Below are 57671 nucleotides of genomic sequence, written 5' to 3' on the forward strand. Positions count from 1 at the left end.
GAGGGCTGGAGCTCGGCCCGCATCGGCGACTGGCTGACGCTGACCCCGCTCGACGACGACGGCGGCCCCTTGCCCGGCCCTGCCCAGGGCTGGAAGATCCACGCCTCGGCCACCCGGGTAAACGCGGACCGCGTCGCCGCCCTCGTCTGGGACTACTGCGTCCCGCGCCGCATCCCGTTCAAGTTCGTGCCGGGCCCGCACTTGCTCCACCTGCGCAACGCGAAGTACGCGGGCCGCGACACCAGCGGCAAGTTCGTCACGGTCTACCCGTCCCACGAGGACCGACTCCACGAGATCCTGAGCGAGTTGGGCAAACTCCTGGAGGGCTTCGAGGGCCCGTACATCCTCACCGACCTCCGCTGGTACGACGGCCCGCTCTACGTCCGCTACGGCGCCTTCGCGCGCACCTTCGTCGTCGACGAGCGGGGCTCGCTGGTACCGGCGGTACGGGACGGCGCGGGGCGGTCGGTGCCGGACCGGCGGGCGCCGTCCTTCCAGGTCCCGGAGTGGGTGACGCTGCCGGCGTTCCTGGAGCCGCACCTCGCGGCACGCAACACCACGACGGTGGGCGAACTGCCGTACCGCATCGAGAAGGCGCTGCACTTCTCGAACGGTGGCGGGGTGTACACGGGCACCGACACCCGGGACGGGCGCAAGGTCGTCCTCAAGGAGGGGCGGCCGCACGCGGGGCTCGCCTCGGACGGTGCCGACGCGATCGCCCGGCTGGAACGGGAGAAACTGGCGCTGGAGCGGGTCGCCGGGACCGGGGTGGTGCCCGAGGTGCGGGACTGGTTCCTGCTGGGTGAACACCGGTTCCTGGTCATGGACTTCGTCGAGGGGCGCCCCCTCAACTCCTTCTTCGCGGAACGGCATCCGCTGCTCACCCCGGACCCCGACCCGGACGCGGTGGCCACGTACACGGCGTGGGCGCTGAGGATCCACGCGGCGGTCGAGCGGGCGATGGAGGCGGTGCACGCGCGCGGGATCGTCTTCAACGACCTGCACATCTTCAACGTCATCGTCGCGCCCGACGAGGAGTCCGTGTTCCTCATCGACTTCGAGGCGGCGGCCCCGGCCGAGGAGAACGGCCGCCAAGTCGTCGCCCACCCGGGCTTCTTCGCCCCGCCGGACCGCAGGGGCGTCGCCGTCGACCGGTACGCGCTGGCCTGTCTGCGGCTCGCCCTGTTCCTGCCGGTGACCACGCTGTTCGTGGTGGACCGCGGCAAGGCGGCACATCTGGCCGAGGTGATCGCGGGCCAGTTCCCGGACGTGCCAGGGGAGTTCCTGGACAAGGCGGTCGCGGAGATCACCCGGGGCACGAGCACGGTCGCTCCGGCCTTCGTACGGCCCGGCGACTGGCCCTACAGCCGCGACTCGATGGTCAAGGCGATCCTCGCCTCCGCGACCCCGGACCGGGACGACCGCCTTTTCCCGGGCGATGTCGCCCAGTTCTCGGACGGCGGTGGCCTCGGCCTGGCGCACGGCGCGGCGGGCGTGTTGTACGCGCTCGACGCGACCGGCGCCGACCGCTACGAGGAGGGCGAACGCTGGCTCCTGGACCGCACCGCCCCGCCCCCGATCGGCACCCCGCTCGGCCTGTACGACGGACTCGCCGGGGTCGCCCACGTGCTCGACCGCCTCGGCCACCGCCAACGCGCCCTCGACCTGATCTCCGGCATCCTCGCCGAACGCTGGCAGAACCTCTCCTCCGACCTGCACGGCGGCCTGGCCGGCCTCGGCCTGGTCCTGGGCCAACTGGCCGCAGACACAGGCGAGTCGGAGCTGCGCGAGCGGGCGGCGGAGGCCGCGGACCTCCTCGTACGACGCCTCGCGGAACCGCGCCCCACCACGCCCCGGCGGCGCGCCGGACTGCTGCGCGGCGCGAGCGGTCCCGCGCTGTTCCTGCTGCGGCAGTACGAGTTGACGGGCGACCGGCGGTTGCTCGACGCGGCAACTGACGCCCTGCGCAGGGACCTTGAGTGCTGCGTCGTGCAGCGTGGTGGCGGCCTGGAGGTGGACGAGGGCTGGCGGACGCTGCCGTACCTCGGCGACGGGAGCGTGGGCGTGGGCATGGTCCTCGACGACCTCCTGACCCAAGTCGACGACGAGACCGAGGAGTTCGAGCGCGCCCGCGCAGGCATCCTCACCGCGGCCACCTCCCGCTTCTACGCGCAGCCCGGTCTCTTCCAGGGCCGCGCGGGGATGATCCTGCACCTCGCCCGGACGACCGCGCCGGGCGCCGACGCCCACAGGCTCGCCGAACAGGTCGCGGGACTCGGCTGGTTCGCGATGTCGTACGAGGGCCAACTCGCCTTCCCCGGGCACCAGATGATGCGGCTGTCCATGGACCTGGGCACCGGAACCGCAGGCTGCCTGCTCGCGCTCGGCGCGGCCTTCGGCGATGCCGGGTCCATGCCGGGGCTGCCCTTCCTGCCGCCGCTTCGGCGGCCCACTCAGCGCGGCTCCGCGAACTGACGGAGTCGTGACACCACCCCGTCCCCACAACGAAAGGACTTCTCATGGCACTTCTCGACCTGCAGACGATGGAATCCGACGAGCACAACGACGGCGGCGCGAGCACCGTCAGCCTGCTCTCCTGCGTCAGCGCCGCGAGCATTCTGCTCTGTCTCTGACGCCACGGTGAACCCACGGCTCCGGGCGGCCCCCTCCCACGAGGGGAGGGCCGCCCGGGGTCCACGTCACGTCACCCCGAGGGGCCGCCGCATGACGACGCACGCCGAGGGCGACCCGGTGAACGACTCGCTGCTCCGGTCGGCCGTCCGCGCCGCCGGGGTGCGCTGCGTGGCGCTGGGCGCGGTCAGTACGGCGTCCACGGCGGCGGCGCTGCTGCTGCCCGCCGTGCTGGGCCGAACCCTGGACCACCTGCTGGCGCATGCCCCGGCGGCGCGTTGGGTGTGGGGGTGCGCGGGGCTGGTGCTGCTGATCGGAGTGCTGGACGCGTGCGGGACGGTGCTCGGCGGTACGGTCACGGCCGGTTCGACGGCGTGGCTGCGCCGACGCGTCACCGGGCACGTACTGGCTCTCGGCCCGCGCGCCAACTCCCTTTTCGGAGCAGGGGAGTTGGTGGCCCGACTGGTGGGCAACGCCGCGCAGGCCGGGACGGCGCCGGGTGCGGTGGCCGCGCTGCTCGCGGCACTGGCGGGGCCGGTCGGGGGCGTGGTCGCGCTGGCGTTGATCGACCCGTGGCTGGCGGCCGTGTTCCTCGCCGGGGCTCCGATTCTCACCTTCCTCCTACGCGCCTTCGCCCGGGACACCTCGGAGTGCGTGACGCGCTACCAGCAGATCCAAGGCCGGATAGCGTCGGCGCTCGCGGAGGCGATGGGCGGCTTCCGCACGATCCAGGCGGCGGGTACGGCGGACCGCGAGACGGCCCGGATCCTGCGACCGCTGCCCGAACTCTCCCGTGCGGGCCACCGCATGTGGCGGGTACAGGGACGGGCCGCGGCGCGGGCGGTCACCGTGGCGCCCCTCCTCCAACTCGCCGTCGTCGCCGTGGCGGGCCACCTGCTGACCAGACACCGCCTGACGGTGGGCGAGGTGCTGGCCGCGTCGCGGTACGCGGTGCTGGCGACCGGCGTAGGCGTCCTCGTCGGCCAACTGTCGGGCCTGCTGCGCGCGAAGGCGGCCACGCAGCGCCTGGCCGACATCCTGACCGAACCGGCCCCCGTCCACGGACACCGTCAACTCCAGCCGGGATCGGGCCACTTGGAGCTGCGCGGTGTCACGGCCCGGCACGGCGAACGCACCGTACTGGACGGCATCGACCTGGTGATCCCCGGCGGTACGACCCTCGCCGTCGTCGGCCGCTCCGGCGCCGGCAAGTCGCTCCTCGCGGCGATCGCGGGCCGCCTGACCGACCCGGACGCGGGCGTGGTCCTCCTCGACGGCGTCCCGCTCCACGCCCTGAGCCACGCCGCGCTCCGCGACGCGATCGGCTACGCCTTCGACCGTCCGACCCTGCTCGGCACGACGATGGAGGACACGATCGCGTTCGGCCTACGCTCCCCGTCCCCCGCCCGGGTCCGGGAGGCGGCGGGAAAAGCCCACGCGGACGCGTTCATCCGCCGCCTCCCCCACGGCTACGCCACCCCCGTGGCCGACGCCCCCCACTCCGGCGGCGAGTCCCAACGCCTGGGCCTGGCAAGGGCGTTCGCTCATCCGGGCCGCGTCCTGATCCTCGACGACGCCCTCTCCAGCCTCGACACCATCACGGAACACCACATCACGAACTCCCTCACCGGCCCCGCCTCCACAGGCACCCGCCTCCTCATCGCCCACCGCGCGGCTACGGCGGCCCGCGCGGACCTGGTGGCGTGGTTGGACGGGGGGCGGGTGCGGGCGGTGGGGACGCATACGGAGTTGTGGGGGGTGGCGGGGTATCGGGGGGTGTTCGGGGAGGGGGATGAGATCGGCTTGGGAGTGGAGGGATCAGGGGGTGCGGGGAGGGGCTTGCGTGGAGGGGCTCGGGGCGCAGAGGGCGGGGCGGGCTGATGTCCGGTGGGGAGGGGGCACCGATGCCGGGCGGGGAGGATCGGGCGGGCGGACGGAGCGGGCCGATGTCGAACGAGGACGATCGGGTCTGCCAGAGGGCACCCACCTGCCACGACGACATCGGCGGTCACCCGGAACCGAACCCGCCGCCGGACCTCGCGGAAGAGCTGACGGGGCGAGGGCCCGGGGAACATCGGCGCGATGGCGCGGCCGAGACCGGACGACATACCGGGTCGGAGGACGACGGCGGTGGTGGCCGTAGGCGCGGCCTCCGTGGTCTACGCGGGCGACGACAGAACCCGGCGCCGCCCGACACCGAGCCGACGGAGACCCGCCTCCGCACCCGCCGGCACCGCCCTTTCCGCCATCGGCAACAACAGGAGCCGACACCGCTCGATGCCCACCCGAACGAGACCGCGCGACCCACCGAGCCCCACACCGACAGCGGCGCCCCTCGGCGCAGCCTGCGCTTCCCTCACCGGCGGCAGGAATCCACGCCGCCCGAAGTCCGGTCTGCAGAGACCATGCCGTCCCCCGAGTCCCACGACAGAGGCAGCACCCCCCAGCGCGGCCTCAGCTTCCTGCGCGGACGACGGCAGGACTCGGTGCGGCCCGATACCGAGTCGGCGGACACCTGGCGACGCACCGCGCCCCCGCGCCCCGTCCGGCCCCACAGCGGCAGCACCACCCCTCGGCGCGTCCTGCACGTCCTGCACGTCCTGCACCTGCGACGGCAGGTACCCGCGCAATCCGAAACCCGGTCGCCAGAGGCCACACCGCAAAAGACCACCCCACCGGACAACACCGCCACCATCCCTCGCCGCGGTCTCCGTTTCCTCCGCGCCCGCTGGACCGTCCTCGTGCGGCTGGGTTGCTGGTCCGTGCTGGAAACCGGGCAGACCTTCCTCGTCGGGTACGGGCTCGCCCGTGCGCTGGACGCCGGGTTTCTCGTCGGGCGGGGTGGGGTCGGGCTCGGGTGGCTCGGGGTGGCGGGAGTCGGGGTCGTCGTCGGGGCGTTCGGGACCGGGCGGGTCTATCGGGGTGTGGCCGATCTGGTCGAGCCGCTCCGGGACCTGCTCGTGCAGCGGGTCGTCGCGCGCGGGGTGCGGGAGGCGAACGGCGGAGCGTTGTCGGGGCTGACCCAGCAGGTGGAGCTGGCCCGGGACACCTTCGCGGGGCTGGTGATGGTGTCCCGGTCGTTCCTGTTCACCGCGGTGGGTGCGCTGGCAGGGCTCTTCTCACTCGACCCGCTGCTGCTTCTCGTCGTGGCGCCACCGCTCGTCGCCGGGGTGTGCCTGTTCACGGCGACCCTGCGTCCGCTGGCCCGGCGACAGGAGACCTTCCTCCTCGCCGATGAAGCCCTCGCCGACCGACTGGGCACCGTCTGCCCCGGCCTGCGGGACATCACGGCGGCCGGTGCCGAGGAACGGGTCGCCACCGACACCGGGCACCTCGTCGACGCCGAACTGCGTGCCGCCCGTTCACTGGCCCGCTGGGGCGTCCTGCGTGTGACGTCCCTGGCGATCGGCGGCCAGTTGCCGATCGTGCTGCTCCTCGCCACCGCCCCCTGGCTCCTCGACCACGGCGTCACCCCGGGCGGCCTGGTCGGCGCCCTCGCCTACGTCACCCAGTCCCTACTGCCCGCCCTCCAGAACCTGGTCCACGGCCTGGGCACGAGCGGCTCCCGCCTCGCGGTGGTCCTGCGCCGCCTGGCACCACCGTCGGCCTCCGGACCTCGATCCACGGTCCCCCACCTCTCCGCGCCGCCGGGCGAGCCCCTCCTTCGCGATGCCGACCCCGCCCTACCCCAAGGCACTCACCTGACCGTCGTAGACCCGAGCGGCACTCCGACCACCGTCACCCACCTCGCCTCACAACAGGCCGGCGAACCTGTCCACCTCCCCTTCCCTCAAGGCGCCCATCCCGCCCCACCACCAGCCGGCGAACCCGTCCCCGACAACCCCAGCCCCCCAGCCCTCTCCCTGGCCTCCGTCACCTTCGCCTACGGAACCGCCGGCGCCCCCGTCCTCCGCGACCTCACCCTCGCCCTCCCCCAAGGCGCCCACCTGGCCGTCGTAGGCCCGAGCGGCATCGGAAAATCCACGCTCACCGCCCTCGCCGCCGGACTGCTGAAGCCCGTGCGCGGCACGATCCGGATGTACGGGCAGCCGGTGTCCGAGACAGTCGCCCAGCGTGTGCTCATCCCGCAGGAGGCGTACGTCTTCAGTGGGACCCTCGCCGAGAACCTCGGGCATCTGCGGCCGGACCCGTTACCCCAGGCGGAACTGCTCGCCGCGGCCGACGCCGTCGGGCTCTCCCCACTGCTCGACGCCCTCGGCGGGCCCGACTCCCCCGTCGACCCGGCCGCGCTGTCCGCCGGCGAGCGGCAGCTGATCGCGCTCACCCGGGCCTACCTCTCGTACGCCCCGCTCGCCCTCCTCGACGAGGCGACCTGCCATCTCGACCCGGAGGCGGAGGAACGCGCGGAGCGTGCCTTCGCCCGGCGGGAGCGGAGCGGCGGCGCGTTGGTCGTCGTGGCGCATCGGATCAGTTCGGCGCGGCGGGCCGGGCGGGTGCTGGTCATGGACGGGCGGGAGACCGCGCTCGGCACGCACGAGGATTTGCTCCGTCGCTCTGCGCTCTATCGGGAACTGGTGGGCCACTGGTCGTCAGAGCCAGCCCTCGCCCTGCGAGATACGGATCGCGTCGATGCGGTTGCGGGCCCCGGTCTTGCGGGTGATGGCAGCCATGTAGTTGCGCACGGTCCCGTGGGACAGGTGCAGGCTCCCGGCGATCTCCGCGACGGAGGCGCCCTCGGCGGCCAGGGTTAACACGCTCAGCTCTCTGCGGGTCAGCGGCATCTCCGCGGCCTTGAGGAATCCGAAGCCCAGCGAGTCGTCAACGAAACGTTTCCCCGCTGCGACGCGCCGGATGGCGTGCACCAGCCGGTCCGGTGGGCTCGCCTTGTCGACATACCCGAGCGCACCCTCGTCCAGCGCGCGTTTCAGCAGGCCGGGGCGGTGCGCGGTGGCCAGGACGAGGAGGCCGGGCGGGGTGGGGCCGGTGCCGCGCGGGCCCACTTCGCCGAGTGGCGGGATTCCGTACGCGTCGTCGCAGTCGAGGTCCGCCGCGCAGACGTCCGGCCGTACGGACCGGACGCGACCGGGTGCGGTGTGCCACGGGGTGTCCCAGACCCCGAGGCCCGGTTCGCGGCGGAGCCATTCCGCCAGGACCGATCGCACCAGACACGCGTCGTGCACCAGAAGTAGCCGGATCACTGCCGTCCCCTCAATTCGGACCTGCCCGGCGGGTCATGCCGCGGACGCGGGGTCCGGCACTGATCAGGCACCGCCGGTTTCCCGCGACCTGATCCGCCGGACAGGCCCTGACCGTTCGCCGGTTTCTCGGTGGTTACGCGTGTTCCCCATTGTTCGCGACCGTGACCGCGCGCGGGCCCGGAGTTCTGGCCAACAGGGTGCGCGGGGGCGCGCGCGGGGCGCCCGTACGCCGCCGCGCGCTTCGATTCGGGAGGTATACGACGGGGTGTTCGGGGTACGTCCGACCGCTTCACCGCACGGGAACTATCTCGCTCGCCGTGCGCGTCGAGCCCCCAGGGTGGAGCCTGATCACTGGGACCAGGACCGCGCGGCCGTACGAGGAGGTGGTCGGCGTGTCCGACGGGCAGGTGTCCCGGCAGGCGCCGGTCGGGCGGCCGATGCTGTCTCTCGCGCTGGCCGCGATGATGGACGCCGTCCACGCGCACGCGGGCGCGGTGTATCTGCTGACGCCCGACGAGCCGGTGCTGGAGATGGCGGTGATGGCCGGGCTGCCGCGCGCCTTCGCGGCGCCCTGGGAGCGGGTCGGGCTGAGCGCGCCGATCCCGGTCGCCGAGGCGGTGCGCGAGCGGCGGCTGATCTGGGTCGGCGGCGAGGAGGACATGGCCCGCCGCTATCCCCGTATCGCGGTCGTGCTGCCGTACCCCTTCGCACTGGCCGCCGTGCCCGTGGCCACGGCGGCCAGGGTCTACGGCTCGGTCTTCGTGACCTGGCCCGGTTCGCATCCGCCGGTGCTCTCCGACCGGGACCGCGACCAGCTGACCACCGCCTGCGACCGGCTCGCGCTGCGGCTGGAGCGTGCCGTCGAGGATCGGCACCCGGTGCGCGCGGAGCCCGATCTGCTCGCCACCGGGCCCGCGTCGAGCGTGGCCGGAACGCTGGGCACGGTCGAGGCGGCACGGATGGTGGCCCGACTGCCGTACGGGCTGTGTTCGCTGGACCTGCACGGGCGGGTCGGCTTCGCGAACGCGGCGGCCGGGGAGCTGCTCGGCATGTCGGTGAGCGCTCTGCTCGGCACCCAGCTGTGGGCGGCGGTGCCGTGGCTCAACGACCCGGTGTACGAGGACCGTTACCGTGCCGCGCTGCTCAGTCAGCAGGTCACGTCGTTCGTGGCGCTGCGGCCGCCCGGCGAGTGGCTGTCGTTCCGGCTGTATCCGAACACGACCGGGCTGAGCGTACGGATCAGCCGGGCGCGGGCGGTCACGGAGCTGAGCCGGGCGGCACCAAAGCCGGGGGAAGGGCCGTCGCGCCTGGTGACCATCTCGCAGGTGCTGAGCCTGGCCGGGGCGCTCACCGAGGCGGTCGGGGTGGAGGACGTGGTGCAGCTGATCGCGGACGAGATCGCCCCGGCCGTGGGCAGTCGGGCGCTGGTGGTGCTCGGTTCGCAGGGCGGGCGACTGCATGTGCTGGGGCACCGCGGCTACGCGGACCCGCATGTCGTGGAGCGCTTCGACGGGATGGCGCTCAACGGGTCGACACCGGGGACGGTCGCGCTGAACAGCGGTGTGCCCGCGTTCTTCGACTCCCGGCAGGAGCTGGAACGGCTGTATCCGAGCCGGCTCACGACCCCCGACGGCTTCGCGGCCTGGGCGTATCTCCCGCTGATCGCGTCCGGACGCCCGGTCGGCACCTGTGTGCTGGCCTACGGCGAGCCGCATGTCTTCCCCGCGGACGAGCGGGCCGTGCTGACGAGTCTGGGCGGCCTGATCGCGCAGGCGCTGGAGCGGGCGCTGCTCTACGACGCGAAGAACCAGCTGGCGCACGGGTTGCAGGAGGCGCTGCTCCCGCACTCGTTGCCGCCGCTGCCGGGCATCGAGGCCGCCGCCCGCTATCTGCCGGCCACTCAGGGCATGGAGATCGGCGGCGACTTCTACGACCTCGTGACCTCCGAGGGACTCGCGGCCGTGATCGGTGACGTACAGGGGCACAACGTGACCGCGGCCGGGCTGATGGGCCAGATCCGGACCGCCGTCCGCGCGTACACGACGGTCGGTCAGGCGCCGGAGGAGGTCATGCGCAGCACCAACCGGCTGCTGATCGACCTCGGGTCCGAACTCTTCGCGAGCTGTCTGTATCTACGGCTGGATCCCGCGCGCGGTACGGCCGTGATGGCCCGCGCCGGGCATCCGCCGCCGTTGCTGCGCCGCCCCGACGGGCGGGTGCGGGTGCTGGACCTGGCGGGCGGTCCGCTGCTGGGCATCGACGCGAATGCCGTCTATCCGACGACAGAGGTCGATCTCGCGCCCGGTTCCGTCCTCGCCCTCTACACCGACGGGCTCATCGAGTCGCCCGGCGTCGACATCGAGGACGCCCTGGCCGAACTGGGCCAACGCCTCGCAGCGGCCGGGGACTTGCCGCTGGAGGAGATCGCCGACGAACTGGTGCGGCACAGTGCCGCCGCACAGGAGCGGATCGACGACGTGGCGCTGCTTCTGCTGCGGGCCCGGGAGCCGGGACCGGATCAACTGACGTGAACGCAGGGCGGTCCGGCCCTCCCGCCGGAGGGCCGGACCGATCCACCGCCGACCTTTGGAAGGGGTCGGATCAGTGGTTCGAGGTGAGCGAGGAGCCGTCGTCGGCCCCGTTGCCGGTGTTCTGGCCGGTGCCGCTCTGGTCCTCGCCGGTGCCGGTGCCGTCCGTCGCGGACGGGTCGACGGCGCCGGACTGGTCACCGGTGCCGTCGGTCGCGTTCGGGTCCACGGCGCCGGACTGGTCGCCCGTGCCATCGGTCGCGGACGGGTCGGCGGCGGTCGCCGACGGGTCCGCCGTGGCGGTGTCGTCGCCCGCGCCGGCACCCGCGCCCGCGTCGCCGAGGGTGGCACCGGTCGCCGTCAGCGCGGCGGTGACCGGCTGGAAGAAGGTCTCGCCGCCGGCGGTGCAGTCGCCGCTGCCGCCGGAGGTGAGGCCGACCGCGCCGCCGTCCTGGGTGAAGAGCGAGCCGCCGCTGTCACCCGCCTCGGCGCAGACGTCCGTCTGGATGAGGCCGTTGACGGTGTCGACACCGTTGGGGTCGGTCTCGCTCTGGAAGTTGACCGTCGCGTCGAGGCCGGTGACCGAGCCGTCGTGCAGACCGGTGGTGGAGCCCATGCGGAAGACCTGGGTGCCGACCGTGGCGTCCTCGGCCTGGGTGATCTGGACGGTCTGGCCGTTGCCCACGTTGACGTCGCTGGTGGTCTGCGTGGCCGGGTCGTCGTACTTCACGAGGGAGAAGTCGTTGCCGGGGAACGTGGCCTGGTCGACCGTGGCGATCGGTTGGCCGTCCTGCGAGTCGGACCACTGCTTCGCCGCGACACCGCAGTGTCCGGCGGTCAGGAAGGCGGGGGTGCCGTCGCTCGCGGTGACGTTGAAGCCGAGGGAGCAGCGCACGCCGCCCTGGTCGGTCTGGGCGAAGATGGCGTCGCCGCCCGAGACCAGCGTCTTGAAGGAGCCCGCGGTCTTCTTGACGGTGGCCATGCTGGTGCCGAGGCTCTTGACCGTCGACAGCACGGTGTCCCACTTGGTGCCCGTGACGGTGCTGTCCGCGAGGACCTGGATCTTGTTGGTCTTCGGGTCGACCGACCAGGCGGTGCCGGGGACGGTCGCCTTGGTCTTCAACACCTTCGCGGCGGCGCTGAGTTCGGCGGTGCTGTTCTGCACCTCGCGCACCTTGGCGCCGGCCTTCTCCGCCTGCACGACCACGTTGTTGTTGTCGCCCGGGATCACGTTGACGACGAGCTGCTGGGTGGCACTGTCGTAGTAGGACCCGGCGAAGGCGTCACCCAGCAGTCCGGCGAGCTGCGAGGAGAGGTCGGAGGCGCCCGTCGCCTTGAGGGTCTTGGGGGTGGCGGCGCCTGCCGAGTTGTCCTGGGACGCGTTGGCGTTCGGCAGCAGGATCGCCGCCGCTCCGAGAGCTGCGACACCTCCGACGGCTATGACGGCCTTGCGCTTCGGAATTCGCTTGTGACTCAAACTGCTCGACCTCCTGGGGACCGGGGTCTGTGCCGCCGGGGCGGCGGCTTATGGGGGGCGCCTGGATGCCCGTTGATACGCACGTGTCACGTGGGCCGTTCAATTCCGTTTCTCAACTTCCTTTGCGAAACCACGAATCGGCCATGTGCAAGCCCTGACCCGGCGGGGGTACGAAGCGGCTGCGGGCCAGTGCCCACGGCATATCGGCCCCTGTCCGTCCGGCGCGCGGCGAGCGGGCGGATGTCTTGATCGAATCGGTGCCGCCCAAACCTGCCTGTGCGGGTGGGCAGTTCACACGCTCCTGATCCATGGTTGGCCGGCTCCCGAACCGACACGGAACGCGACCGGTCGGCGACCGTCCGTCGAGAACAGCGGACAGAATCCTCGCTTCAGGGAATCTGCACAGCGCGTACCCAACGAAGTCACCGGCCTCCACGGATCTGCACATGCACACGCTCCCTGCAACGCCTTTGGTGGGGAGTGCCCGATTCCGCTTCGGTGCCGCAAGCCCTCCCGCGGAACGATGCCGTGCAGCGTGTGAAGAAGTCGCCGACACCTCGTGCCCACGCCTGCACGGTTCGCGGCTCCTGGGGCTCAAGTGCCCTGGTGGGACAGGAGTTTGATTGGCTGCGTCCGCCCGCAGCGTGCTTTGATCCATCGCACCGCAGGAGCCACGAGGGCTCCGGAAACGGCGCCCGGCGCCTGCGGTCGCGGCCGTCGTCTGTCCCCCAGAGGGGGCCGCTCCCCCCTTGTGAATATCCATATGAAGGGAAGTTCCCCCATGAACTCCACCCCCCAGGTCCAGACCGTCGAGATCTCCGACGCCGAGCTCGACAACGTCTCCGGTGGTCTGTCCGTGAACGCCCTCGGCTCCGTCACCAACCTGGTCGACGGCGTTGTCCCGGTCTCCGGCCTGGTCGACTCGGTCATCGGCACGGTCGAGGGCACCACCGGCCTGAACGTGGCCCCGGTCACGGGCCTGGTCGCCGGTCTCTGACCGCACCTTGTTCCACCGAGTCCCGGAGCCGTCTCCCGGCTCCGGGACTCTCGGGTCGCCGTAGAAGATCTCTCCCCCAGGTGAGGGAAGTCCCGTGCAGTTCCGCCAACAGGCCCTCGCCAAGCTCCAGTCGCCCGAAGAGCTCGATCTTCCGGTGCGCTTCGCGCGTCCGCAGGGCTGGCTCGTGCTCTCCGTGACGGTGGCCGTGGTGGCCGCCGCGTCCGTGTGGGCGGTGACCGGTTCGGTGGCCTCGACCGTCAACGCGTCCGCCATCCTCACGCACGGAGAGGGCAGTTACATCCTCCAGAGCCCGGTGGCAGGTCAGGTGACCGCCGTCCTCGCCCGGGAGGGTGACCGGCTGCCCGCCAACTCCCCTGTCCTGAAGGTCCGTTCGGGCGACGGCGACTCCGTCGTGCGCACGGTCGCCGCGGGCCGGATCACCGCGCTCGCCGCCACCATCGGCCAGATCATCCAGACCGGGGCGAACGTCGCCGCCGTCGAGAAGGTCGCGCACGCCGCCGACCCGCTGTACGCGACGGTGTACGTGCCCGCCGAGAACGCGGCCTCCATCCCCGCGAACGCCGCCGTCGACCTGACCGTCCCGTCCGCTCCGACGCAGACGTACGGCGTGCTGCGCGGCCATGTGAAGGCGGTGGACCGGTCCGCCGAGTCGGCGCAGCAGATCTCCGCGTTCCTCGGGGACAGCCAGCTCGGCGAGCAGTTCACCAAGAAGGGCCGCCCGGTGGCCGTGCTGGTGAGGCTCGACAAGTCGGCACGGACGAAGAGCGGTTACAAGTGGTCGTCCCAGGACGGGCCCCCCTTCGCCCTCACCTCCATGACCATGGCCTCGGCCTCGATCCGGCTGGCCGATCAGCGCCCCCTCGATTGGCTGCTGCCATGAGCCCCGCACAGGACACCCGTTCGCGGCGCCGCTCCGCCCCGCCGGAACGCCCGGTCCCCAAGGGCCGTGCGAAGACGGTCCGTTCACCCACCGTCCTGCAGATGGAGGCCGTCGAATGCGGCGCCGCCTCCCTCGCGATGGTCCTCGGCTTCCACGGCCGCCACCTCCCGCTGGAGGAACTGCGCATCGCCTGCGGCGTCTCCCGGGACGGCTCGCGCGCCAGCAACCTCCTCAAGGCGGCGCGCAGTTACGGCCTCACGGCCAAGGGCATGCAGATGGACACGGCCGCCCTCGCCGAAGTGCGGTCCCCCGCCGTCCTGTTCTGGGAGTTCAACCACTACGTCGTCTACGACGGCATGGGGCGCCGCTTCGGCCGCCGCGGGGTGTACATCAACGACCCCGGCAAGGGCCGCCGGTTCGTGCCCATGGAGGACTTCGACGCCGGCTTCACCGGTGTCGTCCTCGTCATGGAGCCGGGCGACGGCTTCGAGAAGGGCGGGCGCAAGCCGGGTGTCCTGGGCGCGATGCCGGCCCGGCTGCGCGGCACCGCCGGCACGATGCCCGCCGCCGTACTCGCGAGTCTGCTGCTGGTGCTGGTCGGCGCGGCGATGCCCGCGCTCAGCCGGACCTACATCGACATGTTCCTGATAGGCGGTCAGACGTCCCTGCTGGGCGTCCTGTTCGCCTCGATGGGCACCTGCGTCCTGCTCACGCTGGCACTGACCTGGCTCCAGCAGGCGAACCTGCTGCACGGCCGCATCATCTCCTCCACGCTCTCCAGCGCCCGCTTCCTGCGCCATCTGCTGCGGCTGCCGGTGACGTTCTTCTCCCAGCGCAGCCCGGCCGACCTGGTGCAGCGCCTCCAGTCGAACGACGCCGTCGCCGAAACCCTGGCCCGCGACCTGTCGGCGGCGGGCGTGGACGCGGTGGTCGTGGTGCTCTACGCGTTCCTCCTCTATACGTACGACCCCCAACTCACCTATGTCGGCATAGGTGTTGCCCTGCTGAACGTGGTGGCGATGCGGGTCGTCATCCGGCTGCGCGCGACCCGTACCGCGAAACTGCGCGCCGACAGCGCACGGCTCACCAACACGGCATACACCGGGCTCCAGTTGATCGAGACGATGAAGGCGACCGGCGGTGAGGACGGCTACTTCCGCAAGTGGGCCGGACAGCACGCCACCACCCTGGAGGAACAGCAGCGGCTCGGGGTGCCGAGCGCCTGGCTGGGTGTGGTCGCCCCCACGCTCGCCTCCCTCAACAGCGCGCTGATCCTCTGGATCGGCGGTATGCGCGCGGTCGAAGGGCACATCTCCGTCGGCCTGTTGGTCGCCTTCCAGGCGCTCGTCACCCGCTTCACCGCGCCGATCACCCGGCTCAACGGCGTCGCGGGCCGCATCCAGGACTTCGCAGCCGACGTGGCCCGCCTCAAGGACGTCGAGAACTTCCAGGCCGATCCCCTCTACTCCCGTGCGGGCGGCGCCGATTCGACCCGCCGACTGCAGGGTCACGTCGAGCTGGAGAACATCACCTTCGGCTACAGCCCGCTCGACAAGCCACTGCTCACCGGCTTCGACCTGACGGTCGGCCCGGGTCAGCAGGTGGCGCTGGTCGGCGGTTCCGGCAGCGGCAAGTCGACGGTCTCCAGGCTGATTTCGGGCCTCTACACGCCCTGGGAGGGCGTGATCCGCATCGACGACCACCGGCTGGAGGACATCCCGCGCGGCGCGCTCGCCGCCTCCGTGTCCTTCGTCGACCAGGACGTGTTCCTCTTCGAGGGCTCGGTGCGCGACAACGTGGCGCTGTGGGACCCGTCGATCCCGGACGAGGCCGTGACGGACGCGCTGCGGGACGCGGCCCTGTACGACGTGGTCATGCGACGGCCCGGCGGCATCCACAGCCGGGTCGAGCAGGACGGCCGCAACTTCTCCGGCGGTCAGCGTCAACGCCTGGAGATCGCACGGGCGTTGGTGCGCAGGCCCAGCATCCTGGTGCTGGACGAGGTGACGAGCGCCCTGGACGCGGAGACCGAGCTGGTCGTGATGGACAACCTGCGCAAGCGCGGCTGCGCCTGCGTGGTGATCGCCCACCGGCTCAGCACCGTGCGGGACAGCGACGAGATCGTCGTCCTCGAACACGGGACGATCGTGGAACGCGGGCGGCACGACGCCCTGGTGGCGGCCGGCGGCGCGTACGCCACGCTGGTCAAGGAGCGCTGAGATGACGTCCGTCCACGAGGGCGACCTGGTCCTCGGCGCGCTGGGAAGCCTGGGCACACCGATCGACTGCGCCGGGTTCAACCGTCTCGACCTCGAAGGCCCGCAGGTGCTGTGGCTGGTCGCGTCGGGCGCCATCGACCTGTTCGCGGTGGACGCCGTGCAGCAGGGGCACTGGCACCACCTCGGCCGCCTGGAGGTCGGCTCGCTGCTGCTCGGCCCGGTCACCGGTCCCCAACACACTCTGGTGGCCCGCCCGTTGCGCGACTGTGTGGTGCGCCGCATCAACCTGCGCGAGCTGTACCAGCCCGCGAACACCCAGACCTGGTCGTACGACGAGTACGGCAACCCCCAGTACGTGCCGCCGACTTCGAGCCCGCTCGAATACGCCCTCGCCCTCGGTGTCGGCCGCGGCCTCTCCATCCTCTTCCAGGCACCGATGGCCACCGAACGGGCCGCCGCGCCCACCGACGACGACGTCTTCTGGATGCACGTCCCCCCGGGCAGCGTGCAGTACGGCTCGATGTACGGCGCCGAGGCCGCCGCCGATCTGCTGATGGACCCGGCTGTCTGGCAGGGCATGGTCGACCAGCAGTACCGGCTGCTGTCCACACTGGACAAGTGGATCGAACAGCTGGAGCGCACCCACGAGACCCGAACCGCCGCCGGTATCAAGGCCGGTGAGGCGGTGCGCGCACAGGCCGACCGGACACTGCTGGCGTCGATCGGCAAGTCCTCGGCCCGGCGTACGACGGCCGCGGATGCCGACGCGTCGTACGCGGCCTGCAAGGTGGCCGCCGAGGCGGGCGGTCTCACCCTCGCCGAGCCCGCGCAGAGCGGCAGCGAGAGCGACCGCCTCGACCCGGTCGAGCGCATCGCCCTCGCCTCCCGGGTCCGGGTGCGGGCCGTACGGCTCGACGGGCGCTGGTGGCGGGACGACGTCGGCCCGCTGGTGGGCCGTCGGGCGTTGTCGGGAGCGCCGGTCGCACTGCTGTGGCGGCGCGGCGGCTATGTCGCCGTGCATCCGGCGACCGGGCGCGAGACGCCGATCGAGAAGGCGAACGCGGAGGAGTTCGAGCCGCGCGCGGTGATGTTCTACCGCCCGCTGCCCGAGCGGCGGCTCAGCCCGTTCGGGCTGCTGCGCTTCAGCATGCAGGGCACCGGCAGCGACCTGACGAACCTGCTGATCAGCGGGCTGGTGACGGTCGCCATCGGCGCGCTGGTGCCGATCGCGACGGGCAGGGTGCTCGGCGAGTTCGTGCCGAAGGCCCAGACGAACCTGATCGTCCAGGTCTGTCTGGCCGTGATGATCACCAGCGTGGTGGCGGCGGCCTTCATGCTGCTGGAGAACCTCACGATCCTCCGTCTGGAGGGCCGCATCGAGGCGACCCTCCAACCGGCCGTCTGGGACCGGCTGTTGCGGCTGCCGACGAAGTTCTTCACCGAGCGCTCGACGGGTGAACTGGCGAGCGCGGCGATGGGCATCAGCTCGATCCGCCGCCTGCTGGCGGGAGTTGGACCCGTCGTCGCCCAGTCGGTGACGGTCGGCGTGATGAACCTGGGCCTGCTGTTCTGGTACAACCCCTCGATGGCGCTCGCGGCGATCGGCATGCTCGTCGTGATCGCGGCCGTGTTCCTGAGCCTCGGCCTGTGGCAGGTGCGCTGGCAGCGCAAGCTGGTCGTCCTCAACAACAAGCTGAACAACCAGGCGTTCCAGACCCTGCGCGGCCTGCCGAAACTCCGCGTCGCGGCGGCCGAGAACTACGCCTACGCCGCCTGGGCCTCCGAGTTCGCCCGCAGCCGCGAACTCCAGCAGAAGGTCGGCCGCATCAAGAACCTCACCACGGTGATGGGCGCGGTGTACCTGCCGGTCTGCACCCTGCTGATGTTCATGATCCTCGCGGGCCCGGCACGCGGCTCGATGTCGGCGGCCTCCTTCCTCAGCTTCAACACCTCGGTGACGATGCTGCTGACCTCCGTCACCAGCCTCACCGGCGCCTTCGTCTCGGCGGTGTCCGCCCTCCCCCTCTTCGAGGAGATCAGGCCGGTCCTGGACGCGGCCCCGGAGGTCCGCACCGCGAGCACCCGCCCCGGCCGACTCTCCGGCGCGATCGAGGCCCGCCGGGTCTCCTTCCGCTACGCCGACGACGGCCCCCTCGTCCTCGACGACGTGTCCTTCAATGTCCACGCCGGCGAGTTCGTGGCGATCGTCGGCCCCAGCGGCTGCGGCAAGTCCACCCTGCTCCGCCTCCTCATCGGCTTCGACAAACCGGTCTCCGGCAGCGTCCTCTACGACGGCCAGGACCTGGGCGCCCTCGACCAGTCGGCGGTGCGGCGGCAGTGCGGGGTGGTGCTCCAGCACGCGCAGCCGTTCACCGGTTCCATCCTGGACGTCATCTGCGGCACCGAGCCGTTCACGCCGGAGGAGGCGATGGCGGCGGCCGAGATGGCGGGGCTCGCCGAGGACATCAAGCGCATGCCGATGGGCCTGCACACGATCGTCTCCGGCAGCGGCGCGGTGTCGGGCGGCCAGCGTCAACGCCTCATGATCGCGCAGGCGTTGATCCGCCGCCCACGCATCCTCTTCTTCGACGAGGCGACCAGCGCGCTGGACAACGAGACGCAGCGGACGGTGATCGAGAGCACCAAGGCCCTCAACGCGACCCGGATCGTCATCGCGCACCGCCTGTCGACCGTGCTCGACGCGGACCGCGTGATCGTCATGGAGGACGGCAAGGTCGCCCAACAGGGGCCGCCCGCCCAGCTGTTGGCGGACACGGGCGGACGGTTGCACGAGCTGGTGCGGCGGCAGATGGCGTGACGGGTCACCAGGCCGGGCACGGGTCAGTCCAGACCCGGCACGACCGCGCCGGAGGGCACCCCGGCCGCCAAGTAGCCGTCGTAGAAAGTCTTCCAGGGCGCACCGGCACCGGTGTGCGGTCCCTCGACGCGCTCACCGCGCGCCTTCGCGTCGAGCGCGCCCAGGCAGACCTCCCAGCCGGCGCCGTTGCGGGACGCGGTGTTCTCGGCGCTCAGAACATTGGTGAGCGTGAAGCGGGTGCGCTTCTCCTCGATCTCCTCCAGGTCGAAGTGCAACTCGTCGTCGCCCCATGCGAAGGACAGGTGCCGGGGCGCGTCGACGGCGATGACCCGGCCGGTCGACGCGGGCATGTCGGGGTCGCCGCTGAAGGTGACCGTCCCGCCGGGACGCAGGTCGAACTCGGCGCGTGAGGGGAACCATCGGGCGAGTTCGTCAGGATCGGTCACGAACTGCCATACGCGGTCGAGGGGTTGGTCGTAGGTACGGCTGAAGCGGACGGCGGGGCGGCCGTCGTCCAGGGTCAGATACGTGCCGGTGAGGTCGACGGACATGGCGGATCAGCCCTTCGGGGTGGGTTGCGACGTGTCGCCGTCCGAGGTCTCTTCGAGGCGTTGGCCCAGCCGGTGCAGGCTGCGGTTCCACAGCTCGCGGTAGGGGGCGAGCCAGGCGTCGAGTTCGGCGATCGGGGCCGGGTCGAGGGCGTAGACACGGCGCTGCGCGTCCTGCCGTACCCGGACCAGGCCCGCGTCCCGCAGCACCCGTAGATGCTTCGACGTGCTGGGCTGGCTCAGACCGCAGGCCTCCCCGATCTCGCCGACGGGCCGGGGCCGCTCCAGGAGCAGGCCGACGATGGCCCGCCGGTGGGGATCGGCGAGAGCGGTCCAGAGCGAGGCGTCGGGTATGACCCCAATATGCCGCTGCGGTTATATTCCCGTCAAGGAATACAGCACCCGGAAACCCGGAGCGCACACCTCCTCAGGCGACCGGGCGGCCGTACCCCGCGACATCCCCGTGATCCACCCCGTGCGCCGCCCAGCTGTACAGATGCAGGTCGAGGCCGTCCGGGTCGTTGAACACCAGCAGCCAGCCGATCGACGCCTCGATCACCGGCGAGTGCGCGACACCGAGGGTGTCGAGATGGGCGGCCCACGCCTGCACGTCAGCCTTGTCCCGGACCGCGAAGCTGACCGGGTCGAAGCCCTGACAGCCTTGCGCAGCCTGGGAGTTGACGCGCAGGCAGAGCATCGAGTCGCCGAGCCCCGGGACCTCCCCCGCCACCCCGCGCACGACTCCGTCCGCGTCCGGGAACTCATGGGTGACCGTGAGGCCGAGGACGCGGCCGTACCAGTCCCGCGAGCGGTCGAGGTCGGTGACGGGCAACTTCACGTGGTGGATTCCGGCAAGCTCCGGCATGGCGCCCACACTCCTCATCGCCCTGATTCTCACGCCGTGATTCATTTCACCGCAGTGCCACTGCGGCTATTTTCTTCTAGACTCCTCCCCATGTCCGACCCCGTCAACCAGAAGAGCGACCACAAGAGGCCGTACCGCTCGGCCAAGCGAGCCGAGGCCGCGGAGGCGACCCGCACCCGCATCCGGGAAGCAGCCGCCCGCCTCTTCACGGAGAACGGATACACGGGCACGCGGATGAAGGAGGTGGCGGCGCTGGCCGGTGTCGGCGAGCGCACGCTGTACGACGCGTTCCCCACCAAGGCCGCACTGTTCGGGCACACCCTGGGCGTCACGCTCACCGGTGACGAGGAGCCGGTCGCCGTACCGGAGCGCCCCGAGACCCTGGCGATCCGGGACGAGCCCGACCCCGAGCGGGCGATCGGCCGCGCCGTCGACCAGATGACCGACCTGCTGGAACGGGCCGGTGACCTGATCATGGTGACCGTCGAGGCGGCCGGCGCCGACCCGGACATGCGGGCGTCGGCGGACGCCGGTGCCGAGGCGACCTACGGCGTACATCTGGCCCTGACCACGGCACTTGAGGAGCGCGGAGCCCTCCGCCCGGGCCTCGACGCGCGCACCGCCGCCGACACGCTCTACGCCCTCGCCTCACCGCACACGCATCAACTCCTGCGCAGGCACCGGGGTTGGACGCCGGACGCCTACCGGGCTTGGCTGCGGCGGGTGCTGGTCGCGGAACTGCTCGGGCCTCGCTGAGCGGTGCCGCCCTGCCAGAGGTGCGGGACGTCGCCCGTGCGGCTGTGCATCCCGGTCGCCAACACCCTTACAGCAGCGGCGAATTGGGACGGGTTGCGCAGGAACTCCATGTGGATGCCGGGGAATTCGAGCCACGGCACCCCGATCCGACGGGTGATCTCAATCGACGGCAGGGCGTATCCAGTATCGCGACCCTCCGCGCCCACCCCCAACACGACAGGAAACGGGGCCGACTTGAGCGCGGTCCCGTCGAGCCGGAAGGCGGTGAAGCCGGGCCGCTCCGTGCCGAAGAGGTGGTCCTGGTTGCCGAGGAACCGCTTCCAGAGGTCGGCGGGCCAGCGGTACGTTCCCTCGCCGCGGATCGTCTCCGCGAACCGGCGGCCCGCCGCGGGTGCCCCGCCCGGCTCGTACAGTGCGGCCAGGTCGGCGAGGAGGTCGCGGCCCGGGTCGCCGTCGGGCAGGACGTTCACGGCGGGCGGTTCATGGGCGATGAGGCCCGCCATCGCCTCCGGGTGCCGCGCGGCCGGCGTGAGGCCGATGATCGCGCCGCCACTGTTGCCGAAGACCAGGGCCCGCCCGCCGGCCAGGCCGTCGACAAGCGCGCGGGCGTCGGCGGCCTGCACGTCGAGTTCCATCGGCGTCCGTGACCTGCCGGAACTCCGCGAGTTGCCGCGCCGGTCGTACGAGATCACCATGAATGCGTCGGAAAGGGTCTCGGCGATGCCGGAGCAGTAGCCGGCGTCTCCTCCGGCCCCGCCGATCATCAACAGCGCCGGGCCGCTGCCACGCACCTCGTAGTACAGCCCGGCCCCATCGACCTCGAACACGCCACTGCGCACGCCTGCTCCCCGCCCTCTGCGAAACGTTGCCGTTTCGCAGAAAGTGGTCTACTCTCCGATGTGTACGAAACCGTTTCGTTTACATTTTGGTAAACCCCGAACGACTTCCCTGGAGTGGTTCCCGATGTCCCAGAAGACATTGACCGAAGACACCCGGTCGGGTGCCGGGGAGACGCAGTCCGCGTCCTCCAAGCGGTGGTGGATCCTCGCGATCGTCGCCATCGCACAGTTGATGGTGGTCCTCGACGCCACCATCGTGAACATCGCCCTGCCGTCGGCCCAGAAGGACCTCGGCTTCTCCGACGGCAACCGGCAGTGGATCGTCACCGCGTACGCCCTCGCGTTCGCCTCGCTGCTGCTGCTCGGCGGCCGCATCGCCGACCTGTTCGGCCGTAAGACCGCCTTCCTCGCCGGTGTCGTCGGATTCGCCGCCGCCTCCGCGCTCGGCGGCGCCGCCACCAGCTTCGAGATGCTGGTCACCGCACGCGCCCTCCAGGGTGTCGCGGGCGCGCTGCTCGCGCCGGCCGCGCTGTCCCTGCTCAACACGACCTTCACCGACGCCCGTGAGCGCGCCCGGGCCTTCAGCGTCTACGGCGCCATCGCCGGCGCAGGCGGCGCGGTGGGTCTGCTGCTCGGCGGTGTGCTGACCGACGCCTTCGACTGGCGCTGGACGCTCTACGTGAACGTCGCCATCGCCTTCGTCGCCTTCGCGGGCGGCTGGGTCCTGCTCAGCAACCACCGTGACGCCGCGGGCTCCAAGCTGGACGTGCCGGGCACGGTCCTGGTCGCCGGTGGTCTGTTCTCCCTCGTCTACGGCTTCTCCAACGCCGAGACGCACGACTGGAGTTCACCGCAGACCTGGGGCTTCCTGATCGTGGGCGTCGTACTGCTCGCGGCCTTCACCTGGTGGCAGAACCGCGCCGCGCACCCGCTGCTGCCGCTGCGCATCCTGCTCGACCGCAACCGGGGCGCCTCGTTCCTCGCCGTGCTGATCACCGGTGCGGGCATGTTCGGTGTGTTCCTCTTCCTCACCTACTACCTGCAGCTGAACCTGGGCTTCAGCCCGACCAAGACCGGTGTCGCGTTCCTGCCGATGATCGGCGCCCTGATGGTCATGGCGCAGATCGGCACCACGGTGCTCGTACCGCGCCTCGGCCCGAAGGTCATCATTCCGCTGGGCTTCGCCATCGCCATGGTCGGCATGGCCTGGCTGACCGACATCGGGACCACCTCGTCCTACGCGACGCACGTCCTGCCGCAGCTGATCGTGATCGGCGCGGGTCTCGGCATGGTGATGCCGCCGGCGATGCAGCTCGCCACGGGCGGTGTGGCCGCGGAGGACGCGGGTGTCGCCTCGGCGACGGTCAACGCCATGCAGCAGGTGGGCGGTTCGATCGGTACGGCGCTGTTGAACACGCTGGCCGCGAGCGCCGCGACGGACTACCTGGCCGGGAAGGACGCGTCCAGCAAGCTGGTCCAGGCGCAGGCGACGATCGAGAGCTACACCACCGCGTTCTGGTGGTCGGCGGGCTTCTTCGCCGCGGGCACGCTGATCGCGCTGGCGCTCTACCGCCGCGGGGTTCCGCAGCAGGACGCCGACGCCGCACCGGTCGTCCACATGTGACCGGCTCCGCCCGAGCCTGAGCCGCACAGACCGAGGGGCCGCCGTCCACAGGGAGACGGCGGCCCCTCTTCACTGGCCTATCGACAGAAAGTCAACCTTTCTGACCGAAGTTCACCATGTCGAGTGAACCAGATCTTGCGCACGGCGTGTCGGGGATGCCCGGGGCTCCTCCGGGGTAACTACCGAGACCGAATGCGCCCCGTGCCGAGGTGGAGCGGCCATGACAGCGGAAGCGGACGAACGCGACAGTCCCGCGGCCAACTCCTGTGCCCGTACGCGGTCCAGGGGCCGCTTCACGGTGGTCGAGGTCTCGGGCGAGATAGACATGGCGACGGCCGGCTTCGTCGTAGAACATCTGGACGCCGCGACGGCGGTCGAGGAGCCCGACGTGCTGGTTGATCTGCGGCCCGTCGAGTTCTTGGACTGCTCGGGGCTGCGGGTGCTGTGCCGGGCCGAGCGGCGGGCCAGGGAACGTGGCGGGCGGCTGCGCGTGGTGTCCGACGGGCCGCGGATCGACCGGCTTTTGCGTGCCTCGGGGCTGCTCGGCCGTTTTCCACCGCTGCGTGTGCTGCCTTCGCAGGCCTAGCGGACGGACGACGACAGGGGCCGGCTCGGGCGACCCCACACCGCCCGGCCGGCCCCTGGTGCGGGACCGCGGTACTCCGTGACAAGGGGTACGCACTCCCCAGCCACGGCCCCTCCCTGGTGCTCACGGAGACGACACGGCCCCGGTCTCTCAGAACGTGAAGACGCCTCCGTGTCCGTAGGAGTCCTTCACGCACTCGTTGGAGAAGACGCGCTCGTAGGAGACGCGTCTGCCCTGCCAGACACCGTCGATGGTGACGACGACGGGGCGGTAGAGCTTGTTGCAGAGCACGTCGTCCCGGGCCGTGAGGGCGTCGAAGTCGCCCCCGACGCCGCGCAGTTCGGCGCAGGCCTCGGCCGCGGCCGGGTGGGTGCCGGAGGAGGTGGGCGCGCAGGTGAGGGTCACCGCGCGTTCCGGTGTGGCGAGGGCGGCGTCGTCGCCGTGGCCCATGGTGAGCACCAGGGCCGAGGGGGCGTAGAGCGCGGCCGGGCCGGCTCCGTGGGCGGCGAGGGCGGACCCGGTCAGGGGTCCGCAGACGGCGGTGGCCGTCAGACCCAGGGTCGCTGCCCAGCGCGCGGTGTTCCGCATTGTGTGCATCCTTCCGCTCGATACGAACCGATCGTGAACCGATCGGTTCGAGGAGGTGCCGGTCCCGCTCGGTCGGTGCCGGACCGGCGGGCGCCACTCTGCCGAGTCCGTCGCGGAAACTCACATCCCACCCACAGGTTTCAGTAACCTTGCGTGTTGAATCAGTGGCGCGAAGTCACGGAATTCGAACGTGCGAACCCCGCAACCATGGGGTTCTTGATCGTCGGAGCGGGCCGGATGGCCGGTTTACCCGTGCTCGCCAATCGTCCTGAAACAGTCCCGAAACATTCCGCTTCAGCTCTCGGCGCACTCCGCCGCAGCCCCTTGCGTTCGTTCTGCTCGCGAGTAATCGTCATTACATGATTACGACAGAGCAGCAGGAGAAGCTTCGCGGCTGGTTCACCGGCCGTCTGCCCGACGACCTGTTCGACGAGCTGGTCGAGGTCACGGTCGACCGCGAGGAGGTCACCGTCATCGGCCGCATCCCCGCGCCCAAGCTCGCCGAGGGTGTCTCGGACGCCGAGCGGGAGTCGGCCGTCCAGGGCCGGGTCCAGGAGTTCCGCGAGCGCACCCGGGAGACCCGGATCGCCCTCGCGCGCGAGGCCGAGCACCGGTTCCGCAGGAAGGTCTCGTGGGGGGTGGAGTGCGCCGGGGAGCGGTCCCTGTTCACGCACATCGCCGCGCCCGTCATGACCCGGCTGCGCCAGCCCGAGCGCCAGGTCCTCGACACCCTCATCGCCGCCGGCGTGGCCCGCAGCCGCAGCGACGCGCTCGCCTGGTGCGTCCGCCTCGTCCAGCGCCACACCGACGACTGGCTCGGCGAACTGCGCGACTCCCTCGAACACGTCCAGCGGGTCCGCGCCCAGGGCCCCGACGCCGAACCGGAGGACGCCCCGGGCGACACCGCATAGGAACAGCGGTGGATGATTCCTCCACCCACGGCACGGAAGATGGATGAACCGTCCTCTGGTGCGGGTGTCCCGGCCGGCCATAACGTCGGCAGACCTCCTGAGGACGGCATCCGTTCATCCCGCCCACCCCGCGCGCGTGAACGGCCGTCCCCTCCGCCACCGCGCTACAACGCGCTCCACCGCCGTCCCCCGCTGGAGCCCCCGTGTCCCCATCGTCCGAGCAGCCCGCCCCCTCCCCCGCCGCGCCGAGCCAGTCCCTGACCGAGGTCGAGACCTACGGCGTCGAGCGCATCCCCGACGCGGACCGCACCGCCTCCCCGCTCGACCTGTTCCGGGTCGCGTTCGGCGGTGCCAACACCTTCTCCACCTGTGTGCTGGGTGCCTTCCCGATCCTGTTCGGCCTCTCCTTCTGGCAGGGCCTCGCGGCCACGCTCCTGGGAGTCGTCGTCGGCGCGCTGATCCTGTGCCCGATGGCGGTGTTCGGCCCGGTCAACGGCACGAACAACGCGGTCGCCTCCTCCGCGCACCTCGGCGTGCACGGCCGGGTCGTCGGCTCGTTCCTGTCCCTCCTCACGGCGGTCGCCTTCTTCTCCATCTCGGTGTGGAGCTCCGGCGACGCCCTGGTCGGCGGCGCGCACCGCCTCTTCGGCCTGGAACAGAGCACGCTCTCCTATGTCGTCGCGTACGCGCTGTTCGCGGTCCTGGTCCTCGCGGTCTGCGTCTACGGCTTCCGGTTCATGCTGTTCGTCAACAAGATCGCCGTGACCTCCGCGACGATCCTGTTCCTGCTCGGCGCGATCGCCTTCGCCGGTGACTTCGACCCGTCGTACGCCGGTGTCTTCACGTCCTCCGCGGACGCGGCGACCCAGTCGCTGTTCTGGCCGTCCTTCATCGGCGCCGCGCTGATCGTGCTCTCCAACCCGGTGTCGTTCGGCGCGTTCCTCGGCGACTGGTCGCGCTACATCCCGGCGAACACCCCGCGCCGCAAAGTAGTCGGGGCCGCGTTCCTCTCCCAGATAGCGACCCTGCTGCCATTCGTCTTCGGCCTGGCGACCGCGAGCATCATCGCCACGAAGGCCCCCAAGTACGTCGACCCGGCCGCCCCGAACTTCGTGGGCGGACTCCTCGCGATCTCGCCGAGCTGGTTCTTCCTGCCGGTCTGTCTGCTGGCCCTGATCGGCGGCATGTCGACGGGCACGACCTCGCTCTACGGCACCGGGCTCGACTTCTCGTCGGTCTTCCCGCGCCTGTCGCGGGTGCAGGCGACGTTCCTCGTCGGGGTGCTGTCGATCGCGTTCATCTTCGTCGGGCGCTTCGGCTTCGACCTCGTGCAGTCGATCTCCACGTTCGCCACGATGATCATCACCTGTACGACACCCTGGATGGTCGTGATGATGCTGGGCTTCTACACCCGCCGCGGCTGGTACGACCCGGACGCGCTCCAGGTCTTCAACCGCCGTCAGCGCGGCGGGTGTTACTGGTTCGCGCACGGCTGGAACTGGCGCGGCATGACCGCCTGGTGGGTGGCCGCCGTCGTCGGTGTGCTGTTCACCGACATCCCGGGACAGTTCGTCGGCCCGCTCGGCGACCTGGCCAACGGCGTCGACATCAGCCTCCCCCTGTCGCTGGCGGTGGCCGCCGTGCTGTTCCTCAGCCTGCTCCGGCTGTTCCCCGAACCCCGGGCCGCGTACGGGCCTGAGGGGGCGCGGCTGGCCCGTACCGTCGAGGCCCCCGTGCCGCCGATCACCGGCCCCGGGTCGGCGGCCGAGGCACCCGCACCGGCCGCCGCGAGCAACTGATGCCGGCCTGGATCGACCTGTCGGTGCCCGTCGTCACCGGGATGCCCGTGTATCCCGGTGACCCGGCCGTCGAGGTCTCCCCCGCCCTGCGCGCACCCCGGGACGGCGTCAACGTCCTTCAGCTGCACCTGGGTTCGCAGTCGGGCACGCATGTCGACGCCCCCTACCACGTGGACGACGCGTGGCCCCGCCTCGACGAACTGCCCCTGGAGCGCTTCGCCGGGCACGCGGTGGTGGCCGACGTACGGGGGCTGCCGGACCGCGCGCCGATCACCCCCGCCCTACTGGCGCCCGCGCTGCGGCAGTTGAGGCCGGGGTCCCTCGTTCTGCTGGCCACGGGCTGGTCGGCGCACTGGGGCTCCGACCACTACCTCGCCCACCCGTGGCTCACCCCGGAGGCGGCCGAGGCGCTCGTCGCGGCAGGGGTCCGTACGGTCGCGGTCGACGCGCTGAGTGTCGACCCGACGCCCCAACCCGGCGACGAGACGGCCGACTTCGGGCTGCCCGCCCACCGGGTGCTGTGCGGCGCGGGCGGGGTGATCGCCGAGAACCTCACGGGTCTGGAACAGCTGGTGGGCGTCGCGGACGTGGAACTGTTCCTGTTCCCGCTGCGGCTGCCGGGCGCGGACGGTGCGCCGGTGCGGGCCGTGGCACGGGCGGTCTGATCACCTCCGGAAGGTCGTTGTCAGACCCGGCGGTTACGTTGGGATCATGACTCGATTCGTGGTGGTGGCGGGCGCGTGGCTCGGCGCGTGGGCATGGGACGAGGTGGTGCCCGAGCTGCGCGCGGCGGGGCACGAGGCGTATGCGCTGACCCTGTCCGGGCTCGCGGAGAAGCAGGGGGTTCCGGCCGGACAGCAGACCCATGTCCAGGACATCGTCGACGAGGTCGAGCGCCTCGACCTGCGGGACGTCGTCCTGGTCGGACACAGCTACTCCGGTGTGCCTGTCGGTCAAGCCGCGGAGCGGATCGGCGACCGGCTGGCCCGGGTGGTGTTCGTCGACTCGGGCGTGCCGGTCGACGGGGAGACGGCCCTGGACGGCTTCCCGAGCGACCACGTCAGGAAGTCCCTCGCCGGGAACGGCGGTTACTGGCCGCCCCTGGACCCGGCCGACTACGCGGGCCAGGACCTCACGGACGAGCAGATCGCCCGCATGGTCACCGACGGGACCCCGCACCCGGGTGCCACCCTCACCGAACCGGCGGTCCTGGCGCACCCGTTGGCCGATCTCCCGGCCACCTACGTCAAGTGCCTGCTCGACGGCGACGAGTTGCCGGCCCCGGCGGACGAACTGGTCGCGAGCGGGCGCTGGGAGCTGGTCCGGATGGACACGGGCCACTGGCCGATGTTCTCCCGGCCGCGCGAACTGGCCCGGATACTGGTCGAGTCCGCCACCCGGTCCTGACGCAGACACGGCCGCCCGCCTGCCTCCCCCCACCCGACGAGGATTTCGTATGCCCTCCACGAAGAACGTCCTGGCCGTCGTCCCACCCCACATGGGCGGCCGAACCGCGGGAGCCGGACTCGCGACGCTGCTGCCCGACGGGGTGGACGTCACCGTCGTAGAGACCGTCGACGAGGACCCGCAGGCGCTGCGCGCGGCGCATGTCGTCATCACCGCGCTCTCCCCGGTGAGTGCCGAACACCTCGCCGCGGCACCGGAGTTGGAGCTGGTGCAGTGCGCGAGTCACGGCTTCGACTACGTCGACCTGGAGGCCGCCCGCGCCCGAGGGGTCGTCGTCTGCACCATCGGTTCCAGCGGTGCCGAGGCACAGAACGTGGCCGAGCAGACCTTCGCCCTGATGCTGGCGCTGGCCAAGCAGCTCGTCCCCGCGCACACCGCACTCGTCGAGGGCGACTGGGCGCTCCCCCGCCTGCAACGCTCACTGACCGAACTGTCCGGCAAGACGCTCGGCATCGTCGGACTGGGCGCCATCGGACAGCAAGTCGCCCGCCGCGCGTCCGCGTTCGACATGACCGTCGTCTACGCCGGCCGACGCCCCGTCCCCGAGGAGACGACCGCCCGCCTCGGCGGCGCCCGGCACGTCCCGCTCCACGAACTGCTGCGCCTCTCCGACTACGTCACCCTGCACACCCCGCTGACCGCCGAGACCCGGCATCTCCTGAACGCGGAGCGGCTCGCGCTGCTCAAGCCGAGCGCGTTCGTGATCAACACCGCGCGGGGCGCCCTGATCGACCAGGACGCCCTCGCGGACGCTCTCGAAGCGGGCGCCCTCGCGGGTGCCGGCCTGGACGTCTTCGACCCCGAACCACCCACCCCGGCCCTGCGGTTGCTCAAGGCCCCGAACGTGGTGCTCTCGCCGCACGTCGGAGGCGTGACCCGGGAGACGGTGCTCCGGATCGCACTGGCCGCCGTACAGAACGCCGCCGGTTACCTGACCGGCACGTCGCCGTCCGATGTGGTCAGTTGAGGCGGTCCGCGATCTTCGCGGGGCGCGGTGCCGGGGCTCCCGTGCCGGCGATCGACAGCGAACCGGGGCTGGCCGTCACCGAGTCGGTCAGCCAGCGTTGCGCGGTGGAGCCGTCGCGGACCTTGAGGACGATGTCGGCGCCCGGGTCCTTGGTGGTGGAGGTGAGCGCGAGGTCCGAGTTCCAGCGGGGCAGCAACTCGCCCTGCACGGTGAGGTCGTAGCGGACGTCGTTGCCGCGCTCGGACTTCGCGTCGGCGCAGGTGCCGAGGACGACGACACCGGCGTCCGCGTGCGAGTCCAGGCACAGCCCCGGGCTCGACACACTGCGCAGCAGCCCGTCGGTGTCGTACGACCACTCCTGGGTCCCGGCGGACGAGCACACCGCCAGGACGACGCCGGCGCCGGCCTTCGCGGTGCCCTGGATGTCGAGGCACAGGTCGGCGGCGGCGTTGTGCAGCCGCGTCTGCTGGGGTGCCGTGGGGAGCCGGGCCGTGCCGGGTGCCGTCGACGACACGTGTCCGGAGCCGCTGTTCGTGGTGCTGGACGCGACGGGACCTTCGGCGCCACCGCCGCTGTCCGGCCACAGGACGACGGCGCACACCGTCGCGAGGACCCCGGCACCGATCAGACCGACGCCGACGAACAGCGATCGGGACGACCGTTCCGCCCGGGCCGCCCGAGCCGCGTCCACGAGACGGCGGCCGGGTGCGGGGATCCGGGACAGCAGCCGATGCCGACCCGTGCTGCCGCCGGTGTGTCCACCGTGCCGGGAGGCGGTCCTGGCCCGCGCGTCGCGACCGGCACGGCCCGGACGCGAGGCGAGGTAGGGGCGGGCTCCCCAGCCGAGCACGGCCTCGGCGAGGAGGACACCCAACCCGCCTTCGAAATAGCTGAGTTGTTCGGCGGCGAAACGGCAGTAGCGGCACTGGGCGAGATGCTGCTGGACATCCGGCAGCAGTCCGCCGCCGCGCCGAATCGGGACGTCGAGGAGACGGTTGTAGAAGCGGCAATCCTGGGTCGGCGCGAGTTCCCGGTGGGCGCGTACACAGCCTTCGCGGAATTTTTCGTGTGCCTGCTGGAGAGCGGCCGACGCGTTGTCGGTATCCATGCCGAGCAGGGCCGCCGGCACGGTTATCGACTCGGCCTCGACCTCGGTGTGCCACAGCAGACACTGGGCGAACGGCGGAAGAGTCTGGAAAGACCGCTCGGCGAGCTTGCGATTCTCGGGCGTCATGGACTTCGCGGCACGCATGGCGCGGCCCCCGGACGGATTCTCCAGGTCGGGAACAACACTGGATATCCGCTCTTCCGTCGACCACTCCCGGATCGTGTCGCGCACGGTCAGCAGCAGCCGGGGCCGCAGCGCCACACCGTGTTCGCCGAACGTCAGCCGGTCGAACACCCGGTGGAAGGCGGCCGCCGCGGCCATGGCTGGCACGGCCCCCTCGGCGGCGAGACAGATGCCCGCGTAATCCTCGACCGGCCGCCAGTGCCGCGCCATGAGCAGCGCGACGGAATGAGCGGCCTCGTCCTCCGGACGGCCCCGCAGCCGTGCGGCCAGGGTCTCGTCGGATTCCTCGGGGGCCCCGCCGTCCGGCGGCGGGTAAGGAGGACGAGGGGGATGCGGGATGGACACGGAGTGGATTCCTCGGATTCGGTTCATCAACGGGCCAATGAGCCCCGGGCATTCGCCCCCGCGCGGGTGTTTCACCCTTGCACAACCCACTCGACCCAACAAGGCACTTGGGTAACTTCCATACCATTGAAAGAAAGTCAGATGCGGTGACAACTCGGTTCACCAGCACCGACTTTCGATTTTCCATGCGCCCCGTGTGAACCATGCGCACACGCCGGTGCGTCACGCACGCTCCCGGCACACGGCTCACCGCGGTCCACTGGGTTCGGCCCTTCTCGGAGGCCACGCGCTGGACGGCGGCTCTCCCGCGCCAAACGGCCGCCGACCCTGCTCCTCCCGCCCTCGGTCGGCGGCCCCGAGGGCGGGGGCGGCCCACCCCCGCCCTCCCCCGCATCAGGCCGCGGCCCCACCGATGGTGTCGAGTTCGGCGATCGCGTCGGCGGGCAGCACCAGGTCCGCGGCGGCGATGTTGTCCCGCAGATGCGCGCGGGAGGAGGTGCCGGGGATCAGGACGGTGCTGGCCGACCGCCGCAACAGCCAAGCGAGGGCGACCTGTTGGGCCGAGGCGTCCAGCCGCGTGGCCACCTCGGACAGGGTCCGCGACTGCAGCGGGGTGAAGCCGCCGAGCGGGAAGTACGCGGCGAACGCGATGTTCTCCGCGGCACACCGCTCGACGAGGGCGTCGTCCTCCCGGTTGGCCAGGTTGTACAGGTTCTGCACGGTGACGACCGGCGCGATGGCCTGGGCCTCGGTCAGCTGGGCGGCGGAGACCGTGCTCACCCCGAGGTGCCGGATCAGCCCGGCCTTCCGCAGTTCGGCGAGCGCCCCGAACTCCTCCCCGATCGGCTCCTCGTAGGCTCCGTGATCGGTACCGACCCGCAGGTTCACCACGTCGAGCGCGTCGAGCCCGAGGTTGCGGAGGTTGTCGTGGACCTGCGCCTTGAGGTCCTCGGGGTGCCGGGACATGATCCAGCCGCCGTCGGGGCCGCGCCGGGCGCCGACCTTGGTCACGATGTGCAGGTCGTCCGGGTAGGGGTGGAGGGCCTCCCGGATGATCTCGTTGACGACGACGGGGCCGTAGAAGTCGCTGGTGTCGATGTGGGTGATGCCCCGCTCGACGGCCTCCCGGAGGACGGCCACCGCTTCGGTGCGGTCCTTCGGCGGGCCGAAGACTTGGGGGCCGGCGAGTTGCATGGCGCCGTATCCCATGCGGGTGAGGGTGAGGCCCTCGGCGAGGGTGAGGGTGCCGCCGGAGACGGTGTCGGCCATGATGGCGCGCCTTTCGATGGGTGATACGTGCTGCTTCCTGCCATCGACTCTGTGCCTGTCGCGGCCGGGCAGGCAGTACCCGGATGTTCCTGGTAGTGACAGGGACACGCACCTCCGCGCATTCGGACCTACGGTGGTGGGTGTGGACAACATGAACGCGCTCGGGGAGTTTCTGCGGGCCCGCCGGGAGCGGGTCCGGCCCGAGGACGTGGGCCTGAGCGGCGGCGGGCTGCGCCGGGTGCCGGGGCTGCGCCGGGAGGAGGTCGCCCTGCTGGCCGGTATCAGCTCCGACTACTACCTGCGGCTGGAGCAGGGCCGCGACCGCAACCCGTCCGCGCAGGTGCTGGAGGCACTGGCCCGGGTGCTGCGCCTGGACGCCTCCGCGACCGCCCATCTGCTGAGCCTCGCGCGGCCGGAGCGGCCGGCCGTGTCCCGTCGGCGGGTCAGGCGGCCCGAGGCGGTACCGACGAGCGTCCGCGAACTGCTGGACACCTGGTCCGGCCACCCGGCGTATGTACAGAACCGGTTCACGGACTGCCTCGCGGCCAACGCGCTGTGCCGGGCGCTGTCCTCGAACTACACACCGGGCGTGAACCTCCTCCGGGCGGTGTTCCTCGACCCCGCCGAGCGTGAACTGCGCCGCGACTGGGAGGAGTTGACAGCCGAGGGCGTGGCGACCCTGCGCGGTCACATCGGCCCCGACGTCGACGAACCCCGGCTGGTGGAGCTGGTGGGCGAGCTGTCCGTGCGCAGCGACCGCTTCCGGCTGCTGTGGAGCCGCCACGAGGTACGGCCCATGCTCGGCCGGACCAGCCTCCTCACCCACCCGCTGGTCGGTGACCTGGAGCTGCGGTCGAACAAGTTCGAGATCCCGGGTACGAACGCGTTGAGCCTGGTCGTCTTCCACGCCGAGCCGGGCAGCCGCAGCGCGGAACTGCTGGGGCTGCTGGGCAGCCTGACGGCATCCGGCGCGACCCCCTGGCGGGAGGATGCACGGACCGCGTCCGACGAGACGCCCTCCGAGCAAAACCTACGGGCGGCGGGCGGCGAGCCCTCCCGTCGGGGCGACCGGCGAACGGCGTCCGGCGAAGCACCCCGCCAAGGCGACACCCGGCCCGCGTCCAGCGAAGCGCCCCCGCAGGGAACTCCGCTGGGGCGCAACGAAATCGCCCGCCTCGACGAGGACCGCTAGACGGACCTACCTGTCAGGCCCGCCTCTCAGATCTGCCAGGAACGCAGCCGGTCCGCCGCGCCGTAGACATCCGTCTTGCCGGAGATCAGGTCGCGGGCGAGGTCGACGAGGGCGCCGTAGGGCGGATCGATGCCGGCATCACTCACGAACATGTAGGCGACGGCCGTGGCGCAGGCGAAGCGGGCGTTGGCCGAGGGCAGCGGCTTGAGCAGGGCGAGGGTGTGCAGGAGGGCGCCGGCCCGCCAGGCCGGGTCGGAGTCGACGCCGAGGCGGGGCGGGTCGACGCGATGTCGGGCCACGGCCGCGACCAACGCCGAGAAGTCGTTGATGGTGGGCTGGTCCGGCAGGACTTCCTCATGGCGCTGAAGCAGCCAGGGCACGTCGATATGGATGACCGGAGTGACGGGCATGCGTCAGGCGACCCGCCCCTCGCCCTTGGCCGCCGGTTCGTCGTCGGGGAACGCGGCGGCGAACTCGTCGGCGTGCGTGGCGAAGAACCGGCGGAAGGCCTCGGCACCCTCCTGCAGCGCCCGGTGGCGAGCTATGTCGGCCGCGGCCGCCTCACGCACCAGAGCCTTCATCGACGTACCGCGCTCCTTGGCGATCTGCCGCAGGTCCTCTAGCTCGCGGTCGCTGAACTCCACGTTGAGAGCTGGCATGCCAACACGGTACCGCTCGGGTACTTGACCGTAAATACCCCCAGGTCAAGAGCTACGCCCGACGGTACCGAGCGGGTCCCAGCTCCATGTCCGAATCCCGCCGGTCCCGGCCACGATTCCGGAGCAGACTCATTCCCATGACCACGATCTGCACACTCACCGACAGCCCCGTGGGCGAGCTGCTCCTGACCGGCGAGAAGTCGGCCGACGGCACCACCCTCATCTCCCTGACCATGCCGGACCACCCGGCCATCGGTGCCGACCGGGAACGCGACGACCAGGCCTTCACCGAGGCCACCCGCCAGCTGTCCGCGTACTTCGCCGGACACCTCACCCACTTCGAACTCCCCCTCGCCGCCGAGGGAACGGAGTTCCAGCAGCGGGTCTGGCAGGCCCTCGACGACATCCCGTACGGCACCACGACGACATACGGCGCCCTCGCCGAACGCCTGGGCGTTCCGCGCGCCGAAGTCCGCGCCCTGGGCGCGGCCCTGGGCGCCAACCCGCTCCTGCTGGTGCGCCCGTGCCATCGGGTGATCGGCGCGGACGGCTCGATGCGGGGTTATGCCGGCGGGGTCGATCGCAAGGTCCAACTCCTCACCCACGAGGGCGCGTTGCAGCCGATGCTCGGCTGACGGACCACAGGGATACGGAGGAAGTCGTCATGGATGGCACCAACTGGTCAGCTCTGACCGCCGAGTTGGACCTGTACGGCAGCGCGCCGACCGCTCGACTGCTGGCACCCGCCGAGTGCCGCGACCTGGCCGCGCTGTACGAGAAGCCGGAACTGTTCCGCACCACCGTCGACATGGCCCGGCACCGCTTCGGCTCCGGCGAGTACCGCTACTTCACGCACGACCTGCCCGCACCGGTAGCCGCCCTGCGCTCCGCGCTCTACCCACGCCTGCTGCCGATCGCCCGGGACTGGGCGGCCCGCCTGGACCGCCCGTCCCCCTGGCCGGACGACCTGGACGAGTGGCTCGCCCTCTGCCATGCGTCCGGCCAGGACCGTTCGGCCCAGATCCTGCTCCGCTACGGCGAGGGCGACTGGAACGCCCTCCACCGCGACGTCTTCGGCGAGTTGGTCTTCCCGCTCCAGGTCGTGATCGGCCTCGGCGAGTACGGCACCGACTACACGGGCGGCGAGTTCCTGATGGTCGAACAGCGGGCCCGCGCCCAGTCCCGGGCCACCGCGACCCCTCTACGGCAGGGCCACGGCCTGGTCTTCACGACGCGGGACCGCCCGGTACGGACGAAGCGCGGCTGGTCGGCCGGGGCGATGAGACACGGGGTGAGCACCGTACGCTCCGGCAGGCGTCACGCGTTGGGGTTGGTGTTCCACGACGCGACCTGAGGGCGACCGATGAACTCCGTTGCACGACAGCGCCCCTGGCGAGCTGGGTACCCCAAAGCCCCCAGCCACCGATGGTCATCGCGCGGCTTCCTCCAACTCCGGCTCGGACATGGGCAAGGCATGCGGATTGCCGGACGGCCCACGGTGTCGCCGTACGGCGAGACAAGCGACCGCACCGGCCAGCAGGACGGCGACGGCCACATACACGGCGGGCCCCATCGCATGGACGAACCCGTGCCCGAACACCTCACCACCAAGCACCCGCATCCGCTCGGCAACCCCCCGCGGAACCCCGCCCGGCGCGCCCCCCTGCTGCCCGGCACCGACATCGGACTCCGCCTTCGAGAACGCGGCGACGAACGACTCCCGGTAGGCAACGGGGAGTTGACCGGCCCGAGCCCGCGCCTGCTCGGTCAGGGAAGAGGCGAGCCGGGCCTGGAGCACGGCCCCGATCACCGCACCGGCGAGCACCGAACCGACCTGCCGAAGCGCGTTGGTGACTCCGGACGCGGCGCCCGCGAGCCGGGGCGGGACGTTGCGCATGACCTCCGTGGCCATCGGCGCGAACGTGCAGCCGACGCCCAACCCCGTGAGGAACAACGGGAACGCGATGGTCAACCACCCCGTACCGACGTCCGCGACACCGACGACCCACACCAGTCCGCCCGCCCAGGCCAGCAACCCACCCATCAGGATGAACTTGCCGCCGACCCGGTCCGCGAGCGCCCCCGCGGGCCCGGCCATGACGAACGACCCGAGCGCCACCGGCAACAGCACGAGCCCCGCCTTCTGCGCGCTGAAGCCGAGCACGGACTGCAGATAGATCGTCAGCGTCAGGAACATCCCGACGACGCCGAACGACACGGTGACGCCGACGAAGTTGATGAGGCTGAAGTCGCGGTCCTTGAACAGCGAGAAGGGGACCAGGGGTTCGCCGTTCTGCTGTCCGCGCTCGTGCAGCAGGAAGCCGGCGAAGAGGACGACGGCCGCACCGAACAGGCTCCAGATCCAGGCGTTCCAGTCGTACCGTTGCCCCTCGGTCAGCCCAAACGCCAGGCAGAACAGGGCAGTTGAGGCGAGGGTCACGCCCAGGGTGTCGAAGCGGCGCCGTACCGTGCGCCGGGAGCCCGGGATGATCGCCATGGTGAGCACGAGCACCAGCGCGCCGATCGGCAGGTTGACGAAGAAGATCCAGCGCCAGGACAGATGGGTGATGAGCACCCCGCCGAGGATCGGACCGAGTGCGCCGGACACCCCCGCCACCGCGCCCCAGATGCCCATCGCGACTCCGCGCCGGTCGGCCGGGAACACCTCGGCGATGATCGACAGGGTCTGCGGCATCAGCAGCGCCGCGCCCAGCCCCTGCACCGCGCGGAACCCGATGAGCTGGGCCGGGTCCTGCGCGAGGCCGCAGGCGAGACTGGCCAGGGTGAAGACGGTGACTCCGGCGGCGAACAGGTTCCGTTTGCCGCGCAGGTCGCCGAGGCGCCCACCGGTGATCAACAGGACGGCCAGCGCCAGCGTGTAGGCGTTGACGATCCACAGGATCTCGTCCAGGGACGCGCCGAGGTCCTCGCCGAGCTGGGGGATCGCGATGTTCACGATCGTCAGGTCGAGGAGGGTCATGAAGAACCCGAGCGAGAGCGTGATGAGGATCGCCCAGGGGTTGCCGTGCCACTTCTTGAACACGATGTCGACTCCTTACATCCGAACATCCGACAACGCGTCCGACCGCACGTCGGACTCGCGTTCAAGAGGGCCGCCCGGCCGAGGGGTGTGACACGACGCCCATGTCCCGAGACCTACGTCACATTCAGGCCGTCGGCTGTCACATTCCGACCCCCGCGACCCCTCGCAGTGGTGAGCACGCCACTGGGGAGGCGCATACATGTCCGATATCTCCGGGATCGCTGTCACCGACGAGGCGACCACCGTCTTCATGGACCATCGGGAGCTGCTGTTCGGCCTCGTCTACAACATGCTGGGCAGCGTCGCCGACACCGACGACGTCCTCCAGGAGAGCTGGCTCTCCTGGACGTCGCGCGCCCGGCGCTCCCCGCTCGACACCATCACCAGCCCACGCGCCTACCTCGTCCGCATCGCCGTCAACCACGCGCTCCGGCGCCGGGCCACGATCACCCGCCGCCGCGAGACGTACGTAGGCCCGTGGCTCCCGGAGCCGCTGGTCGACCAGCCCGCCGACGGCGACCCCGAGGACCCCGCGCTGCGCGCCGAGTCGGTCTCGATGGCGATGCTGGTCGTCCTGGAGTCGCTCAGCCCGCTGGAGCGCGCGGTCTTCGTCCTCAACGAGGTCTTCGGGTACGCCCACACCGAGATCGCGGACATCATCGACCGCACCCCGGCCGCCGTACGACAACTCGCGCACCGGGCGCGGGCCCATGTGCACGCGCGGCGGCCGCTGTACGAGGCGCGTCCCCGGGTGCGGCGGGAGGCGACCGAGCGGTTCGTGCGGGCCGCGATCGGCGGGGACATCGCCTCGCTGATGGAGATCCTCGCGCCGGACGTCACGGTGTGGACCGACAGCGGGGGCAACCGGAAACCGGCGGGACTGCGCCCGGTGCACGGGCGGGACAAGGCGGTCCGCCTCATCAACTCGTTCGCGGCCCGGCGCCGCGGCCCCCAGGACCTGGAGCTGCGCTACCGACGCGTCAACGGCGACGACGCGGCCGTGCTGTTCGAGGGCGACTCGCCGTACGCGGTGATGGTCATGGACCTCACGCCCGAGGGAGACCAGGTGTCCGGGGTCTACATCGTGACCAACCCCGAGAAGCTCACCCACGTGCACAAGGACGACGGGGAGGACGACCGGTGACCGGCACCCCGGACCCCTCGCGGGGCGAACGCGTCGCCGACTGGTTCGACGGCCGCCTCGGCATCCACACCCTCGGCAAGCGGTACCTGCGGAAGGTGTTCCCGGACCACTGGTCGTTCCTGCTCGGCGAGATCTGCCTCTACAGCTTCGTGGTGCTGATCCTCACGGGCGTCTACCTCACCCTGTTCTTCCACCCGTCGATGAACGAGGTGACGTACCACGGCAGTTACGTCCCCCTCAACGGCATCCGCATGTCCGACGCCTACGCCTCCACGCTGCACCTCAGCTTCGACGTGCGGGGCGGGCTGCTGGTCCGGCAGTTGCACCACTGGGCGGCGCTCGTGTTCATCGCCGCGATGCTCACGCACATGATGCGGCACTTCTTCACGGGCTCGTTCCGCAAGCCGCGCGAGCTCAACTGGCTTTTCGGCTGGGCCCTGTTGTTCCTCGGCCTGTTCGAGGGCCTCTTCGGCTACTCGCTCCCGGACGACCTGCTGTCGGGCACGGGCATGCGCTTCGTGGACGGCGCGCTGCTGTCGGTCCCGATCGTCGGGACGTACCTCTCGATGTTCCTGTTCGGCGGCGAGTACCCCGGCCACGACATCGTGTCCCGCTTCTACTCACTCCACGTCCTGTTGATCCCCGGCATCATGGCGGCCCTTGTGGTCGTCCACCTCCTCCTGGTCGTCTACCACAAGCACACCCAGTTCGCGGGCCCCGGCCGTACCGAACGCAACGTCGTGGGCTCCCCGTTCATGCCGGTCTACCTCGCGAAGGCGGGCGGCTTCTTCTTCCTGGTCTTCGGCGCCCTCACCGTCCTGGCGGCGGTGGCCTCGATCAACCCGGTCTGGTCCTACGGCCCTTACCGCGCCGACCAGGTCTCGACGGGCGCCCAGCCGGACTGGTACCTGGGCTTCGCGGAGGGCCTGGTGCGGGTCATGCCGGGCTGGGAAGTCACCTTCTGGGGCCACACGTTGGTGCTCGGCGTACTCATCCCCATCGTCGTCTTCCCGCTCCTCCTGGTCTTCATCGGCGTGTACCCGTTCCTGGAGTCCTGGCGGACCGGCGACAAACGCGAGCACCACCTCCTGGACCGCCCGCGCAACCGCCCCACCCGCACCGGCATTGGCGTGGCCTGGATCAGCCTCTACCTGGTCCTCCTGGCCGGTGGCGGCAACGACATCGTGGCGACCCGCCTCCATCTGTCGATCAACACGGTGACATGGGCGGTACGGGTGGCGGTGTTCGCCGCACCGGCACTCGCCTTCGTCGTGACCCGCCGCATCTGCCTGGGCCTCCAACTCCGGGACGCGGAACTGGTGTTGCACGGCCGCGAGACGGGTGTCATCAAGCGCCTGCCGCACGGTGAGTACGTGGAGGTGCACCGCCCGCTGGACCAGGCGGAACTCCACACACTCACCGCGCACAAGCGACCGAAGGAACTCGTGGAGCGCGAGCCGTGATCAACGACCCCGTGCAACGGCCCGGACCGGACACCAGCACCTCCCGTCCGGGCCGTTGACGACTGCCCTATCCGGCCGGAGCCGCCACCTTGCTTATCCGGAAAGCCCCTTGAGCCGTCCCCGGATGACCGCTCGTCAGCGTCAGCCGCACCCGCGACCCGCGCACGGCACCGAAGGTGACGACGGTCGGGGCGTCCGAGGCGGTGGCCCAGTCGACGGCGGTCCCCTCGACCGGCGCCCACCCGCGCCCGTCCCACACCGCGACCTCGACCGCCGTGGGCAGACTGTGCGTCGAGTCCACGGTGAACGACACCTCCACCCGGTCGAAGGACCGCCCCCTCCCCCAGTCCACCGACACCCAGTCCTCCGCACGCGCACCGCTGAACGCGGGCAACAGGGCCGTGGCCGACTTGGCGAAGGCGTTGGACCAGCCGGTCGCCGGGTCACCGTCGAGCATGGCGGCGGGGAGCGTGTCGGGGCGGCCCGAGTAACTCGCGTCGGCGTAGGGGTAGTTGAACGGCGCGGGATAGTCGGCCTCGAAACGCGGCGCCGAAGTCGTGGCCGCGTCCCGACCCGGTGTCGTCCGTACCGTCACCGTGCCGCTCCGCAGTCCCTCCGCGCGCGCCGTCACCTTCAGCGAGCCCGCCTTCGTACCGGATCGCACGATCGCAAGTGCCTTGCCGTGGAAGGCGGTTCGGGTGCTCGCCTGGTAGCGCTCGACGCTCTCCTCGCGGCCGTTGTCGAGGCCGGCCAGGGACCCGCCCTTCACCGCGAAGGCGATCAGATCCTCCGCGTCGGGCAGGACGACACCGTGGGCGTCCACGACCTCCGCTGTCACGAAGACCAGTGAACGGCCGTCGGCGGCAAGGGACTTGCGGTCGGCCGTGAGGCGGACGGCGTGCGCGGGACCCGCCGTGCGCAGCACGTCCGAGGCGACCGCCTTGCCGCCGCTGCTCGCCACCGCCTTCAACTCGCCTGGCTCGTAGGGGACGTTCCAGGTCAGGTGGAGCTTGCCCGCGCTGCCGTTCGGGCTGGTGTAGCTGCCCGGGTAGGGGCCGGTGGTGAAGGTCTTGTCGTCGCCGGTGGCCTCGGTGGTCTCCAGGTAGGTGCGGCCGTCGGTGGTCTTCTTGGTGTCGAACTCCCTTGTCCCCAGGGATTTTCCGTTGAGGAACAGCTCGACGGTGTCGACGTTGGCGTAGGCCCAGACCTCGACCGTGTCTCCGGGCTCGTGATTCCAACTCATCGGCACCAGATGGACCATGGGCTCGTCCACCCACTGACTCCGGAAGAGATGGTACATGTCCTTCGGGAAGCCGGCCGTGTCGACCGCGCCGAAGAAGGACGCCTTGACCGGGAAGACGTCGTACGGCGTCGGCTCCCCGATGTAGTCGATGCCGGACCACAGGAACTGGCCCGCGAACCACTTCCGGTCCCGGTCCTTCTTGTGGCCGTACTCGCCGCTCATCGTCCAGGAGGCGAGGTTGTTGTCGTACGAGGACGTGTCGCGTCTGCCGGGGGTGTGGTTCTCGCCGGTGTTGAGGTGTTGCGGCTCCTGGTAGGCGCCGCGTGTCGAGGTCTCCGAGGAGGACTCGGACTCGAAGAGGAACAGGTTCGGATAGGCGGCGTGCAGGGCGTCGACCGACTTGGCGGTGTTGTAGTTGAGGCCGAGTCCGTCGAGCTTGGCGAGCATGAGGTCGGCCGCGGAGCCCTTGGCGGGCACCCCGTGGTACTTGTTCGAGCCGATCACCACCGGCCGGGTGTCGTCCGCCGCCCTGATCGCGCCGATGATGCGGTCGGCCATCGCCAGTCCGGCGGTGGCGGTGGAGTCGGGGATCTCGTTGCCTATGGACCACAGCACCACGGCGGGCGAGTTGCGCGCGGTGAGGACCATCTCGGTGGCGTCCCGCTCGCACCAGTCGTCGAAGAAACGGTGGTAGTCGTAGGTCGTCTTGCCGGTGTGCCAGCAGTCGAAGGCCTCGACCATCATCACGATGCCCAACTCCTCGCAGGCCTGGATGATTTGGGGCGAGGGCGGGTTGTGGGAGGTGCGGAAGGCGTTGACGCCCATCGACTTCATGATGCTCAACTGCCTGCGTACGGCGTCGAGGCTGATCGCGGAGCCGAGGGCGCCCTGGTCGTGGTGGAGGTCGACGCCCCTGATCTTGGTGTGGACGCCGTTGAGGGAGAAGCCCTCGTCCGGGTCGAAGCGGTAGGTGCGGATGCCGAAGGAGGTGCTGTACGTGTCGACCGTCCGGCCCGCCACCCGCAGTTCGGTCTCCAGGATGTAGCGGTGGTCCGGGGTCCCGATGTCCCACAACTTGGGCTTGGGGACGGCGAGTTCATGGGTCTCGGTGCCCCGGTCGGCGACCGTGGTCGTGGAGGCGGCGCGGGCCACCGTCCGGCCGCCGGGGTCGACGACCCGCGACCGGACCTCGACCTCGCTCGCGGTGCCCGACTCGTTCACCACGGTCGTCCGCACCCGTACGACGGCTCGCTCGGCGGTGATGTCCGGGGTCGTGACGTACGTGCCCCGGCGTTCGACGTGCACCGGTTCGGTGATGACGAGGCGGGCCTCGCGGTAGATGCCGCTGCCCGAGTACCAGCGGCTGCTGGGGAGTTGGTTGCGCACCTGCACCGCGACGACGTTCTCCGTGCTGCCGTCGGTGTGCGCCAGGTCGGTGAGGTCGAAGGCGAACCCCGTGTATCCGTAGGGGTGCCGGCCGACCTGCGTGCCGTTGCAGTGGACGTACGAGTCCATGTAGACGCCGTCGAACTCGACCGAGATCCGCTTGCCCGCGAAGGCCGACGGCAGGGTGAAGGCGATCCGGTACCAGCCGAGGCCGCCGGGGAAGAACCCGGTGCCGCTGGTCGTGCCGTAGGCCGTGGTGGGGGTCTGCTCGATGCTCCAGTCGTGCGGGACCGCGACCTGGCGCCAGGCCGAGTCGTCGTAGTCCGGTGCGGCGGCGTCGGCGTAGGCGCCGGTCGGGTCGGTGGTCCCGCCCGGGTTGACCAGCGCGAAGCGCCAGCCGTCCCTCAGGGGGACCGTGTGGCGGCCGGACGCGCCCGCTGCGGCTGCGGCGGCGCGTGCGTCCGGGGCGGACAGGAGTGATGCGGCCGTCGGCGCGGCCGTGGAAGCGATCAAAACCGATCTGCGAGTGACCGTCATGGCGGCTCTCCCTCATCAGGGCCCAAAAGTACTCACAACTGATCGTGACCGAACAGATTCTGACGGGGTGCCACACCGGGCCGTCAAGGGTGCGGGGACGGACAGCCGCCCCGAGGGCCACTTCGACCGGATTTCCCCCTTGCCCACCGCGGCCCCCGGCCCTGGGGGTTCTCGTCCGCGCGAGAGCGTGACGCACTAGGCTGGAACGCAAGTGGCGTGACTGTTCACTGTGAGTGCGCGCAATGGAGTGGCGACGATGAGACCGGTCTACCCGTTCGACGATGCCGCGACGGCGCGGGTTGTCATCGACGACGCGGGCACTCTGGTGGAGTGGAACGACGGGGCCCGGCGGCTCCTCGGCCACACCGCGGACGAGGTCGTGGGCCGCCCGGCCGGGCGGCTGCTGGCCGACGGCGCCGAGGCGCTGCCCGGGATCACGGGTGCCCGCTGGGACGGCACGGTCGCGTTGCGCCATCGTGACGGGCGGGCCGTGTCCGTGTGGCTGCTGGCCCACCATCGGCGGCCCCGGGACGGCGGGCCGGGCGACTGGCTCGTGGTGACCCCGCTGGAGGGCGGCGGCCCCCGCGCCTCCGAGGACCCCCTCGCGACCGCCGCGCTGACCCAGTCGCCGTGTGCCATCGCGGTCTACGACGAGCGGCTGCGGCTGAGCCGGGTCAACGACGCGATGGCCGACGTGATCGGGCTGCCCGAGGAGCGCATCCAGGGGCTGCGGATCACCGAGATCGGCGGGAAGACGCAGAGCACGGAGCTGGAGCAGTACATGCTGCGCGTGCTCACCTCCGGCACCGCCGAGGACTTCCAGATCTACATGCGCACCGGCGGCGAGGACGCCGCGCACGCGTGGCTGGCCCGGATGGCGCCGATCACCGACGCCGAGGGGCGGGTGCGGGGCGTGTGTCTGGCCGCGCACGACTTCACCGAGAACTACCTGTCGCGGGAGCGGCTGCAACTCGTCAACGAGGCGAGCGTCCGCATCGGCACCACCCTCGACGTCACCCGTACGGCCCAGGAGCTCGCGGACGTCTGTGTGCCGGCGCTCGCCGACTTCGTCAGCATCGATCTGCTGGACCCGCAGGAGCACGGCGGCGAGCCCCCGGCGGCGATCACCGCGCCGATCCGCCTGCGCCGGGCCGCGCACCAGTCGGTGCAGCAGGGCAGCCCCGAGGCCGTCGCGAAACCGGGCCAGCTGAACCTGTATCCGGAGCAGTCCCCGCAGGCCGACGCGCTGGTCGCGGGCCGCACGCTCGTCGCCTCGGGCCGGGCCCTCGAACTCTGGCTCGCCTGGGACCGCACCCGCACCAGGCGCGTCCAGGAGTACGGCATCCACTCCTCGATGGCCGTGCCGATCCAGGCCCGCGGCGTCACCCTCGGCGTGGCGGTCCTCACCCGGTACCGGCGCAACGACCCGTTCGCCGCCGACGACGTCCTGCTGGCCGAGGAGGTCACGGCCCGCGCCGCCGTCTGCATCGACAACGCCCGCCGCTTCTCCCGCGAACGCGAGACCGCGCTCGCCCTCCAGCGCAGCCTGCTCCCCCGCAAGCTGCCGCGCACGGCCGCGCTGGAAGCGGCCTCGCGGTATCTGCCGGCGGCGCGCGCCGGGGTCGGCGGCGACTGGTTCGACGTGATCCCGCTGTCCGGGATGCGGGTCGCCATGGTCGTCGGGGACGTCGTCGGCCACGGCATCCAGGCCTCCGCCACCATGGGCCGGCTGCGCACGGCAGTCCGCACCCTCGCCGACATCGACCTGGCCCCGGACGAGCTGCTGACCCACCTCGACGACCTCGTCGTACGGCTGTCCGCGGAGGCCGGCGGCGAGGGCAGCCCGGGCGAGGTCGGCGCGACCTGCCTGTACGCGGTGTACGACCCGGTGTCCCGCCGCTGCACGCTGGCCCGTGCCGGGCATCCGCCGCCGGTCATGATCCGGCCCGGCGGTCCGCCCGAGCCCGTCGACCTGCCCGCGGGACCGCCGCTGGGCCTGGGCGGGCTGCCCTTCGAGTCGGCCGAGTTCGAGCTGCCCGAGGGCACCGTGCTCGCGCTGTACACCGACGGGCTGGTCGAGAACCGCGACCGGGACCTCGACGACAGTCAGCGGCTGCTGTTCGACGCCCTATACGCCCCCTCGGACTCCCTGGACGAGACCTGCGACCGGATCCTGCACGCCGTGCTCCCGCCGGGCGGCGCCGCCGACGACGTGGCGCTGCTGCTGGCCCGCACCCAGGGACTGCCCGCCGAGCAGGTCACGACCTGGGACATCCCGGCCGACCCGTCACTCGTGGCCCCGATCCGCAAGCAGGTCGTCGAGCAGCTCGACCTGTGGAACCTGAGCGAGGCCGGGTTCACGGCCGAGCTGGTGGTGAGCGAGCTGGTCACCAACGCGATCCGCTACGGCGCGCACCCCATCCGGCTCCGGCTGATCCATGACGCGACCACGCTGATCTGCGAGGTCTCCGACACCAACCACACGGCCCCGCACCTGCGCCGCGCCAAGACCTGGGACGAGGGCGGGCGCGGGCTGCTGCTGGTCGCGCAGCTCACCCAGCGCTGGGGCAGCCGGCACACGGCCGACGGCAAGACGATCTGGGCGGAGCTGTCCCTCTTCGACGAGGTCTGAGCCGTATCAGAAGAGGCCGGTCGGCTCAGGAGAGGTCGGTCAGCCAGGGCCTGACCTGGCGGCGGGCCTCGTGCAGCCGGGACTTGAGGGTGCCGAGCGGGATACCGAGGCGCTCGGCGATGTCGGCGTACTCCAGGTTGCAGATGTCCCGGTACACCAGCGGCGCGACGAGGTTCGGCTGCTCCCGCTCCAGGCGCTCCAGCGCCTCCAGGAGGTCGATCTTCGACCCGGCGATCACGCTCGTGGTGCGCGGGTCGACGTGCTGTGACGTGTCGATCTCGGCGGGCTGCTCGGCGGCCCGCCGCTTCAGCTCGCGGTACTTCTGCCGGGAGCCGTTGGCGACGACCGTGTAGAGCCAGGTGCTGAAGAGGCTGCGGCCCTCGAATGTGCCGATCTTCCGCGCGACTTGCATCAGTACGTCCTGCGCCGCTTCCTCGGCGTCCTCGCGGCACGGCAGGAACCGCCCGCACCGCCTCAGGACCTCGGGTCCGATCGACCGCAGGAGCTCGTCCAGGGCACCCGTGTCACCGGCCGCGGCCCGCCGCGCCAGTTCCTCGGTCCGTACCGTGTCCCGCACTGGATCCACTCCTCCGCCTCGGCCTACGAGCAGGCATGATAGTCGCATGCACTTCGTCGAACAGATCGGCCGCTACAGACTCGAACGCCGCCTGGGCACCGGCGCGTTCGGCACGGTCTGGCTCGCGCACGACGACGTGCTCGAAGCCCCGGTGGCCGTGAAGGTGCTCGCCGACAACTGGGCGCACCGCCTCGACATCGTCGACCGCTTCCTCTCCGAGGCCCGGCTGCTGCGCCGGGCCGACTCCAACCGGGTCGTGCAGGTCTACGACATCGGTGAGCTGCCCGACGGACGGCCGTACTTCGTCATGGAGTACGCCGACGCCGGCACCCTCGCCGATCTGCTCACCGCGGGTCCGCTGCCCGTCTCGGAGGCGCTGCGGCTGACCGCGCTGGCCGCCCGGGGCGCCGCCGCGCTGCACAAGGCGGGGATAGTGCACCGGGACATCAAGCCGACCAACGTGCTGCTGCGCACCGCCCCGGACGGCAGCTACCGCGTTCTGCTCGCCGACCTGGGCCTGGCCAAGAGCCTGGCACAGGGGTCGGGCCTCACCCTGGCCGCCGGTTCGGCGGGCTATCAGCCGCCGGAGCAGGCACAGCCCGGGTACGGCATCGACGAGCGCGCCGACGTGTACAGCCTGGGAGCGGTCGGCTACGAGCTGCTCACCGGCACGGTCCCGGGGGCGCCCGGACAGGTCGTACGGCCGGACCGGCTGCGGCCGGACGTGTCGCCCGACGTCCAGCGGGCCGTGGTGCGCGCGCTGGAGCCGGACCGGGTGAAGCGCTGGCCGACGGCGCGGGAGTTCGCGGAGGAGCTGGAGCGGCTGGCCGCCGAGGCGGCCCCCACGCGCAAGCAGCGCAGGCCGCACAGCCGCCACCGGAGTGTCGCGCTGATGGCGGGCCTGTTCGTCGTGGTGGCCGCGGGCGCGGGCGCCGCGGTGCTGAACTTCCCTTTCTCGTCCGGGAGTTCAGATCTGCGGGTCAAGGACAGCACCGGCCGGATCGTGGCCGAGGTGCCCAACGCGTGGGGCCGTCAGCTGCGTGACTCGGGCTGGAATCCGCACGCCCTCGGGCTGACGGCCGGGCAGGAGCCGGGGCTGGCCGTCGCCGACGACCTCTCGAAGTGGCCGGACCTGTCGGCGGACGTGAACGGCGTGTTCATCGGCCTGAGCGAGCACGGCAGCGTGAGCACCGAGGTGGACGGCATCGCCCACTCCGGCTGCCACTACGACGGCAGCCACGCCTACTCCAGCGCCACCTGGCGCGGCACGATCCGTACCTGGAGCGACTGCTCGGGCGGCACGGGCACCCTCTCCGAGACCGCGCTCCGCATGGTCGGCGGCGCCGCTCAGCCCCAGGTCTACGTGCAGATCCGGCAGCACAGCGGTGACGCGACCTCGCGCATACTCCGCTCGCTGCGGGTCAGCTGACTACTGTCGGAACCCAAGTACAGGAAAAGATCCCGGCGGACTCGCGAACTTTTCGGCGCCCATCCGTATCGGACCAGTGTGACGGCGCACGATGCGCGGTCGGCACGCCGAAGTGCGTGCGGTGAACCACCAGGAGTGTTGAAGATGGCGAACACGTCCCAGTCCCTGCGCCGGGCGGCCCTGCTCGTGAGCGCGATCGCCGTCCTGGGTCTGACGACGACGGCCTGCGACGACGGCAGCGGCACGGTGAGCAGTCCGCAGACCCAGTCGGGTACGGCCGCGCCCGCGGGCGGCGACCCCTCGGCCGACGGGTCCGGTACGCCGGCCTCCTCGGGCGGCACCGGCACGGCCACCGCCTCGGACTCGGCCGCGTCGGGTTCCTCCACCTCGACCTCCACGTCCTCGGGCTCCGGCGGCACGAGCACCAACACCGGGACCGCGAGCAGCACCCGGTGCCACACCTCCGAGCTGCGCGCGAAGGTGGGCGCCAACGACCCGGGCGCCGGGCAGGAGAACTTCCCGATCGTCCTCACCAACTCGTCCGGCCGCACCTGCACGGTCCGCGGCTATCCCGGCGCCGCGTTCCTGAACGCGTCCGGCACGCAGCTGGGCGACGACCCGCAGCGCGAGTCGGGCAGCACCGTCACCACGGTCACGCTGAAGCCGGGGCAGAGCGCCTGGGCGGGCCTGACCTTCTCCAACCCGGAGGTCAGCGGCGCCAAGACGGCGACCGCGAGCTGGCTCGCGGTGACCCCGCCCGACGAGCAGGACGCGCTGCACGTGAAGTGGACGGCCGGCGCGGTGCCCGTGTCGGGCAACTCGTCCTCGGTACGTCTGACGGTGCTCGGCGCGGGTACCGGTTCCTGATCACGGGTTGCGCGCCCCGGCCTGGTTACATGGGGCAGGCACCACGTCCCGCGTCCCGGAGGACCGTCCCCTGAACACCCCGCTCGCCGAAACCCTGTCCGTCGTTCTGCTCGTCGCCGTCCTCGTGTGGGCCGTCGTCCGTCCCTTCGGGTGGCCGGAGGCGGTGATGGCGGTCCCCGCCGCCGGTATCGCCGTGGCCACCGGGGCGATCTCGCTCGACCACGCGCGGGCCGAGGCCGAGCAGCTCGGGCCGGTGGTCGGGTTCCTCGCCGCGGTCCTCGTGCTGGCCCACTTCTGCGATGTGGAGGGCCTGTTCCGGGCCTGCGGTGCCTGGATGGCGGAGTGGGCTAAGGGCAGTCCGAGCCGGCTGCTGACCGCGGTGTTCGCGCTGGCCTCGGTGATCACGGCCGTGCTGAGTCTGGACGCCACCATCGTGCTGCTGACGCCGGTCGTGTTCGCGACGGCGTCCCGGATGGGGGTGCGTCCCAAGCCGCACGTCTACGCGTGCACGCACCTCTCGAACACCGCCTCGCTGCTGCTGCCGGTCTCCAACCTGACGAACCTCCTCGCGTTCGCGGCCAGCGGCCTGAGCTTCACCCGTTTCGCCGGGCTGATGGTGCTGCCCTGGCTGGTCTCGATCGGCGCCGAGTACCTGGTGTTCCGGCGCTTCTTCGCCCGCGACCTCGCGGCGGCGGCGCCCTCGCCGGTGTCCGGCGACAAGCCCGAGCTGCCGGTGTTCGCGCTGACGACCGTCGCCTGCACCCTCGCCGGGTTCGTGCTGACCTCCGCGATCGGCATCGATCCGGCGTGGGCCGCGCTGGCGGGCGCGCTCGTCCTCGCCGGCCGGGCGCTGCTACGGCGGCAGGCGACCCCGATGACGATCGTGCGGGCCGCCTCACCGTCGTTCCTGGCGTTCGTGCTGGCGCTCGGGATCGTCGTGCGGGCCGTGGTCGACAACGGGCTCTCGGACGCGCTGGGCCACCTCCTGCCCGGCGGCACCGGCATCGCGGCACTGCTCGGGATCGCCGCGCTGGCCGCCGTACTGGCGAATCTCATCAACAACCTGCCGGCGGTCCTGGTCCTGCTGCCGCTGACCGCGCAGTCCGGGCCGGGGGCCGTCCTCGCCGTACTGCTCGGAGTGAACATCGGGCCGAACCTGACCTACGCCGGGTCGCTCGCGACGCTGCTGTGGCGGCGGATCGTGCATCAGCACGAACATGACGTGGATATCAAGGAGTTCACGAAGCTGGGGCTGATCGCCGTGCCGTCCGCTCTCGTCCCGGCGGTGCTGGCACTGTGGGTGTCGCTCCAGGTTCTCTGACACCGAGGGAGGCCGAATGCGTGTGATCGCCTGGCTGGTCGAAGGCACCTGGCCCGCCTGCGTGGACGCCGTACGGACGCATGCGCCGGAGGCGGACGAGGTGGTGCTGCTGCATGTGAGCGGGCCGGACGTGCCCGGGGTCGCGCACGGCGCGTTCGCCGGGCTGCTCGGCCGGGGTGGTCCCAAGCGTGATCCCGGGACCCGGCTGGAGGATCTCGGCAGTACGTCGGCGGCGGAGCTGCTGGACGCGGCGGCCGAGCGGCTCGGGCGGCCGTGCACCCGGATGGAACGGGCGGGGCGGGTCGAGCGTGAGGTGGTGGCCGCCGCCGGGGAAGCCGATCTGCTGGTGCTGGCCCGTGACGGTGACCGGGCCCGGCTCGGCCCGCACAGTCTCGGGCCCGCCGTCCGGTTCGCCGTCGATCACGCGCCCTGTCCGGTGCTGCTGGTGTGGCCGGAGGCGGCGCCGGGCATCGCGACCCTGCCACCGCCACCGCCGCATCCGCCGCACTGAGTCTCAGCGGCCGTGCCCACCGCCGCCGTATCCGCCGCCTCCGCCCCAGCCGCCCTGGCTGCCGCCCGTGCAGTACGACGGGTAGTAGTCGCAGTAGTCCATGGTCGGGGCCGAGGTCGTCGGCGTGGACTGCGGGGTCGACGCGCTCGGCGTCGGGGTGGGCGTGGCCGTCGGCGTCTTCGAGGGCGTCGGGGCGGCCTTCTTCGTCGTGGGGGTCGGCGAGTCGGTGCTGTCGGTGTCCCAGTTGACGACCTGCATCTGCGGGTCGGCCTTCGAGGTGTCGAAGACCCAGCGCTGCGCCGAGCCGTCCGCCCGGTTCTTCAGGACGAGCGCGCCGCCGCCGTCCGTGGAGGCGGGGGTCAGGGCCAGGTCCTGGTTCCAGCGCGGTACGAGGATGCCCTGGAGCGTGAAGTCGTAGCGGGTGTTCTTCGCGGTCGCCGACGACGTGCTCGTGCAGGGGGCGAGCTGTACCTCGAAGGCGAGGTGCGAGTCGAGGCAGAGGCCCGGGTCGGCGGTGCTGCGCAGCCGGCCGTCGGTCTCGTACGACCACTGCTGGCCGGCCGCCGAGGAGCAGGTCTGCAGTTCGGCCTCGTTGCCCTTGAGGGGCTTGTTGCCGGCGACGCCGATGCACAGGCCGGACTCGACGTTGTGCAGTCGGCCGCTGAGCGTGCCCTGGGTGGTGTCGTTCTTGCTGGCCCAGGAGGGGTCGGCGGATTCCTTGCCCGCGCCGGAGGCGCCGGCGGCCTGGTTCTCCGTGGCGGTCTTGCCGCCGCCGGAGCCGCCGGTCGACCACAGGACGAGCGGGAGGACGACCAGTCCGCTCACGGTCAGCACGGCCACGGCGAGGTTGCGGCGGCGGACGCGCCGGGCCGCCTTGTGGGCCGATCTGAGTTCGCCGCGCCGCGGGCCGGGGTGCACCGTGAGTTCCGTCGAGGCGGACGACATCTCGGCGGGCAGCGCGCGGCTGCCGGCCCTGACCTCCAGGTACGCCCGCGCGCCCCAGCCGAGCACCGCTTCGGCCAGTGCGATGCCGAGCCCGGCGTTGAACTGGTTCAACTGGTCGGCGGTGTACCGGCAGTGCTTGCAGACGCTGAGGTGCATGGCGAGATCCGGGTCGACCTCCGCGCCGCCGCGCCGGAAGGTGACGTCCAGCAGCCGGATGTAGCGCATGCACTCGTCGTCCTGGGCGAGTTCGCGGTGGACCTGGAGGCACTCCTCGCGCAACCGCCCGCGGGAGCGCCCGAGTTCGATGTCGGCGCCCTCTTCGTCCAGGCCCAGCAGTCCGGCGGGTATCGCATAGGGCTCGGACTCGACCTCGATGTGCCAGAGCAGGGTGCGGGCCGCCTGGGGCAGCCGCTGGAACGCCCGGGAGAGCAGGCGCCGTTCAGGCACGGGCAGCATCCGGGCCGCGCCCCGGTCGCCGTCACCGCTCGCCCAGCGCAGGTCGGGGTGGAGCATTTCCTGCCGGTGGTCGGCGACCCATTCCGCGGCGATACGGCGGACGGTGACCAGCACCTGGGGGCGCCAGGCCGCGGTCGGTCCCGACTGCCGCAGGGATTCCCCGAAGAGCCGGGTGAAAGCGGCCGTGGTGAGCATTCCGGCGTGGTGCGGTCCGTCGGTGCACAGCCGCGCATAGGAGAAGGCCGCTTCCCAGTGCCGGTCCAGCAGTTCGCCGACGGGTTGCAGCGCTGGCGTCGTCCCCGTCCACTTCTTCAGCTCGGCGCTGAGCTGCTCGTCGGTCACTTCGAAGTGGTGAGCGGAAGTCGGGGAATTCGAGGGACCTGGGTCCGTCACGGCTGCATTCCTCCAGGTGAAACGCGGAACTCGGCACATACCGGCGGGTATGCGACTCCGTCGACAGGTCGACAAAGTCCACCCGTCCGATTGATGGCATCGCGAACGTCCGCCTGGGGCAGCTCTTTTGAAGCAAGGGGGGTGACGTACGGGAGCGGCCTCGAACGCGCGGAGGGGAATCATCAATGTGCCCGCGCGTCGACAGGCACACCTTTGCACAGGTCAGCGAGACGGAACAAGGTCTCCCTCCGTTTTGTGCATTGCGGTCCGGACCTCATCATTTGACGATTCGTCAATGGGGTCCGTTATGGGATTGCCGCCGTATCCACACGGGAAATCCCGAAACCATTGACCGGAGGCGGCACGGCGCACCTCGCGCGTCGCGCGCGAGGACGGCCCTTCTTCCGGTTTTCCCAGGTCATGTTCCGGCCGCCCGGCTGATTGCCCGCCGAGTCACTGGCGTCACGGGAGTTGCCGACTTCCACTCCATCACCGATGAGAGCGTTCACGACCAACCAATAGGCACACGCCCGGCCTCCTGACACTGTGGTGTGACATGACACTGAGGAGGTCTGTATGACGGCCACGGACATCGCCGCGTTCGAGGAGGACGGGTTCACGATCGCGCGCGGATTGTTCGCGTACGACGAAATCGACCGGCTCTGTGCGGAGTTCACGGCACTGCACGCGGCCGGCCCGGTGCCCGGGCACTTCGAACCGTACGACTCCCACGATCCTCTCCGGACCCACCCGAGGGTGATGCACCCTCACGAGATCAACGGACTCGCCCTGCGTTTCCTCCTGGAACCCCGGCTGCGGAGCGTCCTGGAGACCCTGTTCGGCGAAGAAGTACTGGCCGCGCAGAGCATGTTCTATTTCAAGCCGCCGGGAGCGCGGGGCCAGGCGCTGCACCAGGACAACTTCTATCTGCGGGCCGAGCCGGGCACCTGTGTGGCCGCGTGGATCGCCTGCGACGAGATCGACCGGGACAACGGCGGCCTGGAGGTCGTGCCCGGCACCCATCGCATGGACCTGTTCTGCCCGGAGGAGGCGGACGCCGGGGTGTCCTTCGCGCGCGAGTACGTGCCACCGCCGCCGGGGCTCGCGGCCGTACCGGTCGACATGGCGCCCGGGGACGTCCTGTTCTTCAACGGCAGCCTGGTGCACGGCTCCCGGCCCAATCGCAGCGCGGACCGCTTCCGCCGCTCGTTCGTCGGGCACTACGTGGGCCGCTCGGCCGACCGTATCGGGAGGTTCTACCGCACGATCTCGATGAGCGGCGAGCGGGTGCCGCTGGCGGAGAGCGCCGGGGCGGGCCCGTGCGGCACGGAGTTCGCACCGCACGGCCCGAACTGACAGACCGTCAAGACGGCCTGGAGCAAGCTCAGTTGATCTGCTCCAAGGGACATGGAGCAGGCCCTGTCGAGATGCGTCAGGAATGCCCGCTGATCGCGTGCGGAGTGTAGGGCTGCTCCAGCTCCTCCAACTCCTTGTCGCTCAGCTCCAGTTCGACGGCCGCCACGGCGTCCTCGATGTGCTGCGGCTTGGCCGCGCCGACGATCGGTGCGGCCACCGTGCTCTGGTGCAGCAGCCAGGCGAGGGCGACCTGCGCGCGCGGCACGCCCCGGTCGCCGGCGATGCGGGTGACCGCCTCGACGATGGCGCGGTCACCGTCCTGGTAGAGGCGGTTGCCGAAGTTGTCGGTGCTGCTGCGCTCGGTGGTGGTGCCCCAGTCCCGGGTGAGCCGGCCGCGCGCCAGCGGGCTCCAGGGCAGTACACCCACACCCTGGTCCGCGCAGAGCGGCAGCATCTCGCGCTCCTCCTCGCGGTAGAGGAGGTTGTAGTGGTTCTGCATGGAGACGAACTTGGTCCAGCCGTGCCGCTCGGCGACGTGCTGGTGCTTGGCGAACTGCCACGCGTACATCGAACTCGCCCCGATGTAGCGGACCTTGCCCGCCTTCACCAGGTCGTGCAGCGCCTCCATCGTCTCCTCGACGGGGGTGTGCGGGTCGGCGCGGTGGATCTGGTAGAGGTCGACGTAGTCGGTGCCGAGACGTGCCAGGCTGTGATCGATCTCGGACATGATCGCCTTGCGGGAGAGTCCGGCGCCGTTGGGTCCGGGGCGGGTCCGGCCGTGCACTTTGGTGGCGAGGACCACCTCGTCACGGCGGGCGAAGTCGCGCAGCGCCCGGCCGGTGATCTCCTCGCTGGTGCCGTCGGAGTAGACGTTCGCCGTGTCGAGGAAGTTGATCCCGGCCTCCAGCGCCTGCCGGATCAGCGGGCGCGACGCCTCCTCGTCGAGGGTCCACTCGTGGGTGCCGCGGTCCGGGAGGCCGTAGGTCATGCAGCCCAGAGAGATCCGCGAGACGTCCAGGCCGGTCGAACCGAGCTTCACGTACTGCATCGTTGCTGCTCCTGCCTTCGAGTTCGGTACCGCTTTGGAGCGTACGACTTCGTGGGTGCTCGAAGCCGCGCATGTGCGCGCACCCTTGACGAGTGGCGCGGCCGGGCGCTTTGATCCTGGACGTGCCCGCGCGTGCGGCGCGGTACGCAGAGGTGCGCCCAGCCGGTAGCGGACAGGTTCCAAGCCCGGCCACAGTCGCCAGGACCGCGGCTCCATCCGGTCCGAGGCGGGGTCGTATCCGCGATTGATGGAGCGGACATGCCCGTCAAGGGTGTCTCCCGCGTCGGAGGTCTCGGGACGGCCGCGGTCCTGGGCGGCGCCGTCGTGACCGCGGCGGTACTGACCTCGTGCGGAACCTCGACCACTTCGGCGCCGGAACGACCGTCGCGCGCGACACCGAAGAGCCTGTCGCGTCCAACGCCTTCGGAGCGTCCGTCCCGTGCGGCGCCGTCGAAGAGCGCCACGCCTTCGGCGAGTACCTCCCGTCCGGCGCCCGGCACAGTCCGACTCCCGCCCCTCCACGCCGACTTCGACTACCGGATCGGCGGCGCCTATCCCCCGCCGGCCGGTGTCCGGATCGTCAGCCGTGACCGTACGGCGTCGCCCGCGCCCGGCCTCTACAACATCTGCTATGTCAACGCCTTCCAGGCCCAGCCGGACGAGCGCGCCTCCTGGCCCGCCGACCTGCTGCTGCGGGACGCGGACGGCGAGGTGGTCGTCGACGAGGACTGGGGCGAGGCACCGCTCGACATCGGTACGGCGGCCAAGCGGGAGCGGGTGGCGGCGCGGGTGAACCGGTGGATCGACGGCTGCGCGGCCAAGGGCTTCGACGCCGTCGAGCCGGACAACTACGACAGCTACACCCGCTCCCACCACCTCCTGACGGCGAACAACGCGACCGCCTTCATCACCCTGCTCTCCCGGCACGCGCACGCCCGACGTCTCGCCATCGCCCAGAAGAACACAGTGGAGTTGGCCGGGCCGAGGAAGAAGACGGGACTCGACTTCGCGATCGCGGAGGAGTGCGCCGAGTACGACGAGTGCGGGGAGTACGCCCGGGCCTTCGACGACCGGGTCATCGTCATCGAGTACTCCGACTCCGGTCTGCGCGAGGCCCGTTCGGGCTTCGCCGGGAGGCTCGGCATCGTGCGCCGGGACCTGGACGTGTCGACGCCCGGCAGTGCCGACTACGTCCGCAAGGTGCGGTGAGGAGACCGTGATGGGGAACGGGATGTCACGCCGTGGGCTGCTGCTCGGGGCCGCCGCGATCGGTGCCGCGAGTGGCTGTGCGGGCGGTACCTCGGACGGGGTCGGTGCGGACGGCCGGGTGACCGTGGAGCTGTGGCACGGGCAGGTCGACACGGGCCGCAAGGCGGTGGAGGCGCTGGTCGCCGAGTTCAACCGGACCCACCCCACGATCCGCGTCGACCCGGGCGGCGGTGGGGTGTTGGCCGACGCGATGCTCCAGAAGGTGACCGCCGCGCTGGCCGCCGGCTCGTACCCGGACATCGCCTACATCTTCGGTTCGGACCTGGCGAGCGTGGCGCGCAGCCCGCGCGTCGTCGACCTGACGTCCGCGATGCGCGACGGGCCGACACCGTGGGAGACGTTCTGGAAGCCGGTGCGGGACGCGGTCACCGTCAACGGACGCGTGCGCGCCGCACCCGCCGTGCTCGACTCGCTGGCCGTCGTCTACAACAGGAAACTGTTCCGGCAGGCCGGGCTCGACTACCCGGAGCCGGGCTGGAGCTGGAACCAGTTCACCGACACCGCGCGGCAGTTGACCGACCACGACCGGGGTGTCTTCGGCACCGGCTGGCCCGCCGTCGGCGACGAGGACACGGTGTGGCGGCTGTGGCCGATGCTGTGGGATCTCGGCGGCGAGGTCGTCGCGCCGGACGGCAAGCACATCGGCTTCGCCGACCAGGGTGTACGAGCCCTGCGCACCCTCGCCCAACTCGGCCACGACAAAAGCGCGTACCTGGACACCAAGCCCGGCAGCGAACAGCTCTACCAGGTCTTCCTCAACAGCCGGATGGCCATGGTCGCCACCGGGCCGTGGGAACTCCCCGACATCATCAACGCGAAGATCGACTACGGGGTCGTGCCGCTGCCGACGTACAGCGGGCACGCGGTCACCATCTCCGGGCCCGACACGTGGACGGTCTTCGACAACGGCTCGGCCCGGTCCCGGGCGGCCGTGGAATTCGTGCAGTGGATGAACTCGCCTGCCCACGACGTCCGTTGGGACATCTCGGCGGGCGGGCTGCCGTTGAGCACGGGCACCGCGGCACGGCCGGAGTGGCGGAAGCACAGTGCCGGGACGGTCGGTCTCGACGTCTTCACCGACAGTCTGCGTTCGGCGCGCGTCCGGCCCGTCCACGCCGCGTATCCGCAGATCTCGCAGGCGTTGGGCGAGGCGATCGTCTCGGTGCTGCTCGGCCGGGACTCCCCCGAGAAGGCGCTCCGTTCCTGCGCCGACAAGGCCGACGCGGCCCTGCTGATCCCCAGGTGACTTCCCCCTTCCGGGAGACCCCGATGTCCACACTGCCCCGCGCCCTCACCCTTCCCGCTCAACCCGCCGTCACCACTCAGGCCGCGCGCCGCGCCGCCCGCCGTCGCGCCCGTCAAGAGCGGTCCACCGCCTGGGCGTTCATCGGTCCGTCCGTCGTGGTGATCCTCGGGCTGAGTGTCGTACCCGTCGTCTGGTCGCTGCTGCTGTCGTTCCGCGCGGACGACCTGGTCACACCAGGCCGCTGGGTCGGCCTCGACAACTACCGCGCCCTCGCCCAGGACCCCACCTTCCGTACGGCGGTGGGCAACACGCTGCTGTACGCGGCCCTGTACGTGCCGCTCAGCCTGGTCGGCGGACTGGCGCTGGCGT

Annotated in this window: 45 protein-coding genes and 2 pseudogenes (2 of these 47 cut by a window edge); 31 read left to right on the forward strand and 16 right to left on the reverse strand. The window is 71.2% G+C overall.

Annotated features, from left to right (window positions below):
• From lanKC to OG226_RS06555, 4 genes and pseudogenes are all read left to right on the forward strand, one after another.
• A protein-coding gene (gene lanKC / locus OG226_RS06540) for a class III lanthionine synthetase LanKC (RefSeq protein ID WP_329348270.1) crosses the window boundary here: on the forward strand, window positions 1-2475 show its 3' portion. Its footprint begins 126 nt before the window's first position; the window shows 2475 of its 2601 coding nt (coding positions 127-2601); the start codon falls outside the window, past its left edge; the stop codon is at window positions 2473-2475.
• A gap of 44 nt (window positions 2476-2519) precedes the next feature.
• Window positions 2520-2633, forward strand: coding sequence for a SapB/AmfS family lanthipeptide (locus OG226_RS06545; protein WP_328675766.1), 114 nt, complete (start codon window positions 2520-2522; stop codon window positions 2631-2633).
• Between the two features lie 91 nt (window positions 2634-2724).
• Window positions 2725-4512, forward strand: coding sequence for an ABC transporter ATP-binding protein (locus OG226_RS06550; RefSeq protein WP_328675767.1), 1788 nt, complete (start codon window positions 2725-2727; stop codon window positions 4510-4512).
• A 1184-nt stretch (window positions 4513-5696) separates the two neighbouring features.
• Window positions 5697-6953 (forward strand): annotated as a pseudogene (locus OG226_RS06555) (ATP-binding cassette domain-containing protein); the annotation flags it as partial.
• A 228-nt stretch (window positions 6954-7181) separates the two neighbouring features.
• Here OG226_RS06555 and OG226_RS06560 read toward each other — a convergent pair.
• Window positions 7182-7790: a response regulator transcription factor gene (locus tag OG226_RS06560; RefSeq protein WP_328675768.1), complete on the reverse strand. Its 609-nt coding sequence runs from the start codon at window positions 7788-7790 to the stop codon at window positions 7182-7184.
• Between the two features lie 383 nt (window positions 7791-8173).
• Here OG226_RS06560 and OG226_RS06565 point away from each other — a divergent pair, with 383 nt between their 5' ends.
• Window positions 8174-10321 (forward strand): SpoIIE family protein phosphatase, encoded by a 2148-nt coding sequence (locus tag OG226_RS06565; RefSeq protein WP_329353330.1) that lies wholly within the window; start codon window positions 8174-8176, stop codon window positions 10319-10321.
• Between the two features lie 70 nt (window positions 10322-10391).
• Here the strand turns inward: OG226_RS06565 and OG226_RS06570 are convergent, their stop codons facing one another.
• Window positions 10392-11795, reverse strand: a complete 1404-nt coding sequence (locus OG226_RS06570; protein ID WP_328675769.1) for a S1 family peptidase — start codon at window positions 11793-11795, stop codon at window positions 10392-10394.
• Window positions 11796-12576: 781 nt separating this feature from the next.
• Here OG226_RS06570 and OG226_RS06575 point away from each other — a divergent pair.
• The 4 genes from OG226_RS06575 (at window position 12577) to OG226_RS06590 (ending at window position 18730) form a co-directional block, all read left to right on the forward strand.
• Window positions 12577-12792, forward strand: a complete 216-nt coding sequence (locus tag OG226_RS06575) for a type A2 lantipeptide (RefSeq protein ID WP_328675770.1) — start codon at window positions 12577-12579, stop codon at window positions 12790-12792.
• A gap of 94 nt (window positions 12793-12886) precedes the next feature.
• Window positions 12887-13693: an HlyD family efflux transporter periplasmic adaptor subunit gene (locus OG226_RS06580; protein WP_329348271.1), complete on the forward strand. Its 807-nt coding sequence runs from the start codon at window positions 12887-12889 to the stop codon at window positions 13691-13693.
• Window positions 13690-15912, forward strand: a complete 2223-nt coding sequence (locus OG226_RS06585; RefSeq protein WP_328675772.1) for an NHLP family bacteriocin export ABC transporter peptidase/permease/ATPase subunit — start codon at window positions 13690-13692, stop codon at window positions 15910-15912. The genes OG226_RS06580 and OG226_RS06585 overlap by 4 nt, the downstream gene beginning before the upstream one ends.
• 1 nt (window position 15913) lies before the next feature.
• Window positions 15914-18730 (forward strand): NHLP bacteriocin export ABC transporter permease/ATPase subunit, encoded by a 2817-nt coding sequence (locus OG226_RS06590; RefSeq protein WP_328675773.1) that lies wholly within the window; start codon window positions 15914-15916, stop codon window positions 18728-18730.
• Between the two features lie 23 nt (window positions 18731-18753).
• On the opposite strand, the gene OG226_RS06595 is transcribed toward OG226_RS06590, so the two are convergent.
• The 3 genes from OG226_RS06595 to OG226_RS06605 all read right to left on the reverse strand — a co-directional run bounded on the left by OG226_RS06595 (window position 18754) and on the right by OG226_RS06605 (window position 20143).
• On the reverse strand, window positions 18754-19281 hold the full coding sequence (locus OG226_RS06595; RefSeq protein WP_328675774.1) for an SRPBCC family protein: 528 nt from the start codon (window positions 19279-19281) through the stop codon (window positions 18754-18756).
• 6 nt (window positions 19282-19287) lie between these two features.
• A complete protein-coding gene (locus tag OG226_RS06600; RefSeq protein ID WP_328686242.1) occupies window positions 19288-19632 on the reverse strand; it encodes an ArsR/SmtB family transcription factor in 345 nt (114 codons plus the stop codon).
• 73 nt (window positions 19633-19705) lie between these two features.
• The gene (locus tag OG226_RS06605; RefSeq protein WP_328675775.1) at window positions 19706-20143 is read right to left on the reverse strand and encodes a VOC family protein; all 438 of its coding nucleotides are present in this window, start codon (window positions 20141-20143) and stop codon (window positions 19706-19708) included.
• A 90-nt stretch (window positions 20144-20233) separates the two neighbouring features.
• Here OG226_RS06605 and OG226_RS06610 point away from each other — a divergent pair, with 90 nt between their 5' ends.
• Window positions 20234-20899 carry a TetR/AcrR family transcriptional regulator gene (locus OG226_RS06610; protein WP_328675776.1) on the forward strand — a complete coding sequence of 222 codons (666 nt, stop codon included), beginning with the start codon at window positions 20234-20236 and terminating at the stop codon, window positions 20897-20899.
• On the opposite strand, the gene OG226_RS06615 is transcribed toward OG226_RS06610, so the two are convergent.
• Window positions 20845-21738, reverse strand: coding sequence for an alpha/beta fold hydrolase (locus tag OG226_RS06615; RefSeq protein ID WP_328675777.1), 894 nt, complete (start codon window positions 21736-21738; stop codon window positions 20845-20847). The two genes, OG226_RS06610 and OG226_RS06615, sit on opposite strands and share 55 nt — an antisense overlap.
• 124 nt (window positions 21739-21862) lie before the next feature.
• Between OG226_RS06615 and OG226_RS06620 the strand changes: the two genes are divergently transcribed.
• Entirely contained in the window at window positions 21863-23362 is a 1500-nt protein-coding gene (locus OG226_RS06620; RefSeq protein WP_328675778.1) for an MFS transporter, read from the forward strand.
• Between the two features lie 220 nt (window positions 23363-23582).
• Window positions 23583-23948: an STAS domain-containing protein gene (locus OG226_RS06625; RefSeq protein ID WP_328675779.1), complete on the forward strand. Its 366-nt coding sequence runs from the start codon at window positions 23583-23585 to the stop codon at window positions 23946-23948.
• 150 nt (window positions 23949-24098) lie between these two features.
• Here the strand turns inward: OG226_RS06625 and OG226_RS06630 are convergent, their stop codons facing one another.
• Complete coding sequence (locus tag OG226_RS06630) at window positions 24099-24536, reverse strand: protease inhibitor (RefSeq protein ID WP_328675780.1); 438 nt, start codon at window positions 24534-24536, stop codon at window positions 24099-24101.
• A gap of 359 nt (window positions 24537-24895) precedes the next feature.
• Between OG226_RS06630 and OG226_RS06635 the strand changes: the two genes are divergently transcribed.
• The 5 genes from OG226_RS06635 (at window position 24896) to OG226_RS06655 (ending at window position 29680) form a co-directional block, all read left to right on the forward strand.
• Window positions 24896-25447: a hypothetical protein gene (locus OG226_RS06635; protein ID WP_328675781.1), complete on the forward strand. Its 552-nt coding sequence runs from the start codon at window positions 24896-24898 to the stop codon at window positions 25445-25447.
• 203 nt (window positions 25448-25650) lie between these two features.
• Entirely contained in the window at window positions 25651-27246 is a 1596-nt protein-coding gene (locus OG226_RS06640; RefSeq protein ID WP_329348272.1) for a purine-cytosine permease family protein, read from the forward strand.
• Window positions 27246-27911 carry a cyclase family protein gene (locus OG226_RS06645; RefSeq protein WP_328675783.1) on the forward strand — a complete coding sequence of 222 codons (666 nt, stop codon included), beginning with the start codon at window positions 27246-27248 and terminating at the stop codon, window positions 27909-27911. The genes OG226_RS06640 and OG226_RS06645 overlap by 1 nt, the downstream gene beginning before the upstream one ends.
• A 46-nt stretch (window positions 27912-27957) precedes the next feature.
• Window positions 27958-28653: an alpha/beta fold hydrolase gene (locus tag OG226_RS06650; RefSeq protein WP_329348273.1), complete on the forward strand. Its 696-nt coding sequence runs from the start codon at window positions 27958-27960 to the stop codon at window positions 28651-28653.
• A gap of 49 nt (window positions 28654-28702) precedes the next feature.
• Window positions 28703-29680 carry a 2-hydroxyacid dehydrogenase gene (locus tag OG226_RS06655; protein ID WP_329348274.1) on the forward strand — a complete coding sequence of 326 codons (978 nt, stop codon included), beginning with the start codon at window positions 28703-28705 and terminating at the stop codon, window positions 29678-29680.
• On the opposite strand, the gene OG226_RS06660 is transcribed toward OG226_RS06655, so the two are convergent.
• Both OG226_RS06660 and OG226_RS06665 read right to left on the reverse strand, forming a co-directional pair.
• Window positions 29673-31316, reverse strand: coding sequence for an RICIN domain-containing protein (locus OG226_RS06660; protein ID WP_329348275.1), 1644 nt, complete (start codon window positions 31314-31316; stop codon window positions 29673-29675). The two genes, OG226_RS06655 and OG226_RS06660, sit on opposite strands and share 8 nt — an antisense overlap.
• A gap of 393 nt (window positions 31317-31709) precedes the next feature.
• Complete coding sequence (locus OG226_RS06665) at window positions 31710-32585, reverse strand: oxidoreductase (RefSeq protein WP_328675787.1); 876 nt, start codon at window positions 32583-32585, stop codon at window positions 31710-31712.
• Between the two features lie 142 nt (window positions 32586-32727).
• On the opposite strand from OG226_RS06665, the pseudogene OG226_RS06670 reads away from it, so the two are divergent.
• Window positions 32728-33603, forward strand: a pseudogene (locus OG226_RS06670) (helix-turn-helix domain-containing protein); the annotation flags it as partial.
• 200 nt (window positions 33604-33803) lie between these two features.
• On the opposite strand, the gene OG226_RS06675 reads toward OG226_RS06670, so the two are convergent.
• Both OG226_RS06675 and OG226_RS06680 read right to left on the reverse strand, forming a co-directional pair.
• The gene (locus OG226_RS06675; protein ID WP_328675788.1) at window positions 33804-34187 is read right to left on the reverse strand and encodes a toxin Doc; all 384 of its coding nucleotides are present in this window, start codon (window positions 34185-34187) and stop codon (window positions 33804-33806) included.
• A 3-nt stretch (window positions 34188-34190) separates the two neighbouring features.
• Window positions 34191-34436 carry a hypothetical protein gene (locus OG226_RS06680; RefSeq protein ID WP_318020629.1) on the reverse strand — a complete coding sequence of 82 codons (246 nt, stop codon included), beginning with the start codon at window positions 34434-34436 and terminating at the stop codon, window positions 34191-34193.
• A 137-nt stretch (window positions 34437-34573) separates the two neighbouring features.
• Between OG226_RS06680 and OG226_RS06685 the strand changes: the two genes are divergently transcribed.
• Window positions 34574-35071: a methylated-DNA--[protein]-cysteine S-methyltransferase gene (locus OG226_RS06685; protein ID WP_328675789.1), complete on the forward strand. Its 498-nt coding sequence runs from the start codon at window positions 34574-34576 to the stop codon at window positions 35069-35071.
• 29 nt (window positions 35072-35100) lie between these two features.
• Window positions 35101-35790 (forward strand): 2OG-Fe(II) oxygenase, encoded by a 690-nt coding sequence (locus OG226_RS06690; RefSeq protein WP_328675790.1) that lies wholly within the window; start codon window positions 35101-35103, stop codon window positions 35788-35790.
• Between the two features lie 75 nt (window positions 35791-35865).
• On the opposite strand, the gene OG226_RS06695 is transcribed toward OG226_RS06690, so the two are convergent.
• The gene (locus OG226_RS06695; protein WP_329348276.1) at window positions 35866-37479 is read right to left on the reverse strand and encodes a DHA2 family efflux MFS transporter permease subunit; all 1614 of its coding nucleotides are present in this window, start codon (window positions 37477-37479) and stop codon (window positions 35866-35868) included.
• 199 nt (window positions 37480-37678) lie between these two features.
• On the opposite strand from OG226_RS06695, the gene sigJ reads away from it, so the two are divergent.
• Both sigJ and qcrB read left to right on the forward strand, forming a co-directional pair.
• On the forward strand, window positions 37679-38623 hold the full coding sequence (sigJ, locus tag OG226_RS06700; protein ID WP_329348277.1) for an RNA polymerase sigma factor SigJ: 945 nt from the start codon (window positions 37679-37681) through the stop codon (window positions 38621-38623).
• The gene (gene qcrB / locus OG226_RS06705) at window positions 38620-40086 is read left to right on the forward strand and encodes a cytochrome bc1 complex cytochrome b subunit (RefSeq protein ID WP_329348278.1); all 1467 of its coding nucleotides are present in this window, start codon (window positions 38620-38622) and stop codon (window positions 40084-40086) included. The genes sigJ and qcrB overlap by 4 nt, the downstream gene beginning before the upstream one ends.
• Window positions 40087-40153: 67 nt before the next feature.
• On the opposite strand, the gene OG226_RS06710 is transcribed toward qcrB, so the two are convergent.
• Window positions 40154-43252 carry a glycoside hydrolase family 2 TIM barrel-domain containing protein gene (locus OG226_RS06710; RefSeq protein WP_329348279.1) on the reverse strand — a complete coding sequence of 1033 codons (3099 nt, stop codon included), beginning with the start codon at window positions 43250-43252 and terminating at the stop codon, window positions 40154-40156.
• 256 nt (window positions 43253-43508) lie between these two features.
• On the opposite strand from OG226_RS06710, the gene OG226_RS06715 reads away from it, so the two are divergent.
• Window positions 43509-45884, forward strand: coding sequence for a SpoIIE family protein phosphatase (locus OG226_RS06715; protein ID WP_328675795.1), 2376 nt, complete (start codon window positions 43509-43511; stop codon window positions 45882-45884).
• Between the two features lie 25 nt (window positions 45885-45909).
• Here OG226_RS06715 and OG226_RS06720 read toward each other — a convergent pair whose 3' ends face one another.
• Window positions 45910-46461 carry an RNA polymerase sigma factor gene (locus OG226_RS06720; protein ID WP_328675796.1) on the reverse strand — a complete coding sequence of 184 codons (552 nt, stop codon included), beginning with the start codon at window positions 46459-46461 and terminating at the stop codon, window positions 45910-45912.
• 46 nt (window positions 46462-46507) lie between these two features.
• Here OG226_RS06720 and OG226_RS06725 point away from each other — a divergent pair, with 46 nt between their 5' ends.
• The 4 genes from OG226_RS06725 to OG226_RS06740 all read left to right on the forward strand — a co-directional run bounded on the left by OG226_RS06725 (window position 46508) and on the right by OG226_RS06740 (window position 50589).
• Window positions 46508-47890, forward strand: a complete 1383-nt coding sequence (locus OG226_RS06725) for a serine/threonine-protein kinase (RefSeq protein ID WP_329348280.1) — start codon at window positions 46508-46510, stop codon at window positions 47888-47890.
• Between the two features lie 144 nt (window positions 47891-48034).
• Complete coding sequence (locus tag OG226_RS06730) at window positions 48035-48757, forward strand: DUF4232 domain-containing protein (protein ID WP_329348281.1); 723 nt, start codon at window positions 48035-48037, stop codon at window positions 48755-48757.
• A 70-nt stretch (window positions 48758-48827) separates the two neighbouring features.
• Complete coding sequence (locus OG226_RS06735; protein WP_328686244.1) at window positions 48828-50078, forward strand: arsenic transporter; 1251 nt, start codon at window positions 48828-48830, stop codon at window positions 50076-50078.
• Window positions 50079-50094: 16 nt separating this feature from the next.
• Complete coding sequence (locus OG226_RS06740) at window positions 50095-50589, forward strand: universal stress protein (RefSeq protein WP_329348282.1); 495 nt, start codon at window positions 50095-50097, stop codon at window positions 50587-50589.
• Window positions 50590-50592: 3 nt separating this feature from the next.
• Here OG226_RS06740 and OG226_RS06745 read toward each other — a convergent pair whose 3' ends face one another.
• A complete protein-coding gene (locus tag OG226_RS06745) occupies window positions 50593-52383 on the reverse strand; it encodes a ricin-type beta-trefoil lectin domain protein (protein ID WP_443066871.1) in 1791 nt (596 codons plus the stop codon).
• A 576-nt stretch (window positions 52384-52959) separates the two neighbouring features.
• Here OG226_RS06745 and OG226_RS06750 point away from each other — a divergent pair.
• Complete coding sequence (locus tag OG226_RS06750; protein ID WP_328675801.1) at window positions 52960-53739, forward strand: phytanoyl-CoA dioxygenase family protein; 780 nt, start codon at window positions 52960-52962, stop codon at window positions 53737-53739.
• Window positions 53740-53815: 76 nt separating this feature from the next.
• Here the strand turns inward: OG226_RS06750 and OG226_RS06755 are convergent, their stop codons facing one another.
• On the reverse strand, window positions 53816-54787 hold the full coding sequence (locus OG226_RS06755; RefSeq protein ID WP_329348284.1) for an aldo/keto reductase: 972 nt from the start codon (window positions 54785-54787) through the stop codon (window positions 53816-53818).
• 258 nt (window positions 54788-55045) lie between these two features.
• Here OG226_RS06755 and OG226_RS06760 point away from each other — a divergent pair, with 258 nt between their 5' ends.
• The 3 genes in view from OG226_RS06760 to OG226_RS06770 are tightly spaced (at most 23 nt apart) and all read left to right on the forward strand, a layout consistent with a single transcriptional unit that may run on beyond the window.
• A complete protein-coding gene (locus OG226_RS06760; protein ID WP_329348285.1) occupies window positions 55046-55996 on the forward strand; it encodes an endo alpha-1,4 polygalactosaminidase in 951 nt (316 codons plus the stop codon).
• A gap of 10 nt (window positions 55997-56006) precedes the next feature.
• Entirely contained in the window at window positions 56007-57302 is a 1296-nt protein-coding gene (locus OG226_RS06765) for an ABC transporter substrate-binding protein (protein WP_328675804.1), read from the forward strand.
• Window positions 57303-57325: 23 nt separating this feature from the next.
• On the forward strand, window positions 57326-57671 hold the 5' end (the start) of the coding sequence (locus OG226_RS06770; protein WP_328675805.1) for a carbohydrate ABC transporter permease. It continues 617 nt past the right edge of the window; the window shows 346 of its 963 coding nt (coding positions 1-346); its start codon is at window positions 57326-57328; its stop codon lies beyond the right edge, outside the window.

This window comes from Streptomyces sp. NBC_01261, assembly GCF_036226385.1.
Classification (GTDB): Bacteria; Actinomycetota; Actinomycetes; order Streptomycetales; family Streptomycetaceae; genus Streptomyces.

What these genes read in the sequence shown, in the direction of transcription:
- OG226_RS06545 (WP_328675766.1), top strand. Translation starts at nt 2,520, where the DNA reads ATGGCACTTCTCGACCTGCAGACGATGGAATCCGACGAGCACAACGAC.
- OG226_RS06550 (WP_328675767.1), top strand. Translation starts at nt 2,725, where the DNA reads ATGACGACGCACGCCGAGGGCGACCCGGTGAACGACTCGCTGCTCCGG.
- OG226_RS06575 (WP_328675770.1), top strand. Translation starts at nt 12,577, where the DNA reads ATGAACTCCACCCCCCAGGTCCAGACCGTCGAGATCTCCGACGCCGAG.
- OG226_RS06585 (WP_328675772.1), top strand. Translation starts at nt 13,690, where the DNA reads ATGAGCCCCGCACAGGACACCCGTTCGCGGCGCCGCTCCGCCCCGCCG.
- OG226_RS06590 (WP_328675773.1), top strand. Translation starts at nt 15,914, where the DNA reads ATGACGTCCGTCCACGAGGGCGACCTGGTCCTCGGCGCGCTGGGAAGC.
- OG226_RS06595 (WP_328675774.1), bottom strand. Translation starts at nt 19,281, where the DNA reads ATGTCCGTCGACCTCACCGGCACGTATCTGACCCTGGACGACGGCCGC.
- OG226_RS06605 (WP_328675775.1), bottom strand. Translation starts at nt 20,143, where the DNA reads ATGCCGGAGCTTGCCGGAATCCACCACGTGAAGTTGCCCGTCACCGAC.
- OG226_RS06610 (WP_328675776.1), top strand. Translation starts at nt 20,234, where the DNA reads ATGTCCGACCCCGTCAACCAGAAGAGCGACCACAAGAGGCCGTACCGC.
- OG226_RS06620 (WP_328675778.1), top strand. Translation starts at nt 21,863, where the DNA reads ATGTCCCAGAAGACATTGACCGAAGACACCCGGTCGGGTGCCGGGGAG.
- OG226_RS06625 (WP_328675779.1), top strand. Translation starts at nt 23,583, where the DNA reads ATGACAGCGGAAGCGGACGAACGCGACAGTCCCGCGGCCAACTCCTGT.
- OG226_RS06630 (WP_328675780.1), bottom strand. Translation starts at nt 24,536, where the DNA reads ATGCGGAACACCGCGCGCTGGGCAGCGACCCTGGGTCTGACGGCCACC.
- OG226_RS06635 (WP_328675781.1), top strand. Translation starts at nt 24,896, where the DNA reads ATGATTACGACAGAGCAGCAGGAGAAGCTTCGCGGCTGGTTCACCGGC.
- OG226_RS06645 (WP_328675783.1), top strand. Translation starts at nt 27,246, where the DNA reads ATGCCGGCCTGGATCGACCTGTCGGTGCCCGTCGTCACCGGGATGCCC.
- OG226_RS06650 (WP_329348273.1), top strand. Translation starts at nt 27,958, where the DNA reads ATGACTCGATTCGTGGTGGTGGCGGGCGCGTGGCTCGGCGCGTGGGCA.
- OG226_RS06655 (WP_329348274.1), top strand. Translation starts at nt 28,703, where the DNA reads ATGCCCTCCACGAAGAACGTCCTGGCCGTCGTCCCACCCCACATGGGC.
- OG226_RS06665 (WP_328675787.1), bottom strand. Translation starts at nt 32,585, where the DNA reads ATGGCCGACACCGTCTCCGGCGGCACCCTCACCCTCGCCGAGGGCCTC.
- OG226_RS06675 (WP_328675788.1), bottom strand. Translation starts at nt 34,187, where the DNA reads ATGCCCGTCACTCCGGTCATCCATATCGACGTGCCCTGGCTGCTTCAG.
- OG226_RS06680 (WP_318020629.1), bottom strand. Translation starts at nt 34,436, where the DNA reads ATGCCAGCTCTCAACGTGGAGTTCAGCGACCGCGAGCTAGAGGACCTG.
- OG226_RS06685 (WP_328675789.1), top strand. Translation starts at nt 34,574, where the DNA reads ATGACCACGATCTGCACACTCACCGACAGCCCCGTGGGCGAGCTGCTC.
- OG226_RS06690 (WP_328675790.1), top strand. Translation starts at nt 35,101, where the DNA reads ATGGATGGCACCAACTGGTCAGCTCTGACCGCCGAGTTGGACCTGTAC.
- sigJ (WP_329348277.1), top strand. Translation starts at nt 37,679, where the DNA reads ATGTCCGATATCTCCGGGATCGCTGTCACCGACGAGGCGACCACCGTC.
- OG226_RS06710 (WP_329348279.1), bottom strand. Translation starts at nt 43,252, where the DNA reads ATGACGGTCACTCGCAGATCGGTTTTGATCGCTTCCACGGCCGCGCCG.
- OG226_RS06715 (WP_328675795.1), top strand. Translation starts at nt 43,509, where the DNA reads ATGAGACCGGTCTACCCGTTCGACGATGCCGCGACGGCGCGGGTTGTC.
- OG226_RS06725 (WP_329348280.1), top strand. Translation starts at nt 46,508, where the DNA reads ATGCACTTCGTCGAACAGATCGGCCGCTACAGACTCGAACGCCGCCTG.
- OG226_RS06730 (WP_329348281.1), top strand. Translation starts at nt 48,035, where the DNA reads ATGGCGAACACGTCCCAGTCCCTGCGCCGGGCGGCCCTGCTCGTGAGC.
- OG226_RS06740 (WP_329348282.1), top strand. Translation starts at nt 50,095, where the DNA reads ATGCGTGTGATCGCCTGGCTGGTCGAAGGCACCTGGCCCGCCTGCGTG.
- OG226_RS06750 (WP_328675801.1), top strand. Translation starts at nt 52,960, where the DNA reads ATGACGGCCACGGACATCGCCGCGTTCGAGGAGGACGGGTTCACGATC.
- OG226_RS06755 (WP_329348284.1), bottom strand. Translation starts at nt 54,787, where the DNA reads ATGCAGTACGTGAAGCTCGGTTCGACCGGCCTGGACGTCTCGCGGATC.
- OG226_RS06760 (WP_329348285.1), top strand. Translation starts at nt 55,046, where the DNA reads ATGCCCGTCAAGGGTGTCTCCCGCGTCGGAGGTCTCGGGACGGCCGCG.
- OG226_RS06765 (WP_328675804.1), top strand. Translation starts at nt 56,007, where the DNA reads ATGGGGAACGGGATGTCACGCCGTGGGCTGCTGCTCGGGGCCGCCGCG.